The sequence below is a fragment of the uncultured Tateyamaria sp. genome (genome assembly GCF_947503415.1).
Classification (GTDB): Bacteria; Pseudomonadota; Alphaproteobacteria; order Rhodobacterales; family Rhodobacteraceae; genus Tateyamaria.
This window is the reverse complement of record NZ_CANNDS010000002.1, coordinates 894,483-950,754: the sequence shown is the minus strand read 5'-3', so window position 1 is coordinate 950,754 and position 56,272 is coordinate 894,483. Positions and strand designations below refer to the sequence as shown.

Below are 56,272 nucleotides of genomic sequence, written 5' to 3'. Positions count from 1 at the left end.
AAACGCACGTAATATCGCCTTCTGGGTTGTTTTGTTTCTGCTGATCCTCGCGCTGTTCAACCTGTTTGGTGGGTCGGGCAACACGCTGCAAAGCCGCGAGATCACATATTCCGAGTTTGTGGACGCTGTCGAAGACGGCTCTGTCGCGCAGGTGACGCTCGACGGGGAGCAGGTGCGCTTCCGTAGGGGCACGGATGAGTTTGTAACCATCAAGCCCGAGGATGCGTCAGTCACCGATCTGCTGATTGCCAATGATGTGCCCTTGCAGGTCGAGCCCCAGCAACAGTCGGGGTTCCAGACCTTTATCCTGTCGCTTCTGCCCTTCCTGCTGCTGATCGGTGTGTGGATCTATTTCATGAACCGCATGCAGGGTGGCGGCAAAGGCGGCGCGATGGGCTTTGGCAAATCCAAGGCCAAGATGCTGACCGAAAAGCAAGGTCGCGTGACCTTTGACGATGTCGCCGGCATTGACGAGGCCAAAGACGAGCTGGACGAGATCGTCGAGTTCCTGCGAAACCCGCAGAAATTTTCGCGTCTGGGCGGCAAGATCCCCAAGGGTGCGTTGCTTGTGGGCCCTCCGGGCACCGGTAAAACGCTTTTGGCCCGCGCCGTGGCTGGTGAGGCGGGTGTGCCGTTCTTCACCATCTCCGGCTCTGACTTTGTTGAGATGTTTGTGGGTGTGGGTGCGTCCCGTGTCCGTGACATGTTCGAACAGGCCAAGAAGAACGCGCCTTGCATCGTCTTTATTGACGAGATCGACGCCGTGGGTCGCCATCGTGGTGCCGGCTATGGCGGCGGCAATGACGAGCGCGAACAGACCCTCAACCAGTTGCTGGTCGAGATGGACGGCTTTGAAGCCAACGAAGGTGTGATCATCATCGCGGCCACCAACCGCAAGGACGTGCTGGACCCTGCGCTGCTGCGTCCGGGCCGCTTTGACCGTCAGGTTACGGTCGGCAATCCCGACATCAAAGGCCGCGAAAAGATTTTGGGCGTGCACGCCCGCAAGACACCGCTGGGTCCTGACGTTGATCTGCGCATCATCGCGCGGGGCACGCCGGGTTTCTCGGGTGCGGACCTTGCCAACCTCGTGAACGAGGCGGCACTGATGGCGGCCCGTGTGGGACGTCGGTTTGTGACCATGATCGATTTCGAATCTGCCAAGGACAAGGTCATGATGGGGCCGGAACGCCGCAGCATGGTCATGACACCTGAACAGAAGGAAATGACCGCCTATCACGAAGCTGGTCACGCGTTGGTTGGCCACCTGCTGCCCAAATGCGATCCCGTCTACAAGGCGACGATCATTCCGCGCGGTGGAGCGCTTGGTATGGTCATGAGCCTGCCCGAGATGGACCGCCTGAACATGTTCAAGGATGAATGCCACCAACGTTTGGCCATGACCATGGCGGGCAAGGCGGCTGAAATTCACAAATATGGTGCGGATTCGGTGTCGAATGGTCCGGCTGGGGATATCCAGCAAGCCTCGGCCCTGGCGCGTGCCATGGTTCTGCAATGGGGCATGTCGGACAAGGTCGGAAACATCGACTATTCCGAAGCGGCTCAAGGCTATCAGGGCAACACGGCGGGTTTCTCCGTCTCGGCCAACACCAAGGAATTGGTTGAACAGGAAGTTCAGAAGTTCATTCAGGATGGGTACGACTGGGCGGCCAAGATCATTGGCGAGAACGAAGAAAAGTTCGAACGTCTGGCGCAAGGGCTGCTTGAATACGAAACCCTGACCGGCGAAGAGATTGAACGCGTGATGAACGGCGATCCACCCCACGCGCCTGATGATGATGAAGGTGGCTCTGCCGTTGAGGACAAGAAGCCCAGCCTGACCGCCATTCCAAAGGCCAAGAAGAAGTCTGGCCCGTCTGGCGATGGCGGTATGGAGCCGGAACCGACCTGATATTCCGGTTGCTGAAACCCACGTCACAAAAAGTCATTGGCCCCGCCGCGTGCGGGGCCTTTTAGTGCGCGGTGCACGAATCTGAATAGGTTGCTGATTATGCCCGCTTTGAAACCCACGTCCTTCACCGCCACGATCACATGGTTGGGCCATGTGCCAAGCCGGGAGCTGAGCTTGCGGTCCGTACCTGCGAAATCGGTCGACGTGACGCTGGACGGGTTGCCCGGTGAGGATCACGGCGGGCCGACACGGCCATCCTGTGTGCGGGTGCGGACGCAGTACAAGGAGGGCACGGTGATCCGGAATACGCGCCAGCTGTCCATCGTGAGTGCCGAGGAATTGGCCGCCACGGCCGAGGCCATGGGGTTGGAGCGCATTGATCCGGCTTGGGTCGGGGCGTCTTTGGTGATCGAGGGTATTCCCGACTTCACCCATGTGCCCCCGTCGTCGCGCCTGATGTCTTCAAGCGGTGTTGGGATTGCCATCGACATGGAAAACCGCCCCTGTGTTCTCCCGGGGCGGGAGATCGAGGCAGAGGCGGAGGGCTTTGGTGCGCGGTACAAGCCAGCGGCCAAGGGGCGGCGTGGTGTGACGGCGTGGATTGAATATGGCGGGCGTCTAGCGCTTGGTGATGTGTTGACCTTGCACGTGCCGGATCAACCTGCGTGGTCGCATCTGGAGGCTGCGCGCGCGGGTTGAGCGGAGTGTAAGGCGGATCGTGATCCGCCATGGCAAAACGTTTCGCACATTTGCCCGCCGTTTCCGAAATGAAACCCCCGTATGCAATTGGGCCGCTGCAACGTCCCAAAATGTCGGAATCGCACGCATGACCCCTAGGCATGCGGCTGTATGCAGGCCACGACAGACGTACCCATTAGGACTGCGGGGAGCATCATGGCCTATAAATCCGACATCGAAATTGCGCGCGAGGCGCAGAAGAAGCCGATCCAGGAGATCGGGGCCAAGCTGGGCATCGCCAGAGATGATCTGCTGCCCTATGGCCACGACAAGGCGAAGGTCAGCCAGTCCTTCATCAACTCGGTGCAGGACCGCGACAACGGCAAGCTGATCCTTGTGACCGCCATCAACCCGACCCCCGCGGGCGAGGGCAAGACCACAACAACCGTGGGTCTGGGCGACGGTCTGAACCATATCGGCAAGAACGCCTGCGTGTGTATCCGCGAAGCGTCTTTGGGTCCAAACTTTGGCATGAAGGGCGGCGCTGCGGGTGGTGGTTACGCTCAGGTCGTGCCGATGGAAGAGATGAACCTGCATTTCACGGGTGACTTCCACGCCATTACGTCCGCCCACTCGCTGCTGTCGGCGATGATCGACAACCACATCTACTGGGGCAACGAGTTGGAGATCGACACCCGCCGTGTCGTGTGGCGGCGTGTGGTCGATATGAACGACCGCGCCCTGCGCCAGATCACAGCCAGCTTGGGCGGTGTGGCCAACGGCTTCCCGCGTGAGGCGGGCTTTGACATCACCGTGGCGTCCGAGGTTATGGCGATCCTTTGCCTCGCCAAGGATCTCAAGGACCTGCAAAAGCGTCTGGGCGACATGATCGTGGCGTACCGCCGGGATCGCTCGCCTGTCTTTGCGCGCGACATCAAGGCCGATGGGGCCATGACCGTGCTGCTCAAGGATGCGATGCAGCCCAACATTGTGCAGACGCTGGAAAACAACCCGGCCTTTGTGCATGGCGGTCCATTTGCGAACATCGCGCATGGCTGTAACTCCGTCATTGCGACCACCACGGCGCTGAAACTGGCGGACTACGTTGTAACCGAGGCGGGTTTTGGCGCGGACCTAGGTGCCGAGAAGTTCATGAACATCAAGTGCCGCAAGGCAGGTCTTGCGCCGTCCGTTGTGGTCTGTGTGGCGACCGTGCGTGCGATGAAGATGAACGGTGGCGTGGCCAAGGCGGACCTTGGGGCCGAGAATGTGGATGCGGTCAAGAAGGGGTGCCCGAACCTTGGCCGTCACATCGAGAACCTGAAGAGCTTTGGCGTGCCGGTTGTCGTTGCCATCAACCACTTTGTCACGGACACCGATGCCGAAGTGCAGGCGATCAAGGATTACGTGGCTGAGCATGGGGCCGAGGCCATCCTGTCGCGCCATTGGGAGCTGGGGTCAGAAGGGTCGGCAGACCTTGCCACGAAAGTGGCGGAGCTGGCCGATGCGGATACGGCCAACTTCTCGCCCATCTATCCCGACGAGATGCCCTTGGCCGAGAAAATCCAGACCATCGCCAAGCGCATCTACCGCGCGGACGAGGCGTTGATGGATCAGAAGATCCGCGATCAGCTGAAGCTGTGGGAAGAGCAGGGTTATGGCCATTTGCCGGTCTGCATGGCGAAGACGCAGTACAGCTTCTCGACCGATCCGAACCTGCGCGGTGCGCCCACGGGCCATTCGGTTCCGGTGCGCGAAGTGCGTCTGTCAGCAGGTGCCGGGTTCATCGTGGCGGTCTGCGGAGAGATCATGACCATGCCCGGTCTGCCGCGTGTGCCGTCGGCCGAAAACATCATGCTGAATGATGAAGGACAGATCGAAGGGCTGTTCTGACCACAAATACTGACATCAGCCCCGTCACAAATAGATGACGGGGCTGAAATCCCATTGACCCCGGGCCGCGTCGGCGGTCAGCGTGCACTCCATCACTTGGAGGACTATTCATGACCAGATTGCTTGCCCTGATTTTCGCCTTTGCCTTTGCTGCTGTGACCGCCAGCGCCCAAGAGCGTTATGAGGGCTACTATTATCCGGACGTCACCTCGACCGAGGACTTCACGCGTGTGATCCGAGAAGCGCCAGATTCCAGCAAAGGCGTGCGGGTTGAGTTTGTCACAAACCTGACCGTCGCCCAACTGGCCGCGCCCGAAAGCCCGCGTTTCGTGTTCTTTGCAAAAGGGTCAGATGCCAAGCATCTGTCGGTCATCGCGCTGGACGATGACGTATTCTCGACCCTGTTCCGCGCCCGCGCCGTACTGGCGCAAATGACATCCAACATGCGCAACAACGATTTCTTCCGTGCGCAAGAGCTGCAATTCGTAGCGACCTTCTTTGATCTGTTGCAACTGATGGAATTCGACACGCTGGTGATCAGCGATGGCGAAAGCTGGGCGCATCAGGTGAATTTCGTCCGATAATCCAAGGAGAGCCCGACGGCATGACCGCAACAGTAATTGATGGCAAGGCCTTTGCGGCCAAGGTACGGGGCCAGGTGGCCGACCATGTGGCGCGACTGAAAGAGGCGCATAGGATCACTCCCGGTCTTGCGGTTGTGCTGGTGGGCGAAGACCCGGCGAGCCAGGTCTATGTCCGCTCGAAAGGCAAGATGACGGTCGAAGTGGGCATGAAGAGTGTCGAGCATCGTCTGGATGCTGACACCTCCGAAGCTGATCTACTGGCCGTGGTGAAGGCGCTAAACGAGGATCCGGAGATTCACGGTATTCTCGTGCAGCTGCCCTTGCCCGGACATCTGAATGAGGATCTGGTGATCAACTCCATTGATCCGGCCAAGGATGTGGACGGCTTCCATATCTCGAACGTGGGTTTGTTGGGGACCGGGCAGAAGTCCATGGTGCCCTGCACGCCCTTGGGGTGTCTGATGATGCTGCGGGATCATCATGGATCGCTGTCGGGGCTGAACGCTGTTGTCATTGGCCGATCGAACATTGTGGGCAAGCCGATGGCGCAGTTGTTGCTGGGTGACAGTTGCACCGTCACCATTGCACATTCGCGGACCAAGGATATCGAGGCCAAGGTGCGTGAAGCGGATGTGGTCGTGGCCGCTGTTGGTCGGCCAGAGATGGTGACGGGCGACTGGATCAAGCCCGGTGCGACCGTGATCGATGTCGGCATCAACCGGATCGATGCGCCCGAGAAGGGCGAGGGCAAGACGCGCCTTGTGGGCGATTGCGACTATGACAGTTGCGCCGCCGTGGCCGGTGCCATCACGCCCGTGCCGGGTGGTGTGGGGCCGATGACCATTGCGTGTTTGCTGGCGAACACCGTGACGGCGTGCTGCCGGGCGAATGGCTTGGCGGAGCCCGAGGGCCTGACGGCTTGAGGGGCGGTGGCGGAGGACACCTCCGCCTTACGAGCGCACCGGGACCATGGTGCCTTGCATAACCGCGACAAGTGTTTCGGTGCTGTTTTGCAACGCATACACATCCGCTGCGACGACAATCAGGCGACGGCCGGGTTTGATGACCCGGCCTTTTGCGATCAGGCGATCCCCGATTGCGGGGGCCGTCAGATTGATCTTGATCTCTGCCGTAACAACTTCGGTGTCGTCCGGCATTGAAGTGAGCGCGGCGTAACCTGCCGCCGTGTCGCCAAGCCCAAAGGTGAGTGCGGCATGCGCGAGGCCCTGTTGCTGGCGACTGCCGGGAAGGATCGGGGCGGAGATCGTCACGTGCCCTGCCGCAACATCGTCGAGCGTGGCGCCGAATGTTTCCATCATGGTGTGACGGTCAAAGCTGGTCTGAATTTTGTTTTTCATGCGGCCCCTCGTGGCATAGGCACTTGTACTGGTTTGGGCCCGGTCAGGATGGCGCTGGCATCCGGGCGCATGAGTTTGGTCAGCGTATGGTCGTGGCTGCGCAGCCCGCCCGTGTAGGTGCCGTAGGCGGGCAGGATCAGTTTATCCTTGTCGAGCAGGAATGCGGGGCGCGAGATGGCGCGGGCGCGTGTGTGCAGCGTGGCTTTGGGGTGGTAGTGGCCGGAGATTTCCCCGGTGGCACCGGCTTGGGCGATATGGCGGAAGGTGAGGGGGCCGATGGGGAGGTCGGCCAGGTGCGTGCCGCCAAATTCGATTGGGCCGGGATCGTGATTGCCTTCGATCCAGACCCAGCGGCGCCCTGCTTGCAGACGGGTGATCCAGAGCCGTTCGTCTTCGGGCAGGCTGCGCGCGGCCGCAAGGTCGTCGAAGCTGTCGCCGAGGCAGATGACGGTGCGCGCCTCTGTGCTGTCGAGGTCGGCGGCGAGGCGGGTGAGTGTGTCGCGCGTCTCGTAGGGGGGGAGTTGCATGCCGCTGCGCCGGGCGATGCGTTCGGCCTTGCCCAGGTGCAAGTCGGAGACGCACAGGAGGCTCTGGTCTGGCCAGTAGAGCGCGCCGGAGCCGAGGGCATGGAGCCGGGTTCCGGCAAGGGAAAGGTCGCACGTGTTCATATTTTGTTCATAGCGGCGAGGGCGGGGCGCATCAAGATGCGCCTTACGGGTTGGGGCTCTGCCCCAAACCCCGGAGTTTATCTGGCAAGATGAAGAGGATCAGAATGGAACGCGCCATTCTTTCTTCTTCGGTTCGGGCGATCGCCCCGCGGTGCTCATCAGGCGCTCGGCTTCTTCCGCCAGCAGTTGTTCTTCGGCGAGGCCCTTGATGGGCACGCGGCCCACTTCGAGCATCAGCGGGGCAGCGAGCGGTGTGACGCGGCTGTGTTCGATCAGGTCGATGCGATTGCCGATGCGGGCGCACATTTCCTCGATCCTTCCAAAGTCGACGAGGCCGCGCATGGCTTCCTCTCGGGTGATTTGGAGCATCAGGTGGTCGGGGTCGTATTTGGCGAGCGTGTCGTAGAGGATGTCAGAGCTGAAGGTGGCTTGGCGTCCGGTTTTTCGGTTTGAGGGCAGGTTGCGTTCGATGAGGCCCGCGATGGTGGCGGAGGCGCGGAAGGTGCGTTTCATGACCGCGTTGCCTGCGAGCCAGCGGTCGAGGCCGTCGCGGAGGGCTTCAATCTCGAAGAGGGGGGCCGGGTCGGTGATTTTGTTGAGGCCCCAGATCAGGGTGGCATAATCGGTCGCGAGGAAGCCGAGGGGGTTGAGGCCCGTTTCCTCCATCCGTTTGGTGAGCAGCAGTCCCAGCGTTTGCATGGCGTTACGGCCTGCAAAGCCGTAGACGGCGGTGTGGATGCGGTTGTCGTGCGGGAAGCTTTCGATCAGCAGGCGGCCCGGTTCGGGCAGGCGGCTGACGTCGCGTTGCAGGGTGAGCCATTCGGAGGTGTGTGGGGGGAGGGCAGGCCATGTCGGCTGTTGAAACATCTCGATGATGCGGTGACTGAGCTGCGTGGAGGTGGCGAATTTCGTGCCGAGGAAGGTGGCGATCTTGGGCTTTTTGGCGGCGTCGCGGGTCACTTGCACGGTCATTTCGCGCAAGGAGTCATAGCGCACGATCTGGCCGCCGATCAGGAACGTGTCGCCTTGGGTGAGGGAGGCGGCGAAACCTTCCTCGATCTCTCCCAATGGTTTGCCGCCGCGGCCCTTGAAGCGCACCTTGAGTGTGTCGGTGTCCTGAATGGTCCCGATGTTCATGCGGATGCGTTGCGCGCTGCGCGGGTCGCGCAATTGCCATTGGCCGTCAGGGCGCTGTTGCAGGCGTTTCCATTGGTCGTAGGCGCGCAGGGCGTAGCCGCCGGTGGCGCAAAAATCGAGGCACGCGTCAAATTCGGCGCGTGACAAAGACGTATACGCGCCCGTGGTTGATATTTCGTTAAAGAGGGCGGTCGCATCAAACGGACCGGCGCAAGCAACAATCAGGATGTGTTGGCAGAGTACGTCGCGGGGGCCGGGGCCGCGCGGGTCGCCATCAAGTGCGCCTTCTTTCACCGCATCAAGGGCGGCCACGCACTCGACCACTTCGAAGCGGTTGGCGGGGACCAGAAGCGCCTTGGACGGAGCGTTGTAGCGGTGGTTGGCCCGACCGATGCGTTGCACGAGGCGTTTGACGTTCTTGGGCGCACCCACCTGAATGATCAGGTCCACGTCACCCCAGTCGATACCAAGATCGAGCGTGCCGGTGCAGACGATGGCCTTGAGCTGGCCGTCGACCATGGCCTGTTCGACCTTTTCCCGCTGCTGCCGGTCGAGCGACCCGTGGTGGATGCCGATGGGCAACTGGTCTTCGTTGGCGAGCCAGATGTTGTGGAAATAAAGCTCGGCCTGCGCGCGCGTATTGTGGAAGATGAGCGTGGTCTTGTGTTTCTTGACCTCTTCCAGAACCGCCGGAATGGCGTATTTGCCGCCCGAGCCGGACCATGGCGGGTCCTCGTTCGTGACGAGCATCTTGATGTCCGGGGGCGGGCCGGGGTCCGCGTGGAGGATGTCGCAGGGGTCGGGGTGCTTGGCGAGCAGATGGGCAATGGCGGCGGGGTCTTCGACCGTGGCTGACAGGCCGACGCGTTTGAGGTCGGGACGCAGCGCTTGCAGGCGCGACAGAGCGAGGAACATCTGGTCGCCGCGTTTGCTTTCGGCCAGTGCGTGGATTTCATCGACGATCACACGTTTTAGTCCTGCAAACATACGCGGGGCGTCCTCGTATGACGTGAGCAATGCGAGGCTTTCCGGTGTGGTCAGCAGGATGTGTGGTGGGTCAGCGCGCTGGCGTTTTTTCTGGGTTTGGGACGTGTCCCCAGTGCGGTCCTCGATGCGGATGTCGAGGCCCATCTCTTCGACCGGCGTGCGGAGATTGCGTTTGATATCAGCGGCCAAGGCCTTGAGCGGGGAGATGTAAAGGGTGTGCATACCCTCGTGATCGTTTTCGGCCAGATCGGCGAGCGTGGGCAGGAACCCGGCCAGTGTCTTGCCGCCGCCTGTGGGGGCGATGAGCAGGAGGGCGGAGTCGTTGGCGCGGTCCAGCATCTGTTGCTGGTGAGGGTGGATGGACCATCCCTTGGAGGCGAACCAAGTGGTGAAGATTTGGGGCAGGGAGGTCATGGGTCGCAATGTAGCGGGTGTTGCGCTGGTGGGAAGTGCGGGAGCCTCCGGCGGCGGTTTATTTGGCGAAATGAAGATGTGGGGGATTCGAGGTGTGATTTACCCAATGTTCATTGAGCTTAAGGCCGTATGGCAGGGTGTCACCCCGCGTGCACCCTGCGTACACCCCCTGTGCACCCCCAACGCGCGCCCGAGCAGGGGTTAACGCAACGTGCGTTGCGTGGCGTGTGGTGGGCGGAGTGTCAGCTGCGGGCCTTGAGCGCGCGGATTGTGGCCTGCACCTGTTTCGGCAGGGCCGTGTCTGCGCCGTCGGGGGCGGCGTCGAGTGCTGCGGCCACATCCTTGACCAGGATGCCGATGGAATTGTCGGGCGCGTAGCCGTGTTTGGCGAACTCGATGCTTTCGTACCCGGAGGCGAGCCAGTTCTGGCCCGAGGAGGTTTCGATCAGGTTCAGCAGGGCCGTGGTTTCAAGCCCGGCCTCATCCGCCCAGTCAAGCACCAGCCGCGTCATGGCCGTATGGGAGGCGGCGAGCAGGTTGTTGAGCACCTTGCCCTGCATGCCCGACCCGAAGCCGCCCATGTGGTGGAAGTGCTGGCCCATGAGCGACAGGAGCGGGGTGGCGTCGGCAATGTCGTCGGCCGTGCCGCCCAGCATGAAGCTGAGCGTGCGGTTCTCGGCGGCCACCACGGCGCCGGACATGGGCGCGTCGATCAGGGTGATGTGGTCCGGCACCCGCTCGCTGAGACCACGGACATAGCGGGGTGACAGGGTAGAGCAGATGAAGATGCGTTGCAGGTTGGGTGCGGTGCCCATCAGATTCTGGGTGTCAAAGAGCAGCGCGTTCGTCTCATCCTCGTCCCGGACCACGCATAACAGCGTTTCGAGCTGCGGGGCGAAGGCCATGATGTTGGTGGTGATGTGATCGGTGCCCTTGTCGACAATATCGAAGCCGATGGCACGGGTGCCGCCATCGCGCAGGGCGGCCAGCATTGGCGCGCCCATGCGTCCGCATCCGGCCAGCCCGATCATTTGACGATATGTTCGTCCTTGACGAACATGTTGGCCCATGCGCGGTCGATCAGGTCGGGGCGCATTTGCAGGGGGATGCCTTCGAAGTTGCAGATGGCGACCATCTGGTCCACGAGGAAGTTTGGTTGATAATTGGCATAGATGTTGTCGATGGTCGGGTATTTGACCTTGAGAAGATGCACGAGGGCTTCCTCGTTCAGGGCCATCCCCTTTTTCTTGGCAACCATGGCGAAGATTTTCAGGAAGTTGGCCTGATCGGGGCCGTCAATCTTGATCTTGAAGAAGATCCGGCGCAGGGCCGCTTGGTCGAAGATTTCGTTCGGGTGAAAGTTGGTCGAAAAGACCACGAGGGTGTCGAATGGCACCTCGAATTTTTCGCCCGATTGCAGAGCGAGGATGTCCTTGGATTCCTCGAGCGGAACGATCCAGCGGTTGACCAGCGCCTGAGGCGGTTCGGCCTGACGGCCAAGGTCGTCCACGATGAAAATGCCGCCGGTGGACTTGAGCTGTAGCGGTGCTTGGTACGTTCGCGCCGTCGGGTTGTAGACGAGGTCCAGCATGTCGAGGCTGAGTTCACCACCGGTGATCACCGTGGGCCGTTCGCATTTTACATAGCGCTTGTCATAGGGCGTGACCCGGCGCAGCGCCGTGGGGTCCTGGGCCGCTTCCGTGGCGATGATGTGCACGATGGGGTCATAGACCGTGATGACCTGACCCGCATATTCGATGGCACGGGGCACGTAGACATTGTCGCCAAGTGCGTCACGGATGCCGTTCGAGATGGACGATTTACCGTTGCCGGGGGGGCCGTACATCAGGATGGAGCGGCCAGCCGAGACGGCAGGGCCAAGTTGGTCAAGCAAGTCTTCGGGCAGGACCAGATGGCCCATGGCGCCCACGAGTTGCTGGCGTGTGACCATGATGTTGCGGATGGACTGGCGTTTGACCTGTTCGCGGTACACTTCCAACGGCACAGGCATGGCACCGAAATATTCGGATTGCGACAGGGCGTCGAGCGCGCGAGCCTTGCCGCCGTCGGTCAGTTGGTAACCCATCTCGTTGCCATTGTTGGCGTTGAGTGTGCCCGTCGCCTCCATCAGCCGCTGGTCGCGGCACATGTCGATGAGTTCCTGCACGACCGGAAGGGGCAGGCACATCGCCTCGGACAGGTCAGAGGCCATGTCGAGGTTCTTGCGGAACATGGTTTTCAACAGGATGTCCCGCATCATCACCACGGGCAGCTTCATGTCCTGAATCCGCTTGGGCGCGGGGGGCGCGATCACGTCCGAAACTTGCATATTCATGATGCGGGGCCTGTATTTTGCTGCATTTCTTTGAGGCCTTGTACCGCAGCTATTCGACCAAAATGTGGCCCAAAGGGGTCAAGAGCCGTACAGCGCGGCGAGGCCCAGATAGATCGCAAGGGTGGGGCCAAGTGCAAAACCCATCGGAAATCTGCGGCCAGGTTGGTTCCAGCTTGTCCAGTTGGGTGCCAGCTTGTGAAGTGACGTGCGTTTGGCAACGGTGTGGACGGCATAGGCGGCCAGCAACACGACGGCAAACAACGCCATGAGCAGACGGATGTCACCCAAGGCCACATAAGGGGCCGCAGCTGCAAGAAATTTTGCGTCACCGGCCCCCATGGCACCGGCCGCGTTCAGGATGATGCCAGCGACCAGCACAATGCCCAGATAGGCAAGCTGCCAAAGGTACACGTCCAGCGGATAGAGGAAGAACCCGATGATCGCAAAGATCACCGCCATGGCGGTGACCGTTGGATTGGTGATCTTCATCCGCGCCAGATCGGTGTAGGCGACATAGAGACAAAGTGGCACCAGAAACGGAAGGAACCACAAGGCCACATTGGCCGGAAGCGCCAGCATGACCTAGCCGTTCGAGGTGTTGTTTTCGAGGGCGCGGAGCGAGCGTACAGCCGCCTCGAAATGCTGCGGGTGGGTGTCGATGGCGTCGCGCAACAATCCTTTGCCCGTTTGCACATCGCCTTTTTTGACGGCGGCCAAACCCAAAGTATGAAGCAGTTGCGCGCGTTCGGTTTGATCCATGGGGATAACAGGTAGGGCGTAGTTACCCTGGGCGCCACGGGCGAGGATCAGGTTGTTCTTGGCAGTAAACAGGCTTGGATCCTGGCGGATCGCGTCGGTAAAGAGGCGTTCAGCGTCATTGAAATCGCCGCGCGTCAGCTTGGAATAGCCCCAATTGTTTAGCACGCCCGACGGGCGCGTCGTCAGTCCCACTGCGGTTTCGTAAAAGCTGTCGGCCTTGTTCCATTCCTCATTGCTGTCTGCGATCAGCGCTTCGAGACGGTAGCGTTTGAAGGTCTCGAATGTGGGCGGGACGCGGTCCAGCTCTTCTTCGGCGCGGGCCCAGTCGCCAGCGCGCAACAGGGCGTCGGCGTAGTCCACACGGTCATCGCTGGTGACGCCGTCAAACTTGACCAGGGTGGCGTAGGCTGCGGTCGCCTCGGTGTAGCGTTTGGCGCGCACGAGGCTGGTGGCCAAGCCGCGTTGGGCATCAATCCGGTCCGGGTTGTCCTTTGCCGTGCGGCGGAAATAGGTGACCGCTTCGTTCGGGTCTGCCACAGTCAGCATCACATCGCTCAGGTCGTTTTCGTCAACAACATTCACGTCCTGGAAGGCCCGTTCGACGGTTTCCTCGGCGTTTTTCTGTTCACAGGCGGCCAAAGCCATCGCGCCTGCCAGAGAGACGGCCAAAATCACGGAGTGGCGCATGTTTGCGTCCTTTTTCCTGCTCGTTCGCGCCGTGCTTGTCGTGCCCGGTCGCATCTTTTTTGCGCCCCGAAAAGCGCAGCCTCAGACCCACCCCGAGGGGCGGAAAATCAAGATGCAGTGCGAATTAGAAAATCACTGCTGCCTCTGCGGACCAGTTTATATTGGCTCTCATTGGGTTCCACGCTAACAGAATTTTCAGATTTTGCGAGTGCCAAGCGCAAATTATCCCGGATGAGTGTGCTTTCTCCGTCATCGAGGGCGAAAGCCTTGCGGAAAACCTGTACTGCTTCGGCGGTCTGCCCCCGCTCCATCAACACGACGCCCAGATTGTTGAGGTCGGATGGTTCCGGATCGTATTCAGTTGTGGCGCGGCGCAGCAGCTTTTCAGCTTGGTTCAACCGGCCAAGGCCAAGATTGGCGGTGCCGAGGCCTGACAGGATTTCGGCATCGAGCCCGCCACGGTCCAATGCGGCCCGGTTGAACGACTTGATCGCCAATTCAAATTCGCCCGCGGCAATCAGGCGGTGGGCCACTTCGACCCCGTCGACCCCTTCTGCCCGCAGATCGATACCCGGCGCAAACGGCCCCGTCTGCGACGCATCAATGCCGGGTTGCCCACAGGCGGTCAGCCCAAATGCAAGGAACAGGGCCAAAAGCCCGCGGATGCCTGTTTTCATATCGGTCTTTGCGACGCCGTTTATAAAAGTGCACCGCGCACCCGAATGGGCCCGCGGTGCATGTCTCTTAGCACGAGTTGTCGCGCCGGCCTAGTTGCCCAGCGTGTTCATGTTGCCAAGCTGCGTGATCCCGTGTGCCGAGGGTCCGATCAGGATGATCAGAAGCGGCGGCACAGTCAGCATCATGGTCGCCAGCGTCATCTTGGTTGGCAGTTTGTTGGCGGCCTCTTCCGCCCGCATGACGCGCTTGTCGCGCATTTCGCCAGCATAGACCCGTAGCGCTTCGGCGATCGAGGTACCGAAGCTGGCCGATTGCACCAACACGGTCACGAAGCTGGCTACATCCATCACGCCACACCGTTCGGCCATATCGTTCAGAACAGTGATCTTGTCCTTACCGGCCTTCATCTCAAGGCTGACAATCATGAATTCATCGGCCAGCGCGGGGTAGGAGGCGCGCAGTTCTGCGGCCACGCGGTTGATCGCCTGATCCAGCGACTGACCGGCTTCTACACAGACCAGAAGCATGTCGAGCGCATCAGGGAAGCCTTGGGTGATTTCCTCTTGCCGCTTGGCGACGCGTTTGGACACCCAGTATTGCGGCAGGTAGTAACCGGCGCCACCCGGACCAATGGTAAACATGATGATCTTTTGCGTCGTCATGTTGTCGGTGCCGACGATGAAGTTGGTATAGACCACGCCAAGCGCAAGTCCCAGAACACCAAGGATAAACTGTGCCGCATGGAACATGCGCACCGCATCACGCGACTGATAGCCCGCCTGGCGGAGGGTCAACTGCCTTTTGGAAAGTTCGGCCACATCCTCCGGTTCGAGGAACTTCGAAAACCGTTCCAGCTGTTCGTTGCGCGCACCCTGACGCAGCCGTTCCTTTTGCGGACCGGATGTCGTTACGGGCTGGTTGGATTTCTTGAGCTTGTTCAGCGGATCCTCGGGTTGGCGCAGCATCATGATGATGACGATCACCACCATCATAAGGCCAAGCACACCGGCGAGTACGATCGGGCCAAGCGGCCCAAGGATATCCGTTATGGGTTGCAGCAGGGCTTCCATTTTGGGCTCCTTACACTTTGATATTGGTCAGGACGCGCATCACCATAAGGTTGACGGCCAGAAAGATACCCACGGCAAAGCACGCAGGAATGAAGTAGGGGTGATCGCGCACTTCGTCGTAGTAATGCGGGTCGCCCACGTTGATCACGATCAGCGCGACGATGGGGAAGGCTGACAGGAACTTACCCGACCACTTGGCCTCGGCCGTGATCGCCTTGACCCGGCGGAACAGGCGGAAGCGGGCGCGGATCACCTTGGCCAGACCGGCGAGGATCTCCGCGAGGTTACCACCCGATTGCTGCTGGATGGTCACGGCAACAGCCAAGAACCGTAAATCCTGCATGTCGAGCCGTTCGGCCATGTCCTTGAGGCTTTCGCCCACTTCGCGACCAAAGGCGGCTTCGTCCGCGATAAGTCCGAATTCCGAAGCCAGGGGGTCCTTGACCTCTTTCGCTACGATCTGGATAGCGGAACTGAAGGGGTGACCCACGCGAAGCGAGCGCACCATGAGTTCGACCGCATCGGGTAATTGTTCCTCGATCATGCCCAGCCGTTTACCAGCCTTGGACGAGACCCAGAAATACACCGCGCCGATGCCGATGCCCACGGACAGCAGAATGCGCACAGGCGTATCTGTGGCCGTACCGACGCTCAGACCGATGAAGGCCACAACGGACAAGCCGGCCATGATCATCATGAGTTGTTGCGGGGTGAAGGCGATGGCCGCCTTTTGTGCCTTGTCCGCCAAGAGCGAATAGAGCGGGATGGACCGCGCGCCCATGTGCTGCTGCATTTCCTTGCGGAGTTGTTCGAGCACCTCTTCGCGGCGACCACCTGCCTTGTTCAGCATCTCGAGACGGCGGTTCACGCGGCTGTTGAGGCTGATGGATTTGCCAAAGGCCACAAGGTACAAACCTTCGACCAGGACCAGGACACCGATAAAAATCAGCCCGTAAATAATTGGTTCTGCACTCATTATCCCTGCTCCTTATTGGGCGGCAACGGGTTCGTAGATGGATGCGGGCAAGTCGTACCCCCACATGCGGAAGCGTTCGGAATAGTGTGAACGCACGCCGGTGGCGGTGAAGTGTCCGATAATCTTGTTGTCTGGCGTCAGCCCCACGCGCTGGAAGCGAAAGACTTCCTGCATTGAGATCACGTCGCCCTCCATGCCGGTGATTTCGGTGATGGAGGTCATGCGGCGCGAACCATCCTGCAGACGCGAGGCCTGCACGATCAGGTTCACAGCAGAAGAGATTTGCGAACGCACCGCCTTGAGCGGCATTTCGATCCCGGCCATCGCGATCATGTTTTCCAGACGGCTCACACCATCGCGGGCGGAGTTGGCGTGGATTGTCGTCATGGATCCGTCGTGGCCAGTGTTCATGGCCTGCAACATGTCGATGACTTCCTCGCCACGCGTCTCACCCACGATGATACGGTCAGGGCGCATACGCAGGGCGTTTTTCAGACAGTCGCGGGGCGATACCTCGCCCTTGCCCTCGACATTGGGCGGACGGCTTTCCATCCGGCCCACATGGGTCTGTTGCAACTGAAGTTCGGCGGTGTCTTCGATGGTCAGGATGCGTTCGGCGTTGTCAATGAATGACGACAGCGCGTTCAGCGTGGTCGTTTTGCCCGAACCCGTACCTCCAGACACGATCACATTCAGCCGTGTCGCGACCGCCGCTTGCAAATATGCAGCCATTTCCTCGGTGAAAGCGCCGAAATTGACCAGATCGTCAATGCCCAGCTTGTCTTTTTTGAACTTACGAATGGAAACGAGGCTGCCATCCACCGCGATCGGGGGCACCATCGCGTTGAACCGCGAACCATCTTGCAAACGGGCGTCAACGTAGGGGTTTGATTCATCGACGCGACGACCCACGGCGCTCACAATCTTGTCGATAATGCGCAGCAGGTGGCGTTCGTCCTTGAACGTGACGTCTGTCAGTTCCAGCTTGCCCGACCGTTCCACAAAGATCTGTTGCGGGCCGTTCACCAGAATATCGTTGACGGTTTCGTCTTTCAGAAGGGTCTCGAGAGGACCCAGCCCAGTGACCTCATCGAACAGTTCCTGGTTGAGGGTCTGGCGATCCTCGCGGTTCAGGATGATGTTCTTTTCGGTCAGCACTTCGGAAGAGATCGAGCTGATTTCCTGCCGCAGATCGGATTCGCTGGCGTGCTCAAGAGCGGCGAGGTTCAGGTTGTCCAGCAGCGCGCGGTGCAGCTCGAGCTTGATCTCACCCATACGCTCCTTGCGCTTACGCTCTTTGTCCATCGGTGTGACGGACGCTGGCTGGGTCGACGGGTTGGCTTTGCGTGCGATTTTCTTGGGCGCATCCGGCTGGGGCAGCTCCGTGACCTTTTCTTCAACCGGTTCAGCGGCCTTTGGGGGGGCTTTTTTGTACTTGGAAAACATCGAGAGACCTCAGGGGGTATCGGATCACGCGGCTTTGGCGTGGTCCACGTTGAGTTCATGAATGGATGCGGCGAGTTTTGCGATCTCGCGGCGCAAAGGGTTTTTGGCCGCGGACGTTGCCAGGGGCAAACCATGATCGGCGCCTTGCGCGATGGGCTTGCCACCGTCGGGCAATTGCACTTCCACGGCGATATCAAGGCTTTCGGACAATCGCTTGACCCGTGCCTTGCCCCCCAGATCGGTGAATTTCGGCGCGCGGTTCAGCACGTAGCGCAGCTTTTCAACGGGCAACTCTTCGGATTGCAGGGCACGTTTGAAGCGCAGCGTGTTCTGAGCCGACCGCATATCCATTTCGAGCGTCGTGAAATAAAGGTGCGCCGTGTTCAAAACAGTCTCTGTCCACTGCACCAGGGTCGACGGCATGTCGACCACGACATAGTCAAAGTGCGCACGCGCCATTTCGACAACGCGATTGATGTCTTCGGGAGTGATGAGATCCAGCGGGATCATATCTGCGGGCGCGGTGAGCACCTGCAACTTGTCCTCGAATGTCAAAAGCGATTGGCCAAAGATTTCGTCGTCCATGCCTTCAGTGTCCGACAGCATTTCAAAGACCGCCTCGCGTCGGGGCAGGTCAAGGTAGGTCGATGCAGAGCCGAACTGCAGATCAAAGTCCAACAGGCAAACCGAGGGGGTTTCGCTGCCGCACAACAGGGCAAGTTCCCAAGCGAGGTTCACGGCAAGCGTTGTCGAACCAGTGCCACCTGCCACACCGTGACAGACAAATACGGCACCCTGCTTGTCCACGCCGGACTTCAGGTTTGCTGTTTTGCCAGTCTCAGCCGGTTGCGGTTGATCGGATGTGTTCAGGCGTTCGATGGCCTGCTGCAATTCACCTTCGGGCAGGGGATAGGGGACAAATTCGTCCGCCCCTTGCCGCAGAAGTTGGTGTAGCGCGGCGGGTGTCACGTCTTCGGCAATCAGGATAACCTTGATGCCGTGCCCCTTGGCTTGGGTGATAATCTCACCCAGTAGAACCAGATTGTCCTCATCCTCGTCATCAAGGGCGAGGGCCACGAACTCCATGGCCTCTGCTTCGGGTTGATTGAAGAAGGCCAGCGCTTCGGCAAAGCCGAGGTCACCCCAGGCTTCTCCCAATGCTTGCTCCATATCCTCGATCAGGAGGTCGAAGTTCTGCACATCGCGGCTGATCGTACAGGCCGTGATTGGTGCCGTTTCCGGTTGCGGCATTACGCTGCTCATTGCCCACTCGTCCTTTGTTCAAAGAGTCTTGCATCGGCGCTGATGAATTAGCGGTTAATGCTTTGACCCTCGCCCGGCTCTTTTCGCCGGACATACGTGTCCTCAGGGGGAGTTGTCGCAGCGAATTCAGGCGAGATTTGGGCCAAAAAACTCCAATTGTTGGGTATTCCAGAACGATAAAGGGCCCGGAGACATGATTGTCTGCGGGCCCTCGGGAAATATCGGGGGGTGGTTACTGGTCTGTTTGGAACTCAGAACCGCTGGTTCCGGACAATCCGCTGGTCGCCTCAGCAGACTCTACATAGTCGCGATAGACGATCTGAGCGTACTTGCCGTCCAGGACCGAAGGATGCGACTTCACGAACCCGCTGACCTCGGTCACGGTGCGGCGGTTGCGACGTTCGCGCCCTTGCGTCACGATCAGCGGCTGTGTTTCACCGAACGACGCCACTGCCTCCAGCCGTGAGCGGCTGATGCCTTGGGTCGTCAGGTAGTGAACGACCGCGTTGGCGCGGGCGAGGCCCAGACGTTTGTTGTAGCCTGCCGATCCAACTGCATCCGTATGCCCGTAAACACGAAACCGGATTTCAGGGAACTGGCGGATCCATGCGGCCTGTTCGCGCAGCACATCACGTGCGCCGGCATCCAGTTGCGAGGAATTGAATGCAAAGTTCACAGTCGTTCCCACTTCGGAGGCGAAGCGGTTGGCCAGATCAAAGGTGTATTGACGTTCGCCTGTCAGGATCAGGGTGTTGTTGGCTGTTGCGTTGCCGAATTGGCCTGTGTCCACCAGTGCGCCAGCTTCGCGATAAAACTGGGTATAGACCGGATCATTGGATGCGCCGCAGGCGCCGAGGGCGAGGGTTCCCGCCAATGCAACGGAGATGATCGGTTTCATGACCCTGTCCTTAGTCCAACACGTAGCCATATGAGCCGGAGAAGTCCTGTTTGGCAACCTCGCCCGCTGCGCCCTGTTTTGGGGTGCGCGTGCCAGCGGCAGTACGGCCAAAGAGGAACAAATCCCGTTCACTCGGCGGTTTGATACGGTCCGTGGGAAGTGCAAGCACCTCGCCGCGGACGGGGGAAACAAGGTGTGCGGTGATGATGATCACCAGCTCGGATTGTTCACGTTGGTACGACGCTGACCGGAAGAGGGCGCCCAACACGGGGACGTCACCAAGCCATGGCAGCTGATTGTTGCTGTCGATGAAGTTGTCCTGCAGCAGGCCTGCGATAGCAAAGCTTTCGCCGTCGCGCAGTTCAACCGTGCTGGACGTTTCGCGGCGGCTGAACGCATCGATGGTGAAGCCATCTGCCGTGATGCCGTTTGTCGGGTCGATGTCCGAAACGGAGGCTTCAAGCTCGAGATTGATCAGATCTTCGTCCACTACGCGGGGAATGAAGTTCAGCTGAATACCGAATGGTTTGAATTCGACGGTGATCACACCGTCTTCTTGCGCGATTGGCACAGGATATTCGCCACCTGCGAGGAAACGCGCCTCTTGCCCGGACAGGGCGACAAGGTTTGGTTCTGCGAGCGTGCGCACAACGCCTTTGCTTTCAAGGGCTTCCAGCAACAATCCCACTTGGGTGTTGCCCGCGTTGAAACCAAACAGGATCGCGCCGGTGTTGGTGTTGCTTGCTGGCAGGGAGCCGGAGAGCGCGCCTGCGACGCCGCCTGCGGACACAGTCGTTCCGGTGCCGCCACTGAGGCCGACATCACCCGAAAGGATGGTGCCGCCCAGAGACAAAGAAGAGCTGAGTGACTTTGATACGCTGCGGTTCATCTCGGCAAAGCGCACCTTGAGCATCACTTGCTGGATGCCGCCGACGCTCATCAGGTTGCTGACGCGCCCTTCTGCGTACCGTTCGGCCAGGTCCAAGGCGCGCTGAAGGCGTGCGGATGATGAAACGATCCCCGACAGGACGATGCCGTCGTTTGCGGTACGCACTTCGATCTTCTCTCCGGGGAGGATCTGGCGCAGCCGCTCCTTGAACTCGGAGATGTCGGCCGAGACACGCACATTCACATTGGTGATGAGCCGTCCGTTTGCGTCCAGAAGAGTCAGTGTCGTCAAACCCGGGGACTTGCCGAGCACGTAGATGGTGCGATCACTGAGCGATGAGATATCTGCAATCGCCGGGTTCGCGATGCTGAGTTCCGCAAAGGGCGTGTCACTTTCAACAACAACGGCGCGGTTCATTGGAACAGCGAGTGTCGATTCCGTGGCTTTCCGCACGACCCTGAGGTTCTCTGCCGAAGCAGTTTCCGCAATTGGTCCTGCAGCAAAACACAGCCCGAGAAGGGCCGCTTTGAAAATTCCGTCAATGTTCATGTGACCTGCCTTTTTGATCACGCCTCAATGTCGGGTCTTTTTGCCCGCGATTTCATGCACCATGAGCCAGTTTCAATTTTTTTGCAAGAATCAACGGGTTCAAGCGTTTCTTTTATGTGGATAACTGGCAACAGCACACATAACGCAACCGGCGCCACCAAGGGTGACGCCGGAGGTAAGTGCTTGAAATGGGGGCAATCAGTTCGTGCAGGGGATCGGTATTTGAACAACCTCTGCGCCGCGACGGGTGCGGATGGAACAGGTCTTTTCCTCTTCAACTTCGACCTTCACCTCTTTGGCTTCGATGCCGAGGAGGGCGCGTTGGTCCACTTCAATGGACCCCGCAACGGTGTCGTCTTCGGCGCCGACAAGCGACAGTGACAGGCGGCCCGTTGATTGTGCTTGGGCCAGTTTGGCGACCTGTGCCGGGGCCACAGCCACCGTAACTGTTTGCGCGATGATCGCACCATCAAGGTCACCGGCGGCATTCTGGTCGATGGCGATCAACTGGATTGCGGGTTGGATCAACTTGGTCACTTCACCACGGGTGGCGCCAAGGGCTTTATCCACACGACCTGTCCAATATACGTCGACGCGATCACCAGGGCGAAGAAAGCCGGACACGCCAGAGGCGACGTCCACACGGATCGCAAACGCCCGCATCCCACGTTGAAGCCGCGAGGTCAGGCCCGCTTCTTCGCCCGGTTCGGTCACTTTGACGGCCAGGATCGGTTCATTCTTTTCCATGGTGCGCAAAACAACGCGCCGCTCGCTCACGCCTTCGGGGAAAATCGGATTGTCAGCAGTGAATACACCCTCGGGAAGAGCATTTTCCGGCCAGTCGACCGCCCGGACATCCGCTTCTGCCAGCGTCTCACCGTATTTCAACGGACGTTCAGCCACAAAAACAGGCACGGTCGGGACAATCTTTTCGCGTTGGGCACGCTCAGCTGCCAAAGCCGTCTGATATTGCCCGATGTAATTCTTGGCCATGTACACTGCGCCGCCCGCCAAGGCGATCCCAGCCAGCAAGACCAAACCAAATACCATTCGCATTTCAGTACCTCATTGCTTGGGCTCCTGCACCAGAACGGACGGAACCTCTTGCGAGTTACCTGCCAGCCGAATGTGGCGATTTCTGGGAAGGGGTAGGGAACGTCCAAGGCATCTGAAGAGGGCACCCCGAAACATTGCAAAGACCCGGCGCGCGGTAAGCGGCCGGGTCTTTTGTGCCTCGCAAGAGCGGTTACTTACTCGCCCTGGAAGAAGTTGGTCTCGAAGAACGTTCCGACATTGCCGGTCATGGTCAGTGCGCCGGTTTGAATTCCGGTGATGATCGCGATGGCAAGACCGACAATCGCCGCGCAAAGAACAACCCAATCTACGGTAACCGCGCCATCATCACTGCCATAAAAAACTTTAAGGAAACGGATCATGTCGGGCCTCTGTACAACAACTGAAATGGACTGCTTTCAAAAAAGGGGCCGCGTCCAGTTGCGGTCACGGCCCCGATATTCAGACGGTTAGGTCAGAATATTATTCGCCGGCAGGCTCGCCGATCGAACCAACAGTCTGCTGACCCAGGAAGGTGTCAGTTGCGTCTGTCAGGCCGGTGGCACCGGATTCGATCGAGCTGTAAGCAGCAATCGCCAGGCCAACCACGGCAGCGGTCAGAACAACCCAGTCAACTGTTACGGCGCCGTCTTCGTCGTTACGGAAGTTTTTGATGAACTTGATCATGATAGTGTCCCTCCAAAGGATCAGTAGATTTTTACGTTTAACCTTGTCGTCCTTGGTGGGCCGCTCTCTCTCATTGGCCCGTGTCCGACTTGGTATGCCGCTATATAGTCGGGGGATTGGGGCACGAATTTGGCGGCATATTGAGGATTTCGCGTCTGCGTCCCTTTATTTCGCGAAAATCGACTAAGCCTTTGGTTTTTAATGAAAAGTTATTTAGGCCGATTTTCAATTCGTGTAATTTTCGTTAATCGGAGTGGCAAATGTGGCAGCTTTGCCATCTTTTGTGCCTTCATACTGGCCTGAAACGCCTATTTTTGCGATAAATCAGGAAAGCCCGGCACAGAACGGGCGTCAAAGTGAGAGCAGTTTCATGGTTCGATTGTCCGTTGGCATATTCATGGCGCTTGCGCTGGTGGCTGGGGATGTGGCCGCCGACGATCCACCACCGTTCAAGGATTTCTCTGCCAAACGTGTGTCGCCACCCAAGGCCGGCGCCAAGCGTCTGATTACGGTTCAGATCGATCCAGATGCGCCCGCAAGCTCTGATCCCGCCCCACAGGAGACGGCAGAGACTGCAAGCGCGGTGCCGCGCACGGCCCGGTTCGACTGGTTCTGGCAGGATGTGTCGCCTGAATTGGAAGAAGCTGGACCTGGCCGTCTGGATCAAGCGCTGCGCGCTTTGGCGCGGGCTGAGCAACCGGTGCCTGTCCCTCGGCTGCAGCAGATGCAGACACTTGCGCAAACCCAAGGCATCGAAATCCTGAAAGCCACGATTGGCACCGACGTGTCACCGGCTTTGGTCTTGGCGGTGATGATGGTTGAATCGGCTGGGCGTGCTGACGCGGAAAGCGGCGCCGGGGCACAAGGTCTCATGCAGTTGATGCCTGACACCGCGGCCCGCTTTGGAGTGCAAGACAGCTTTGCCCCCGATCAGAACATTGCAGGGGGCGTAAAGTATCTGGATTGGCTCATGGACCGATTCGAGCGTGATCCGGTGCTTGTTCTGGCTGGATATAACGCGGGCGAGGGTGCGGTTAAATCACATCAGGGCGTGCCCCCCTTTGCCGAAACGCGCGACTACGTGCCCAAGGTTCTGGCGACGTTTCAGGTGGCTCAGGGGTTGTGCGTGACGCCACCACAGCTGGTCAGCGATGGGTGTGTGTTCGCGGCGTTGAAGTGAAGGCCACGTTGTTTCGACGGATCCCGCCGCGCGATCCAAAGCTGGATATGCGGCAGCCTAGACGTTGAAGGCGTCCGCCCACTCAGGGTGCATGGCGCGCTGTGCGTTTACAAAAGGACAAAGCGGCACGATTTTCCACCCTTCGGCCCGGGCGTCCTCGACCAGTCGTTTGACCAGTGCCTGTCCGGCCCCTGTGCCCCGCATGGCATCGGGCACGCCCGTGTGATCGGCAATGCGTGTCTGCGGAGACAGAATGGAATAGGTCAACTCGGCCTCGGCACCGTCATGGATCAGAACGTACCGGCCTTTTGTCTCGCCATCTTCTCGCGTGATCTCGAATTCAGACAAGTGTAGCCTGCGTTGCAGCGCGCAGCTCGTCTTCTGTCACGCCGTCGGCCACTTCGACAATCTTCAGGCCGCCATCGACGACATCCAGCACGCCAAGGTTCGTAATAATGCGGTCCACCACGCCCTTGCCAGTCAGGGGCAGGGTGCATTCGGTAAGAACCTTGCTGTCGCCGTGTTTGTTCGTGTGGTCCATGACCACGACCACGCGGCCAACCCCTGCGACCAGATCCATGGCGCCGCCCATGCCTTTTACCAGCTTGCCCGGGATCATCCAGTTGGCGAGGTCGCCGTTTTCGGCCACTTCCATGGCCCCAAGGATGGCCATCGCAATCTTGCCGCCGCGGATCATTCCAAAACTTTGCGCACTGTCGAAATAGGCGGTCTGGGGCAGCTCGGTGATGGTTTGCTTGCCCGCGTTGATCAGGTCCGCATCTTCGGTACCTTCAACAGGAAAGGGGCCCATGCCCAGCATGCCGTTTTCGGATTGCAACGTCACTTCTATCCCGTCGGGGATATAGTTGGACACCAGCGTCGGGATGCCAATCCCAAGGTTCACATACCAGCCGTCTTCAAGTTCCTGTGCGGCGCGCGCCGCCATTTGGTTGCGATCCCAGGGCATCGATTGTCCTTATTCGTCGGTGAGTGCCGCGCCCGCAGGCACGTCGATGGTGATGAAACTGCCAGCCGCGCCGCGGCCGAGATTAAGCGTGCCCTCAAGGCCTTCGATCAAGCCGCACACGATTCGCCCGCCCACAGTCTTGCTGTTGGGCCATTCCATGTCATGTGGAACACCGACGCCGTCATCGGCCACGATCAGACGGAGCCCTCCGGCGCTCAATTGGCTCATTCGCACCTCAACCAGACCCATGTCGATCCGGTCGAAGGCATGCTGAAACGCGTTTGTCAGCAGCTCGGATAGCACCAGACCAACCCGCGTGGCTGTCTCAATCGGCACTTCGAGAGGTTCGATCTGTAGTGAAAGACGAATGCCCGACCGCCCTTCGATATGGGCGATGGCCGCAGCCAAACGAGACAGATAGCTGCCCATCTGGATACTGTCACGGTTCGATTGCTGATCGCTCAGCTTCATCTCTTCGTACAGCAATTGGAGAGTTTCAATGCGACGGCTGAGGGCCGCGAAGTCTTCGGGCACCGAGGTTGAGCCCGATTGCTGGCGGATCATGCCGATGATCATTGACAGGTCCGACGCAACACGGTTCTGAATTTCGATCAGTTGCGCGTTGATCTCTTCCGCGCTTGTTGACTGTTCGCCTTGGCGCAGTTCCTTTTGGATGCCCACAAAGTACTGGATGCGTTCGGCCTGATCGTAGACGGGCGCAACGATCAAGCGGTTCATGAACGGCTCGCCGTTGGCGCGGTAGTTCAGAATGTCGACGGTCGCACCGTCTTCGGATTCGATACCAGCGCGCAGCTTGTCGACATCGGCCTTCCGGGTGCCTTCGCCCTGCAAAAAGCGGCAGTTCCGGCCGATCGACGCGGATCGGCCGTAGCCCGTGCTGCGCGTGAAGGCCTGGTTCACATAGACGATTGGATTGTCTTCGAGGTGCGGGTTGGTCACCACCATAGAGATCTGGGCCCGCGAGAACCCGTCGAAGGATTTATCGTCGTTCAGTAGTTGTTCGATGGTGTCAGGCATGGCCTGGCTCCTTACGCAGCGCGCGTTGTCCGTTGTTCGATGCGCTTTTCATGTTCACCCTGTATCAACCGGTGGACGTAGATGCCGGGCAAGTGAATGGCGTCGGGGTCAAGACTGCCGGTTGGGACAATCTCTTCTACCTCAGCGATGCATACCTTGCCACACATTGCGGCTGGCGGGTTGAAATTGCGCGCAGTCTTGCGAAAGACCAGGTTGCCCGTCTCGTCGGCTTTCCAGGCTTTGACGATGGACAGATCGGCAAATATGCCTTCCTCCATGATGTACGTCTCGCCATTGAAGTCCTTGTGTTCCTTGCCGTCTGCGATGACCGTTCCCACGCCGGTTTTCGTATAGAACCCGGGGATACCACAGCCGCCCGCACGCATGCGTTCTGCCAACGTGCCTTGCGGGTTGAACTCAAGCTCAAGCTCGCCGGACAGGTACTGACGCATGAACTCGGCATTTTCGCCCACGTAGGACGAAATCATCTTCTTGACCTGGCGTGTCTGCAGCAGGATGCCAATGCCGAAGTCATCGACCCCTGCGTTGTTCGACGCAAAGGTCAAATCCTTGGTGCCCGCATCCTTGATCGCGTCCAGCAAAAGTTCGGGGATACCGCACAGACCAAAACCGCCCGCAGCGATGAACATGCCATCAAACAAAAGCCCATCCAAAGCGTCGGAAGCTGAGCCGTAAATCTTCTTCATGTTGTTCCCCAAGTGGCCCTGCCGGAGGGCGTTCACGTTGCCTTAAACTATGTGAATGTATGCACCTTCAAAGTCAACGAAGAGGGCTGAACGGGCGCTATAGTACACTATCTCCGCTTATGATCGGTCTTGGGTGCGAGATATTTCACAAAATGGCGGCGAGGATCATTTTGCATATATCCTCGGCCGCCGTCGGCGTTTACGCGCCGAGTGTGCGTATTTTTTGATCAACGCTGTGCGTACGCGTTCACCGTCCCGGTCATGCCTGCTTTCATGAACGGCGCGAAATCCTCTTCGAGGAAGGTGTTGATCGCGGGCCGCGCAAAAAACGCACGTGGCTTGATGTTGTAATCCCAGGTGATTTTGACCGCGTCGCCTTGCTGGTCGAAATTAAACTCCCCCTTGATGTGGTCGATGGCGCGTCCGCCCGGGGCAGTGATGTTCCAGATCTGATAGACGAATTGCGCTTCGGTGTTGGCGATCACTTGCTCGTGCACGCTGTATCCGTTTGCAAGGTCAACACGCCGCAACGCGCCAGGCTCCGGCCAATCGCCGGCGAGGTATATAATGTCTTCGATCGCAGGGATCGCTTCTGTGGGAACAGTGAAATCGGTGACCGGATTGTTGTCGAAATGCGCGCGGACTTCGGCGACGGTCCCGCTCAACGTCGTCGTAACGGTGTTGGTGAGATAACTTCCGTCGGCTGCCAGTTGAGGCGGAAGCGGGATTTCCGGGTTGTTGGCAATGAAGGTTTGTGTCGGCGTAGTCTCGGGCTGGCTGGCCAACGCAGGTGTCAAGATCATCGAAAGCGAGGCGATGGCGAGGATAGAGCGTAAGGGCATGGGAAACTCCATTGATGCGATACACGTACTAAAAGATACGAATGCCGTACTAATTGGGGTATATGCTTGCAGGTTCAAGAGTATTTGACGACAAAACACCTATGACCAAAGACTGCAGACTGCTTGAATACGTCCGAACACTGATGCGGGTAATGCTAGTGAGCGAGCGAACGGGCCCGGAACACCAACATGTGGTTCGGTTCAACGCGTTGGACTTTCACACGCTCGGCATGCTGCGCGAACATGAACCCCAGCGGGCATCCGACATCGCAGATGCGCTTGGTATCGTGCCGACGACTGTCAGCAGTGTCGTGTCGCGGCTGGTGAAGCGCGGCCTGATTGCCCGCACGCAAAGCAAAGAAGACCGGCGCGCTTTTGAGCTGTACCTGACCGACGAGGGGCGCAAGATCGCCGAAGCGATCCATTCCCAGGATTTGCGCAACATGAACCTGTTCTTGTCAGCGCTGAACGGCGATGATCAGGATGCACTTCTCGATCTGCTGGGGCAGGTTGTCGGTCGCGTCGAGGCGTTGGAAACGCAGTCAGGCTGACTTCTTTTTCGCCGCCGCTTTTTTAGGTGCAGCCTTTTTCCGCGTCGCCTTCTTCTTGGCAGGCGCTTTTTCGGCGATCAGCTGAACGGCCATGTCCATGGTCACGTTTTCCGGCTCGGTGCCCTTGGGTATGGTCGCATTGACCTTGCCCCATTTGACGTAGGGGCCGTATTTGCCCTTCATCACGTTGACCGGGCCACCCTCATCTGGATGCTCACCCAACTCATGCAATGGCTTTGCCGCAACACCACGTCCACCACGGCTCGCGACTTTTTCGGCCAGCAGTTGCACGGCACGGTTCATGCCGACGGTCCAAACCTCATCAATGCCCTCAAGATTCGCATTGGTGCCGCCGCGATCAGACGTGGTCTCGGCATGCTTCAGATAAGGTCCATAGCGTCCGATATTGGCCCAAACCATGATCCCATCTTCGGGATGCGGGCCAATCTCTCGGGGCAGGGACAGCAGCATCACGGCGCGGTCCAGTTCCAACTCTTCCGGCGCCCAATCCTTGGGAATGGATTGGCGCGGTGGCTTCTTGTTTTCTTCGGTAACGGCGCCGCGCTGGACGTAAGGACCAAAACGCCCCTTGAACACCCGGATCTCGTCGCCGTGGTCCTCGCCCAGCAGCTTGCCATCAGGTGGGATGGCACTTGCTTCGGCTTCGGGATCTGGCGGCCCGAACGGGCGTGTGTAGCGGCATTCGGGGTAGTTCGAGCATCCAATGAATGCACCGCCGGACCGGGCAGTCCGCATGGACAGGCGGCCAACGCCGCAATTCGGACACAGGCGGGGATCGCCGCCATCCTCAAGCGGTGGGAAAAGATGCGGTTCCAGCACCTCGTTGATCTTTTCCAGCACTTCTGTGATGCGCAACTCGGATGTTTCGGCGATGGCAGCGCTGAAATCCTGCCAGAAGCGTCCTAGAACGTCTTTATAATTGCGGTCGCCGGCACTGACGTCGTCCAGCTCTTCTTCGAGCCCGGCCGTGAAATTGTAACCGACATACTTGCGGAAGTAGTTTTCCAGAAAGGCAATGACCAAGCGGCCTTTGTCTTCGGGGATCAGGCGGTTGCGGTCCTTGCGAACGTATTCGCGGTCCTGAATCGTTGTGACAATGCTGGCGTAGGTTGACGGGCGGCCAATGCCCAATTCTTCCATGCGTTTGACCAGCGTCGCCTCGGTGTAGCGAGGCGGGGGCTGGGTAAAGTGCTGTTCCGGCGTGACCGACCGTTTGTCGGCCTTTTCGCCTTCACTCAACTGGGGCAGGCGCTTGTCGTCGTCATCCACGACATCATCATCGCGCCCCTCTTCGTAGACGCGCAGGAAGCCATCGAACAGCACAACCTGACCCGTGGACCGCAGGACAACCTGACCGTCGTCACTGCCAATCTCGACCGTCGTACGTTCCAGTCGCGCACCTTCCATCTGACAGGCGAGGGTCCGTTTCCAGATCAGATCATAAAGCTTGCGCTGATCATCATCGGTGATCTTCAGGCTGGCCGCATCGCGGGCCATGTCGGTCGGGCGAATACACTCGTGCGCTTCTTGCGCGTTCTTGGCCTTGTTTTTGTACATGCGCGGGCTTGAAGGCACGTATTCCGCACCATAGCGATCCTTGATCGCGTCGCGGGCATTCTGCACAGCCTCTGGCGCCATATCGATGCCATCTGTCCGCATATAAGTAATGTAGCCCGCTTCGTAGAGACGTTGGGCGGATGACATGCACTGACGCGCGCCCATGCCAAACTTGCGGCTGGCCTCCTGCTGCAACGTGGACGTCATGAACGGGGCAGAGGGGTTACGGGAGGCGGGTTTCGCCTCAACCGATTGAACTTTCAGATCACGGCTGGTGATGGCCTGTTCGGCCATTTCCGCCTGCGTCTGGTTTTCCAGATCGTATTTTTCCAGCTTCTTGCCAGCGAGGCTGACAAGGCGCGCCTCGTATTCCTGTCCCCGCGGGGACGCGAGGATCGCTTTTACGGACCAGTACTCACGGGCGCGGAAGGCCTCGATCTCCATCTCGCGTTCGGTGATCAGACGCAGGCAGACCGATTGAACGCGGCCCGCGGACTTCGCGCCCGGCAATTTGCGCCACAGCACGGGGGACAGGTTGAAGCCAACCAGATAGTCCAGCGCGCGGCGGGCCAGATATGCTTCGACCAGCGGCATATCGACCTGGCGGGCGTTTTGCATTGCCTCGTCAACGGCGGATTTGGTAATCGCGTTGAAAGTGACGCGCTTGACGTCCGTGTCTTTCTTGATCGACTTGCGTTTTGTGAGAGCCTCTTGCAGGTGCCAGCTGATCGCTTCGCCTTCGCGGTCGGGGTCAGTGGCAAGGATCAGCGCGTTGTCGTCTTTCAACGCATCCGCGATCGCCTTCATGTGCTTTTTGCTGTCCGAGGCGATCTCCCACAGCATCTCAAAATCGTTTTCTGGGTCGACCGATCCGTCCTTCGGGGGCAGGTCACGGACGTGGCCGTAACTGGCAAGAACGGTGTAATCGTCCCCAAGATACTTGTTGATCGTCTTGGCTTTGGCGGGGGATTCGACAACGACGACAGGCATGTAAGGGGACAACCTCGAACGGGAAAACTTGCTGCTCTATGGCGGCGCAACATGTGGGGTGCAAGGCCCGAATGTCAACAGAGGGAGGCGGGGTGCGGTCAACTGGCGCGGGTGAGGAGGCCCCCGGGTGCGCGGTCGATGCTGCCATCCAGCTCCAGCTCAACCAATACCGGGGAGACATCAGAAGACGGTGCCCCAAGGTCGCGAATAAGCTGATCCTCAGCGAGCGGTGAGGGGCCGAGGCGCGACAGGATCTTTTGATGCAACGCCGCGGTTTCCTGCAGGTTGCGGCGATCCTTGGGCACCTCTGCGGGAGCTTCGAGTGGCAGCTCAGGCGCGGATCGTGGCGCAATGGGCGCGAGCGCTTCGATCACATCGCTTGCGTCACGTACCAAAGTCGCGCCATCGCGGATCAGCATGTTGCAGCCTGAGGCCCGCGCGTCCATCGGATGCCCCGGCACGGCGAGCACATCGCGCCCCAGATCAAGGGCGTCGCGTGCGGTGATCAGGCTGCCCGATTTGGCCGCTGCCTCAACAACGATGGTCGCCTGAGCAAGGCCGGAGATGATGCGATTGCGAGCCGGAAAATGCCGGGCCATGGGTTGCAAGCCGATCGGTTGTTCGCTCAACCGTGCGCCCTTTGCCGCGATATCTACGGCGAGCTTCGTGTTTTCGGCGGGGTAGATCGTATCGACCCCTCCGGCCTGTACAGCAATTGTGCCTTTATCGAGTGCTGCAAGATGGGCGGCGGCGTCCACACCGCGCGCAAGTCCTGAAACCACAACGTAGCCCTGTGCCCCAAGATCGCGGGCCAGCGACCGGGCCATGCGAGTGCCAAGCGACGATGCATTTCGTGCGCCAACAAGCGCAATCATCGGTTTGTGCAAAAACGTGGGATCGCCAAGCATCCACAGGAAGGGCGGAGCATCGGGCAGATCGTTCAGTGGCTCAGGATAGTGTGCGCTGCCCTGCGGCACGAGACGAGCGCCAAGAGCGCGCCCTGCCTTCAGTTCGGCCTGCACCACGCCTTCTGGACAAATCTGGTATTTTTCAACGCCGGCGGCGCGCGCTACCTCTGGTAGCGCGGCCAGCGCGTTTTGCGCAGTGCCGTGTTCAATCAGCAGTCGTTTATACGTTGAAATGCCGACCCGGCGTGAGCGCAACAGACGGAGACGGAAGAACTGTTCATCTTCCGAGGTGGGTGGGAGTGGGGGGTGAGTGGAAGAAGGATTGGTATCCTTTTCAGTCATCCGTGGCTCCGTCCGTTGCTGATAATGTTTTAGATTTGATAAGGTTAACAACGCATGAACGCGGACGAGCGGTTCTGTCTTTACTCTCCTAACGGTTGATTTGCTTGGAGAAATTTATCGCGTTTTATTGGCCGTGGAACAGAGAGTGAACGAAAAGCGCCGCCAAACCTCCCCCAAAATAGCGAGGGCTGGCTAAGTCATTGTGCTGTATGGCCGAAACGGAATCGTTGGCGACTCAGGTTGCAGAGCCGCCAACCGTCAATCCACCGATCATCAACGTGGGTTGTCCGACACCCACGGGCACCCATTGGCCCGCTTTGCCGCAATTCCCCATTCCGGGATCAAGCGCCATATCGTTGCCGATCCCGCGGATCTGTTTGAGCGCAGTCGCTCCGTCCCCGATCAGCGTCGCCCCTTTGACCGGTGCGCCGACCTTTCCGTTCTCGACCCTGTACGCCTCGGTACAGGAAAACACGAACTTGCCATTGGTGATGTCGACCTGCCCGCCGCCAAACCCCACGGCATAGATGCCGTCCTTGAGATCGGCCACGATGTCCGCAGGTGCCACGTCACCACCCAACATGTAGGTGTTTGTCATGCGCGGCATAGGCGCATGGGCATAGCTTTGGCGTCGCCCGTTGCCGGTCGCTTGAACACCCATAAGTCGGGCATTCTGGCGGTCCTGCATGTATCCGACAAGAATGCCGTCTTCGATCAATGTGTTTTTGCCGGAGGGAGTACCTTCATCATCAACGGTGATCGACCCACGCCGGTCGGGGATGGTGCCGTCATCCAGAACGGTCACACCGGGCGACGCAATCCGTTCGCCCATCAGACCAGCAAAGGCAGAGCTGCCCTTGCGGTTGAAATCGCCTTCCAGCCCGTGGCCGATGGCTTCGTGCAGCAGGATACCGGGCCATCCGGGGCCGAGCACCACATCCATGACGCCCGCAGGGGCCGGGACGGCATCAAGGTTCACAACTGCCACGCGCAGCGCCTCACGCGCCTTGGCTTGCCAGTCGTCGCGATCAATCAGCCCGTCCAACCCGACGCGCCCGCCACCACCGGCGCTGCCGCTTTCCCGTCTGCCTCCTTGTTCCACAATCACCGAGATATTCAGCCGGGTCATAGGGCGGATGTCGCGGACAGAATGGCCTTCGGGGCGAAGTATTTCGACATCCTGGATCGATGCGGCGAGGGATGCAGACACCTGAACGACCCGCGAATCGAGATCACGCACGAAGGCGTCGATGTCCTTCAACGTGTCCAGCTTGACGGGAAAGCTGGCCCCGGCAATCGGATCGTCGGATGTATAAAGGTGTTTGTTTGTCGGCTGGGGCGCGTCCGCCATTGTGCCGCCGCCGTCACCGACGGCCAGCCGTGCAGTCTCCGCCGCACGGCGCAGTGCAGATTCGGAAATTTCGGTCGAGTGTGCGTAGCCTGCCACTTCGCCCTTGACGGCGCGGAGGCCAAAGCCCTGTGCGGCATCATAGCTGGCTGTTTTCAAGCGCCCGTCATCATAAACCAACGCTTCGGACCGGCGCCGTTCAAGAAACAACTCCCCATCATCCGCCCCTGCGGTCGCATCGCGCAGCACCTTCAAGGCCACCCCGCGATCAATGTCGTGATCCAATGGGGCAAAGGGGGCGTCGGTCATCTGGAATACTCCGGTATGCTGTGGGGCGTTTCGCCACGGCAAGCGTCCGTTTGACGCGCCCCTTATCTCTTTATCTCGCAGCCAAGATATGATTGTAAGTCGCGACAATACAACGGGAGGCGAAAGCGGTGCGCGCGAAGGCCTTTCTCCGAACAGACAATTGATCCTCAAGATCAGGACGACCAGATGAAAAAGCTTTTCTCGATTTCGGGTGTGCTGAGCGCCCTAGCTGCAGCCCCAGCCTGGGCCCAGGACGGGCTTGAGGTGATTGGACGCCCCGTGGACGGCGCCATGGGTTTCCAACCCGCCGCCACGGAGATTGCCAGACGCCTGCAGTGGCTGGATGGCATGATCCTTGTGATCATCACAATCATCACGTTGTTCGTGACGGGTCTGATGGCTTGGGTGATCGTGCGCTACAACCGCAAGCGCAACCCAGAGCCTGCCAGCTTCACGCACAACACACCGGTCGAGATCGCATGGACGGTCATTCCGATTGTCATTCTGGTGTTTATCGGGGCGTTCTCGCTGCCGACATTGTTCCACCAACAAGAGATCCCCGAAGCCGACGTGACCATCAAAGCCACAGGGTATCAGTGGTTCTGGGGTTACGAATATGTCGACGAAGGGTTCGGCTACGACAGCTACATGATCGGCGCACCGGCGACGGGCGGGGACAACACCCTGTCGCCCGAAACGGAGCAAGCGCTGGTTGACGCGGGCTACAGCCGTGAGGATTTCCTGCTGGCCACCGACAACGCGGTTGTTGTGCCCGTCGGTAAGACTATCGTGGTGCAAGTGACCGGCGCGGACGTGATCCACGCATGGACCATTCCAGCCTTTGGCGTGAAGCAAGATGCGGTTCCGGGTCGTCTGGCAGAGTTGTGGTTCACGGCCGAGAAGGAAGGCATCTATTTTGGCCAGTGCTCCGAACTGTGCGGCATTGCGCACGCGTACATGCCCATCACCGTCAAGGTTGTAAGCGAAGAGGCTTACGCCGAATGGCTGGCCGGTGCCAAAGCCGAATTTGCGGGTACTCCGCAGGCCTTTCAGGTCGCATCCAAATAACAGGGCCAGGCGGAGGACACCTCCGCCTTACCTCGTTTTTATGCAGGGACGCACATGACAGACGCCAGTTATCAGCCGCAGACCTTTGAGGCCGAGGCCAGCCTTGGTGATTACTTCGCCCTGCTGAAGCCGCGTGTGATGTCGCTTGTCGTGTTCACTGCGCTTGTCGGCTTGCTCGCGGCACCAATCAGCGTGCATCCGGTCATCGCATTTGCATCGATCCTGTTCGTCGCCATCGGGGCAGGGGCCTCGGGCGCTTTGAACATGTGGTGGGATGCGGACATCGACGCCGTGATGAAGCGGACGGCGAAACGGCCCATCCCGGCGGGCAAAGTCACACCTGATGAGGCCAAGGTGCTGGGCGTCGCCCTGTCCGGCATGTCGGTGATGATGCTCGCCCTCAGCGCCAATTTGCTCGCTGCGGGCCTGCTGGCCTTCACCATCTTCTTTTACGCGGTCGTCTATTCAATGTGGTTGAAACGCTCGACCCCGCAGAACATCGTTATCGGTGGTGCGGCCGGTGCGTTCCCGCCCGTGATCGGCTGGGTGATCGCAACAGGCTCCATGTCCATCGAGGCGTGGCTGATGTTTGCCCTGATCTTCATGTGGACACCGCCGCACTTCTGGGCGCTGGCCCTGTTCATGAAGTCGGACTACGATGATGCCGGTGTGCCCATGCTGACGGTCACACACGGACGCAAGTCCACGCGCGTGCACATCTTGGCATATACCGTCCTGCTGTTTGCGCTGGCGGTAGGTACAGCGTTCACTTCGATCGGTGGGCCTGTGTATCTGACCGTTGCAGTCGTGCTGAACCTGCTGTTTCTCAAAGGCGCGTTCGACATCTGGCGCCGGAACGAGGTGCAAGCTGAGGCGGATGGCTACGCTGTCGAAAAGTCATTCTTCAAGCTGTCGCTGCTCTATCTCTTCCTGCACTTCGGCGCGATCTTGGTTGAGGCCATGCTGCCCGCGGCGTGGGGTATCTGGGCATGAGCATCAAGGCCGAACATGAGATCCACCAACGCCGTAAGGGTCGCAATGTCGGCGTGGGCCTGATGCTGGCCGCGTTCGTCGTGTTGGTTCTGGCCCTGACATTCGTGAAAATCACAGGCGGCGCGTTCGAGCTGCCCCGGATCGAGGAGACACAATGATGCGTCTTGAAGGTCCCACAAAAACTGTTGCCCAAACCGTTGGGCTTGTCGTGTTCATGGGCGGGCTCGCCTGGGCGTCTGTCCCGTTTTACGACTGGTTCTGCCGCGTGACCGGGTTTGGTGGCACCACGGGCGTGAGTGAAGTCGCATCTGACGACATTCTGGATCAAACCATCAAAGTCCGGTTCGATGCGTCTTTGGAACGCTCCATGCCTTGGCAGTTCACGCCGGAAGTGCGCGAGATGGAATTGCGGATCGGTGAAACCGGCCTTGCGTTCTACGAAGCCTACAACCCGACCGACAAACCTGTCGCCGGATCGGCCAGCTACAACGTGGCCCCATACGAGGCCGGTGGGTTCTTCTCCAAGATCGACTGCTTCTGCTTTGAAGAGCAGGTGTTGCAGCCAGGCGAACGCGTGATGATGCCGGTGACTTTCTACGTTGACCCGGAGATCGTCACGGATCGCGACGCAAAATACGTGCATACGATCACGCTGAGCTATACATTTTACCAAATCGACCTGCCCGAAGGCTATGCTTCGCTAGAGCAGGCGGACGACAATAACCTGAACTGAGGGACGGACCATGGCCCACGCAAAAAATCACGACTACCACATTCTTGCGCCATCGACCTGGCCCCTGTTGGGCGCGCTGGCGGGCTTTATCATGCTCTTTGGCGCTGTCTGCTGGATGTCCGGCGGCATGACCATCTTTTTCAAGTCGATCGAACTGAGCGGCCCATGGCTGTTTTTGATCGGCTTTGTCGCGGTCCTTTACACCATGTTCGGCTGGTGGACTGACGTGGTGGCCGAAAGCCGGATTGGTGATCACACACCTGTCGTCCGCATCGGCCTGCGCTATGGTTTCATCCTGTTCATCATGTCCGAAGTGATGTTCTTTGCCGCGTGGTTCTGGTCGTTCTTCAAACATGCCATGTACCCGATGAGCGAATATGTCGGCACAGAGTATATCCAGCCCGAGATTTACCATGTGGACGCGTTCCACCTGCCGCTGATCAACACGTTGATCCTGCTGCTGTCGGGCTGCGCCGTGACATGGGCCCACCACGCGCTGGTGCATGGCGGCGCGCGCAAGGACGTGATCAACGGTCTGGCCATCTCGGTTGTGCTGGGTGTCGCGTTCACGGCGCTGCAAGCCTACGAATACTCCTACCTGCTGTATCAAGGTTGGGAATTTGGCGGCGACAAGTTCTTCTCGAACTTCTTCATGGCAACGGGCTTCCATGGCGCGCACGTGATCATCGGCACCATCTTCCTTTTCGTGTGCCTGCTGCGCGCGATGAAGGGGCACTTCTCGGCTGAAAAGCACATCGGGTTCGAAGCGGCCGCGTGGTACTGGCACTTCGTTGACGTGGTGTGGCTGTTCCTCTTCCTGGCTGTTTACATCTGGGGTGTTGGCCTGATGCCGGGCGAAGCACACTAAACCGCGGCAAAGCGAAACTCTGACAAAGCGCGCGGTTTCCGCGCGCTTTTCACTTTCAGACAGGACAATCGGGCGTATGGGCCGTCTTCTCTTTCTGATGACATTTGGTCTGATCGGGGCCGCGATCCTGATTGGTCTTGGTGTCTGGCAGGTGCAGCGCCTCGGTTGGAAACAAGAGCTGCTGGCCCGGATCGAGACGCAGATCAGCGGCCCGCCACTGACTGTGGTCGAGGCAACAGAACCGACATTCCAGCGCTATGCCCCGGTCGCAGTGACGGGCAGTTTTGGCGACGGCCATATTCGCATGTTGGCCTCTCGCAGAACAACCGGGGCTGTGCATCGCATCATCCGCCCCTTCGAGGTCGAAGACTTCGGCCCCATTCTGATCGACACCGGCTGGCTGCCCAATTCGGCTGAGGTGCGGGGCGCACCAGAGGTGCGCCTTACGGTTGTCGGCAATCTCGACAACCCGAATGAAGCAGACAATTTCACGCCGGCCCCGGACCTTGACGCAAACCTGTGGTTTGCCCGCGACGTGCCCGCCATGGCCGAAGTGCTGGGCACGCGACCCATCATGGTGGTCCTGCGCGATGCGCCGGAAACCGACCTTGGCGTGACGCCCTGGCCGGTAGACACCGCTGGCATTCCGAACGATCACCTGCAATACGCAATCACCTGGTTTTCGCTGGCGGCGATCTGGGTGCTGATGACTGCCTATTTCGTGCTGCGCACCAACCGCAGCCCGCGCTGAGAAAGACGAGACCATGCGCTATATCTCGACCCGTGGCCAAGCCCCCGCGCTGACCTTCGAAGATACGATGCTGACCGGGCTGGCCCGTGATGGGGGTCTCTATGTGCCAGAGACGATCCCGACGCTGGACGCAGCAACGATTGCCGACATGGAAGGGCATCCCTACGAAGAGATTGCCTATACCGTCATGCGCCCGTTTGTGGGGGACACGTTCACCGATGACGAGTTCCGCGCCTGTATCGACCGGGCCTATGCCGGGTTCGGTCACGCGGCGCGTGCGCCGATGGTGCAACTGGACCAGGGGCATTTTCTGCTTGAGCTGTTCCATGGGCCAACACTGGCCTTCAAGGATTTCGCGATGCAGCTGATCGGCCAGCTGTTTCAGGCGGCCCTCAAGCGCTCGGGCAAACGTGTGACTATTGTGGGTGCGACAAGTGGGGACACCGGGTCTGCGGCCATCGAAGCATTTCGTGGTCTGGACAACGTGGACGTCTTCGTCCTGTACCCGCATGGCCGCGTCAGCGAAGTGCAGCGCCGTCAAATGACCACGCCGACCGAAAGCAATGTGCATGCGCTGGCGCTCGAGGGGGATTTCGACGACTGCCAGGCCCGGCTCAAGGACATGTTCAACGACTTTGAGTTCCGCGATGGCGTGGGCCTTGCCGGTGTGAACTCGATCAACTGGGCGCGGGTGCTGGCGCAGGTTGTCTACTACTTCTCGTCCGCCGTGGCGCTTGGCGCACCACAGCGCAAGGTCAGCTTCACCGTGCCCACGGGCAATTTCGGGGATATCTTTGCAGGCTACATCGCCAAGCGTATGGGGCTGCCCATCGACAAGCTGGTGGTTGCGACCAACCAGAACGACATTCTGCATCGCTGCCTGAACGGGCAGGGATATCACAAGGGCGAGACGATCCCGTCGATCAGCCCGTCCATGGATATTCAGGTCAGCTCGAACTTTGAACGCGCGCTGTTCGACGCCTACGACCGGGACGGCTCTGCTGTGGCGCAACTGATGGACGAACTCAAAGCCGGAGGGTTCGACGTCAGCCAAGGCGCGATGCAGGTCCTGCAGGACACCTACGCGTCGGGCCGCGTGTCCGAAGAGGAAACCAGCGCACAGATCACCACGTCGCTCAAAGCAAGCGGTGAGCTTTTGTGCCCGCACAGCGCGGTGGGTGTCCACGTGGCTGATATCGAACGCCAAACAGGCACACCCATGATCACACTTGCCACCGCGCACCCCGCCAAATTCCCGGCGGCGGTCGAGGCGGCGACGGGCATCACGCCCCCCCTTCCACCCCGGATGGCAGACCTGTATGAACGCTCGGAACGACTGACCCGCGTGCCCAACGATCTTGAGGCCCTGAAGGCCCATATCATTGAGCATCGCGCGCAGTAGCCAAAACCACAGTGAGACCGAATTGACCACGCAGACCCATCGACTGAGCAACGGCTTTCGCATCGTGACCGAACACATGCCGGGGCTGGCTTCTGCCTCCATCGGTATTTGGGTGAGCGCAGGTGCACGACACGAAGCACCGGAACAGAACGGCATCGCTCACTTCCTTGAGCATATGGCCTTCAAGGGAACGGACCGGCGCAGCGCATTGCAGATCGCCGAAGCGATCGAGGATGTGGGCGGCTATATCAACGCGTACACCAGCCGCGAGGTTACGGCCTATTACGCGCGTGTTCTGGAAAACGATGTGCCGCTGGCGATGGACGTGCTGTCAGACATTTTGCTGAACCCGGTCTTTGATGGCGGCGAGATTGAGGTTGAACGGGGCGTGATCCTGCAAGAGATCGGCCAGGCCCTTGATACACCGGACGACGTGATCTTTGACTGGTTGCAGGAACAGGCTTACCCGGAACAGCCCCTCGGGCGTACCATCCTTGGTCCATCCGAACGCGTGTCGTCCTTCGGGCGCACGGATCTGTCGCGCTTTGTCGACGAACACTACGGTCCGGAACAGATGATTCTGTCGGCTGCGGGTGCAGTGGATCACGATGCGATTGTGAGGCTGGCCGAGGACCTGTTCGGCCATCTCAAGCCACGCCCAAACCGCGTGCCGGACCTCGCCACGTTCGCAGGTGGCGAAGACCGGCGCAGCAAGACGCTGGAGCAGGCCCATTTCGCAATGGCCTTTGAGTCGCCGGGGTACCGCGACGACGCGATCTATACCGCCCAGATCTATGCAAGTGCACTGGGTGGCGGGATGTCGAGCCGCCTTTTCCAGGAAGTCCGCGAAACCCGCGGCCTGTGTTACACGATCTTTGCCCAGGCCGGTGCCTATGCTGACACGGGCATGACCACGGTCTATGCGGGCACGTCCGCCGAACAGGTCGCAGATCTGGCCACCATCACCGTGGACGAGATCAAGCGCGCCGCAGATGACATGAGCGTGGCCGAAGTGGAACGGGCCCGCGCCCAGATGAAAGCCGGGTTGCTCATGGGGCTGGAAAGCCCGTCGAACCGGGCGGAACGATTGGCGCGACTGGTTCAGATTTGGGACCGCGTGCCGGCGCTGACAGAAACGGTTGCCTTGATCGACAACGTCACCGTGGAAGACGTCCGTGCGTTTGCGGAGCACATGGCGACGCAGGCCCCGATGGCACTGGCGCTGTACGGCCCGATTGATGCCGCCCCCACGCTTGCCGCATTGCAGGAGCAGCGCGCCGCCTGATGCTTCTGAACAAGCGGAAACTGCGGATCGAGACGGAGCGTATGACGCTGCGCCCGCCCACGCATTCCGACTTTCGTGATTGGGCAGGCTTGCGTGCCAACAGCAAAGAGCACCTGACCCCGTGGGAGCCAAGCTGGGCCGGGGATCACCTCACACGCAAGGCATTTACCAATCGGGTTTATTGGGCGCAGCGATCCGTCGCCAGCGGGACAGCGATGCCCTTGTTCCTGTTCCGACGCTCGGATGACGCTTTGCTTGGGGCAATCACGCTGGACAACATCCGACGCGGCCCGGCGCAGGCAGGAACGCTTGGGTATTGGACGGGGGCGACACACGCGCGGCAGGGCTTTATGCGCGAAGCAATCCTCGCCGTTGTGCACCATGCGTTCACCCGCCTCGACCTCAGCCGGATTGAAGCCGCGTGCCTCCCGGAAAATGTGGCGTCCCGCGGTTTGTTGGAAACCTGTGGCTTCAAATATGAAGGCGTTGCTCAAAGCTATCTTCAGATCGACGGACGTTGGCGGACCCATGTGCTTTATGCTGCGCTGCGCATGGACCGACGCGGTCGGACGGATGCAGGGTAAACGTCTGACGAAGATTTTTACCAAGAAGTTTTGGAAAAATCCGGTCGCGCGCTAACCTCATCTGCATGCGCTTTTCTGTCTTTCTCCTCGCTTTGTTGTGGGCACCGCTGATCGTGGATGCCCAAGAGACCCGCACCCCAAGCCACTGCATCGCATTGGCGGACAACATTGACGGTGCCACCTTCGTTCACAAAGCCAGCTACGACGTTCAGGTCGCGCCGGAAACGGTGCGTATTCACTACATTGCGCATGCGTCGTTCCTGATCCGGACGACGGGGGGGCTGAACATGGTCACGGACTTCACCGGATTTGTGGGTAACGTTCCGATGATCCCCGACGTTGTCACCATGAACCATGCGCATGAGACCCATTGGACGGCCTTCCCCGACCCAGCCATCCCCAATGTCCTGCCCGGATGGGGCGAGTTTGGTGAAGGGATCAGCCATCGGCTTGATCTGGGCGAGGTGCTGGTGCGCAACGTGTCTACCGACATCCGTTCGCAATGGTCGGGTGTCGAGGAGGACGGCAACTCGGTCTTCGTGTTCGAAGTGGCGGGGCTGTGCATCGGCCATCTTGGCCACCTGCATCACGAACCCAACGCCGAACAATATGCGGCCATCGGGCGACTGGATGTCGTCATGGCTGCCGTGGATGGGGGGATGACCGTTGATTTGCCAACCATGATGCGCATCGTTTCGCGGCTGAAATCCTCCATCGTGATCCCGATGCATTGGTTTGGAGAGTACACACTTGATGCCTTTCTGACCGGAATGCGCGAGGAATTTCAGGTGGTTGAGGTGGGTGGTCCGTCGCTTGACGTCTCGCTTGACCGGTTGCCCGCGCGGCCCACGATCATGGTCTTGCGCCCCGAGTGGTTGCGCGAGGAGACGGAATAGAGCCGTTGTTCCCGAACGGCGTTTCTGGCACCAAGCAGCGTGAAGGCTGAGAGGGCTATCATGCTGAATTCGTTGACCGCAGACAGGGAAGAAGCAATCCGGATCACGCTGCCCGCCGATCGGTTTGCCGAGGCAGACGCCGCGCATCTTCACGAACCGCGCGGGCGGTACAGCGGGCAAGCCGGTTTGCTGGCGCGGCCCCGAAGCACGGAGGAGGTGGCGGCGCTGGTGCGGGCCGCATCTGACATGCGCGTGCCGATCATTCCCTATGGCGGTGGCACCGGGCTGGTGGGTGGGCAGGTGGCCGAAGATGGGCCTGTCCCGCTGATCCTGTCGCTTGAGAAAATGTCAGGCATCAGAGGAGTTTACCCGGAAGAGAATGTGTTGATTGCCGACGCCGGGGTGATCCTTGCGGATGTGCAGGCCGCGGCGGAGCAGATGGACCGGTTGTTTCCGTTGTCCCTTGCGGCTGAAGGGTCGGCGCGCATCGGTGGCAACCTGAGTACGAATGCCGGTGGCTCCGGTGTGCTGCGCTATGGCAACGCGCGGGACCTGTGTCTGGGTGTAGAGGCGGTGCTGCCGAATGGCGAGGTTTATCATGGGCTGAGCCGCTTGCGAAAAGACAACACCGGGTACGATCTGCGCCACCTTTTGATCGGGGCGGAGGGGACATTGGGCATCATCACGGCGGCGTCGCTGAAACTGTATTCGCGACCTGGTGCCATGGGCACGGCGTTGATGCAGGTTGGATCACCGGCAGCGGCGTTGTCCTTGCTGGCGCTGGCGCGAGATCACGTGGGAGATGTGGTGTCAGCTTTCGAGTTGATGCACCGGCAAGGGTTCGATTTTCTATCGGAAACCGTGCCGAATGTGCGCAACCCGTGGGGCGCGACGCCGGAGTGGTGTGTGCTGATCGAGATGGGGGTCTCGGGCGGGCAGGACCCGTCGGATTTGCTTGAGGCGCTGTTTGTCGCGGCCTCAGAAGCCGGACTTGTGCAGGACGGGATGATTGCGCAAAACGCGCAGCAGGCGGCCGATTTCTGGGCGATACGGGAGAGCATTCCAGAGGCCAACAGACGCATTGGTTCGGTGAGTTCGCATGATATCTCGGTCCCGCTTGGAGCCCTTGCAGACTTCATTGCCGAAGCCGGTCAACGTATTGCAAAGGTTGGTGAGTTTCGCATCAATTGCTTTGGGCATGTGGGCGACGGGAACCTGCACTACAACGTTTTTCCGATGCGCGGTAAGGCCCGGGCGGATCACGAAAACCAGCGTGATGAAATCAAGCGTGTCGTGCATGATCTGGTGCATGAATTGGACGGATCGGTGAGTGCGGAACATGGGGTCGGGCGGCTCAAGGTCGATGATCTGGAACGCTATGGCGATCCGGCAAAGCTGGCAGCGATGCGGGCGATCAAGTCGGCTCTTGATCCGCATGGCATCATGAATCCGGGTGCGGTGTTGCGTGCCGGGCCTGCGGTGTCTTGACCATGCGGCGCGATATTGGGTCGCCCGGTGGCTCTGTTTCCCGGGCTTTGCCCGTGAAAGTCGCCCACCCGCCGATCCTTTGGTTCGCTCTGTGACCGGGCCGCGCGCCTTGGCGCTTTTGCCGGTACTGCTGCCGCAAGCCATCTGGGTCGCGGCGCGCGCCATGCGTCTGCCTGAGGCGGATGGTCCGCGCGAAGGACAGGTCGGGGTGGGGCCGCCGCTGCGGCTATTGATTGTGGGGGACAGTTCAGCCGCTGGCGTGGGCGTTGCGCATCAGGATGGCGCCTTGGCCGGGCGGCTGGTGTCACATCTGCAGACGGGTTTTTCTGTGCGGTGGAGGTTGTTGGCGCAGTCTGGCCTGACGACATCGGGCATGTTGCGGATGCTGAGCGCGCAACCGGCCCGAGACTTTGACGTGGCCGTCGTGGCGCTAGGGGTGAATGATGCCAAGAACGGGATGCATCATAGCCGCTGGCAGGCCAATTACACGAGACTGATGGGGCGGTTGCAGGATCGGTTCGGCGTGTCGCGCATCTATGCGTCGGGCGTGCCGCCGCTGGGGGACTTTCCATTGCTGCCGCGTCCCCTGCGCGACGTATTGGGCGCGCGCGCTGTCCGATTTGATGCGATGTTGGCCAACCTGTGCGCGGATACGGACGGGGCGGTTCATATGCCCTTTGATCTGCCGATGGACCCGACGATGATGGCGGCGGACGGGTTTCACCCCGGCGCGCCCGTCTATGACATTTGGGCGCGGCGCATTGCGGATGCGCTGCGGGCTGATCCGCCGTTGTGAGGTGTCAGTCGCCGTCGAAGGCGCAGAGCGCATGAACGTCCATACCCATCGCTTCGAGCCGTTTGCGACCACCCAGATCGGGCAGGTCGATGACAAAGGCGCAGGAGATGATTTCGCCCCCCAAGCGCTCAACCAGCTTGATCCCTGCCTCTGCCGTGCCGCCGGTGGCCAGAAGGTCATCGACCAGCAGGATCTTTTCGCCCGCCTTGATTGCGTCGTCATGCACTTCGACAATCGCCTCACCATATTCGAGGGTGTAGGCTTGGCTGATCGTGGCACCGGGCAGTTTGCCCTTTTTCCGGATCGGCACGAAGCCGACAGACAACTGGTGCGCAATGGCCCCGCCAAGGATGAATCCACGTGCTTCCAGCCCCACGACCTTGTCGATTTCCAGCCCGGCATAGGGGTGCAGCATCTGGTCTACCGCAATGCGAAACCCGCGCGGGTCGGCAAAGAGGGTGGTCACGTCGCGGAACATGATCCCTTCGTGCGGGAAGTCGACGATGGTGCGGATGTAATCCTGAACGGTCTTCATGTGGCTCTCCGGAGTGATGCTGTCAGCAGGCCCATGCCCACAAGTGTGGCGCCGCCTGCGCGGGTCAACCACATCTGGACGGTGGGCCGCGTGATGCGGCTGCGCATGGCGTTGGCGGCCAGCGCAAAGATCAGTGCGTTGATGCCTGCAATGATCACGAAGGTGGCGATGAGGATTGCGGCTTGTGGGGCAAAGGCGGCGTTTGCATCGATGAATTGCGGCACGAAGGCCACGAAGAACGTGTTCGATTTGGGGTTGAGCGCCGTGACCGTGGTGAGGTCGCGGAACACCTTGCCCGCGCGCTGCCCGTCGGGCTTGTCCATGAGTGTGGTCTGGGCTGGCGTACGTGCGCTGAGCAGCATCTTGATGCCCAGATAAACGAGGTATGCCGCGCCCACCCATTTGAGGATCGTGAAGGCAAGGGCCGAGGTGAGGAAGAGTGCGCCCAGCCCGATGACCGAGAGCGTCATGGCGACAAGATCACCGGTGGCAACACCAAGCGCCGAGGCAACGGCCACACGCCGCCCTTGGGTCATGGCGTAGCTGAGCACCATCATCAGCGTGGGGCCGGGGATGACCAGCAGGGCGGTTGAGGCAACCACGAAGGTCAGCCAGAGATCGAGGGGCATGGTGTCTCCTTAGCTCTGATAGTGTCGCCGCACGGCCATCGCGTCCTGACCTTGCAGGCGCGTGATCGCGTTGCTGTCCTGCGAGAAGATCGAGCTGTTGGCGTAGGTCGGGTTCCGGATGTCCGTCATCAACCCGAGGCTTTGGGTCATCTCTTCGAGCACCATCGAACGGATGTCGCTGGGGCGGATGTGCGGGGTGATCACGATGACCCCGCGCGTGATGTGTCTGTCGCCGTTCCACCAGATCTGGAAGCGGGCGGCTTCGATGAAGTTGCCGTCAAGCCCGGGTATGCCTGTGCCGCGCAGCCGGGTGTTTTGTGGATGGTCCATCAGCAGCACGCGAATGTCGGGGCGGGTGTTGGTTGTCGTGAAGGCCACGCCTGCGTTCAGTGCCGCAATCTCTTGCCCGGCTGTGGTCAGTGCGGTCTGGATCAGGCGGGCATTGCGTCTTGGAAAGCTGTCGTCGATCCGGGTGATACCGATGGTGATGTTACGCGCCGCGCGCGGCGACCAGCGCACAATCGCGTCCCGGCAGCGTTGGCCCGGAGGGGCGGCACAGGCCACAAGGCGGTAGAAGTCGTCATCCGACAACGGGCCGTTGGTCTCGATGTAATCCTGTGCCCCGGCGGCGCTGGCGCAGATCACCCATGTAACCAGTGTCAGCCAGATCTTGGTCACAGCATCCGGCCCGCAACGGCATCCAGCTTGGCCATGAGGGCCGGGTCGCGGTTGTCTGGTTTTGTGAGGATGGCGTATTCCAGTGCGCGGTCGCATCCATGGGGGCAGGGCGCGCGGTCCGCGCCCAGCAAGGCGGGCAAGCGGCGGACGAGGTCGCGGCCCTTGTCGGCGTTGCCCATAAGTGTCTGGATGATTTGGGTGACGTCCACCTCGCCATGGTCGGGGTGCCAGCTGTCATAGTCGGTGATCATGGCGACGGAGGCGTAGCACAGCTCGGCCTCGCGGGCGAGTTTGGCTTCGGGCATGTTGGTCATGCCGATCACGTCCGCGCCCCAGCTGTCCCGGTACATTTTCGACTCGGCCAGTGTCGAGAATTGCGGGCCTTCCATCGCAAGGTAGGTGCCCCCCTTGTGGACGGTGATCCCGGCGTCTTTCGCAGCCGTGTGACAGGCGTCACCGAGGCGCGGGCAGGTGGGATGCGCCACGGACACGTGGGCAACACAGCCCGTGCCGAAGAAGGACTTTTCGCGCGCAATTGTCCGGTCAATGAACTGATCTACAACGACAAAATCACCCGGCGCCATCTCTTCCCGGAACGATCCGCAGGCCGAGACAGAGATCACATCCGTCACGCCCAAACGCTTCAGCGCATCAATGTTGGCGCGGTAGGGAACGGTGGTTGGGGAATGCACGTGCCCACGGCCGTGCCGGGGCAGGAAGGCCATGGCGACCCCGCCCAAAGTGCCCGTCAAAATCTGATCCGACGGCGTGCCCCAAGGCGTTTGCACAGACGTCCATTCCGCCCCTTCCAGCCCGTCGATGTCGTAAATGCCGGAGCCGCCGATCACGGCGATTTTGGTCTGGGTCATGGTGTCTCTCGTGCCGGGACAGAAGAAAAATTGTGCGCCAAAACAGGCCAGCACCACCCGTACACCAGCCGTACACCACCCGTACACCCCCCATGCACCCCCAACGCGCGGTGAGGTGCGGTGGGCCGCAACGGTGAGACAGGTCGCGCGCGCATTTCATCGTGCCGATCATGCGCGTGAAACGTGAACGCCGCGCCGTGACACGGAGTGCGATCTACGGATGCAGAACCTTTCAGACCAACCGCAATACGCACAAATCGGACCGCACAGGTGGCTTGCCTTTGCGACGCGAACTGAGGGCCGGCACGCCTTCTCGCAGCTGCGACACCGGTTTGTGCATGCCGCGCGACACGGGCGTGATCGAAGATCGGGAGGGATGCGGCTGAGGTTCAACTTCGCCGAAGGGGCAGTCAGCGCGCATAACCGCGCTGAGCACTTGTCATATCAGGGATCGGCTTCAGCCCGGATCAGCCGAAGGACTTCCGAATTGCAGCCTTCACCGAGTTTGCGCTTTGTTTCTTCTTGCTCGAATTCGCAATCAGAGTGATCGGTTTCAGAGCCGATTTGGGTTCATATTCCAAAGCAGCCGCGGCTTCTGCGATGATCTCGAAGTTATCGGCGGTCAATTCCATATCGAGGATCTTCGCGACCTTTTTGGTTTCCTTCCTCAACTTGTATTTGTTGATCAGGTTGGCCTTGTTCTTCCACTTCCGAGAATTGTGGTAGGCCCTGAACGCCTTGTTCTTCACGAGAGTACTCGGGAAGATGTTCGTGGCTATCAATTTGTTCACCTCGCGGTACACGGGCTTGAGGCTTTTGACCCAGATCGGGGACGAAAAGTCGCCAATTTCTGCGGCACGGATCATCGGCTCGCGCATGGTGTGCGAAATATTGACCGCCTCTGCCGACGAGGTGTCGATGAACCTGTCGTAGATTGTCTTTGTCTTCATGTTCGCGCCCATCGCGTCGATGAACATGTAATTCTCGGCCATCAGTTGCGCTTTCATGTGCGCGCGCAGGATCGGCCCCAGCTTTTTGTGTTTCAGCATTTCCGCCCCGACATCAGGATATGTCAGCCCATCATATTTCCACATCTTTAGCTCCTTTCAGGTTGCGACTTGAGCAGATGCAGCCCTGCTGTTTTCGATGACTGCAACTATCGGGAAGTAAGTGCCGCGCAGGCCGGGCATGGTTCATGCCGCGCTTCGGTTTTGTGAACGCAGCACTGTGGCGGGGCAGGGATCAGGGCCGTGGTGTCTGCATACCCAAAAATACCGTGCCATTCCTGCGTAACCTGCTATGTGCTGCGCACATAACAGCCCCGCGCCCGGTGCATTGGCCTTTGACCGTTACATGGTTTACCTGCCACCGATCGCGACTCCACGAGCAGACGGATACTTCATGGCCTTTCTCGACAACCTCAATGCCAAGACCCGCTTTGGCGATTTTTCGGTCGCACCGGGCGACACCAAACTGACGCCGGGCCAGATCAAGACCGATCTTCTGTCGGGTCTGACCGTGGCGCTGGCGCTGGTGCCCGAGGCGGTGGCCTTTGCCTTTGTTGCCGGGGTGCATCCGCTGGTGGGGCTCTATGCAGCGTTCATGGTCGGGCTGATCACCGCCGTGTTCGGTGGGCGTCCGGGTATGATTTCGGGCGCGACCGGCGCGTTGGCCGTGGTGATGGTGGCCCTCGTGGCGCAGCACGGGGTTGAGTACCTTTTTGCCACCGTGGTGCTGATGGGGCTGTTGCAGATTTTTGCGGGTGTCATGCAGTGGGGCAAGTTCATCCGCCTTGTGCCGCATCCGGTGATGCTGGGCTTTGTGAACGGCCTTGCCATCGTTATTTTCCTGGCCCAGTTGACGCAGTTCAAGGTGCCCGGCAGCGCCGAGGCGTCGGGCCATGGCATGGCGGGCGGCGAATGGCTGACTGGCCTGCCGCTTTATCTGATGCTGGGCCTTGTGGCTTTGACCATGGCCATTATCTGGCTGGCACCACGTGTGACGCGGGCCATTCCGGCACCGCTTGCGGGCATCGGGATCGTGGCGGCCATCGTGATCTTCTTTGGCCTCGACGTGCCCCGCGTGGGCGATCTGGCCAGCATCCAAGGTGGCTTGCCACCGTTCCATATTCCGGCTGTGCCGCTGACATGGGAGACGGTGCAGATCATCCTGCCCTATGCGGTGATCCTTGCCGCCATCGGCCTGATCGAAAGCCTGCTGACCCTGAACCTTGTTGGTGACCTGACAAATCAACGCGGCGGCGCATCACAGGAGTGTATTGCCCAAGGTGTCGCCAACACGGCCACCGGTTTCTTTGGCGGCATGGGTGGCTGTGCGATGATCGGCCAGTCGATGATCAACGTGAAGTCCGGTGGGCGCACACGGATTGCCGGTGTCGCGGCGGCCCTGTTCCTGCTGGCCTTCATCCTTGTGGGCTCAAGCGTGATCGAGCTGATCCCGCTGGCCGCTTTGGTCGGCGTGATGTTCATGGTCGTGATCGGGACATTCGCGTGGAACAGCCTCAAGATCCTGCGCAAGGTGCCCCTGACGGATGCCTTTGTCATCGTGCTGGTGACTGTCGTGACAGTGATGGAAGACCTTGCGGTCGCCGTTGTTGTCGGTGTGATCGTGTCGGCGCTGGCCTATGCGTGGAACAACGCGCGCCGCATCCATGCCAAGACCTACGAAACCCCCGAAGGCGCGCGCGTCTATCAGGTGCAGGGGCCTTTGTTCTTTGGATCGGCCACCGGTTTCATCGAGATGTTCAAGGTCGAGACGGACCCGCGTGAGGTCATCATCGACTTTGCCGACAGCCGTGTGGTCGACCAGTCTGCGTTGCAGGCGATCGAAGCTGTGGCGTTGAAATATGAGGATGAGGGCAAGCGCGTGCAATTGCGCCACCTGACCCATGATTGTCACAAGCTGCTGACAAAAGCGGGCCACCTGATCGTCGACAGCGATGACGACCCCGATTACGAGATTGCCACCGATTACGGTGTCCGGACGGGTATTTTGGGCGGGCACTGAGCCCGCCCGGTCCGCGTCCGATCAGTTGGTCAGGACGCCAACGCCACCGCCGACAACCGCCCCTTCGACGCAGCGGCCATCCGCCAGCACTTCACCGGCGGCGCAGCCGATCAGTGCGCCCGCCGCACCGCGTTCCAGCGTGCTGCCGCCACAGGCCGCAAGCCCCGTGATTGAAACCACTGCCGTGATGGTCAAAATTCTGCGCATAGGTCACTCTCCTGTACCATTGTTCCAAACGCACGTTAGCACAGGCATTTGCGCTGCCACCAGAATTCGGATCGTTTCGAAAAATGCGCGTCAAATTGCCGATGCGCCGTCCAAAGGTTTTTCCTGTTGACCGGCAAGCCGCCCGGTTTGCCGTCGTGACAGATGCGATCTGTGATGCGGACGCCACTGGCGTGCACAGTCGTCAAGCGCGGCGCAAAGGCAAATGGACCCGCTCCGCAACTCACGCTAGAGATCGCAGTGTCGTAGCGTAAGGTCGGAGGGTATGTCATGGCGACTGAGGCAGGTGGGGGGCATATGTCCCCATCATGGTTTGTGGCACCGGGCGAAGGCGACTCACTGGCCTGGATATCGCTTATTTTCATCGGTCTCGCGCTTTACGGTCTCGTGTCGCTCTATGCCGCCTTTGACCGCTGGGCCGAACATCAGTCCAAGGGCACGCCGCTGGCCAAGACCATTCCGACGATGCTGACCATCGCGCTGCTCTACGAGATTTTCCCGCTGGGCCATTTCAACATCCTTCTGCCGCTGAGTGCGATCCTGATTGCCTTGATGGCGGACTGGTCCCGGTTCCATCTGCGCGGGCAGGATACGCCCGTGGCAGAGGACACGCCGGACACGGACACAGCCAAGGCCGACACACCGGAGGCGACCCATGTTTGAGCTGCTTCTGACCTCGTTTCCCGTAGTCATCCGGTACTTCCAACTGCGCCGCCGGGGCGAGGCGATCTCGGTCTGGAACATGCGCACGGCCGTGTTCATGTGGGCCGCCATGGCCTTTGCCCTGTTCCTGACGATCTTCTATTTCCACCCCAAATCCTATTCCGGTCTGCTGCCCTTCCGCACCGTGTCCGTGGTGGCCCAGACCAATGGCCCCGTCACAGAGGTGCCCATCCTGAACGGCCAGCGCGTGGCGAAAGGCGACCTGCTGTTCCGTATCGAAAACAGCACCCAGACCGCAGCGCTCAATCAGGCCAAGGCCGAGTTCGACCGCATTGCCGCCGTCGAGGTCAAGGCGCAGGACGCGCTGCTGGTTGCGCAATCCAGCGTGACAGAGGCAACCGCATCGCTGGACAAGCTGCGCGTGGACCTCGAGAACGCGCAAACCCTGTTTGAGCGCAATGTCGGCACGGAGAATGCAGTACGGGAACTGGATGCGGCTGTTGCTGTGGCAGAGGCTGAACTGGCTGCCGCCCAAGCGCAGGTGGATCTGGCACAGACGGATATCTCCCAAGCCATCCCCGCTGAACGTCGCGCGGCCGAAGCTGCGGTGGAACGGGCGCAGGTCGCATTGGACCAAACGGCCGTCCATGCCTTTTCCGATGGTGTCGTGACCCAGCTTGCCATGAGTGTCGGCAGCCCGGCCTCGCAACTGATCCTGAGCCCTGCGATGGTCATCATCCCCGACCGGCCCGAAGGCGTGCCCCTGCGCATCACCGCCGGATTTTCGCAAGTGGCGCGCGCAACCCTTTATGAAGGGATGCCAGCGGAGATTGCCTGCGACAGCAACATCGCCATGTCATTCCGCAATTCCGTCCTGCCTGCCCGTGTCGCGTCGATCCAGCCTGCCATCGCGGCAGGGCAGATTGTGCCCGGCGGGCGCTTGCTGGAAGCAGAGAACGGGCTGCGGCGCGGGTCAATGCTGGTCTATTTCGAACTGGAGCATCCAGAGCACGAGGCGATCATGATCGATGGCTCGGGCTGTATTGTGCAGACCTATACCAGCAATCTGAGTGGTGCCGCCGGGCATGTCATTGCGGCCACCGGCGTAGTCAAGGCGGTTGGCCTGCGGCTGAAGGTGTGGGGCGCGTTGATCTCGGGCGTTGGTCTGGCCGGGGGGGCGGCGCATTAGCGCTTCAGCACGACGACAGCGCGTTCACGTCGCCTGACATCAGGGCAGGCACCGCTGCGGCCACGCGCTGGGCGGACCAGTCCCACCATGCAAGCGCATTGAGCGTGGCGATTTCGTCGTCCGAAAACCGCTGTTTTACGACCTGCGCAGGGTTGCCCGTGACGATGGCGTAATCGGGTATGGTCCCGCGCACCACCGCGCCGGCCCCGATCATCACGCCGTTGCCGACCCGCGCGCCCGGACAGATGATCGCGCCATAGCCGATCCAGACATCATGCCCGATCACCGTGTCGCGGCTGTCGGGTTGGTAGCTGCCGATCTGTTCCGGATCGAAGACGGGGAAGGGGAATGTACTGATCCCATCGGTGGCGTGGTTGGCCCCCGAGGTCAGGAACCGCACCCCGTGTGCTATCTGGCAAAACCGTCCGATCCGCAGCTTTTCCGGCCCGTAGCCAAACAGGTAGGGCGCCAAGTGCGCCGCCCAATCCGTCACCGCATCAAAGCTGGAGGCATAGCTGTAATCCCCGACCTCCCATCCCGGATGGTCGATGACCTTGTTCAGGAACACGGTGCCGGGGTGCTCGGACCCGTCCGGCAAGGTGATGGGATAGGCGCGGGAGGCGTCGGGAAATGTCATTCGCCCGGGCGCTTGAGGCTGAATTTCTCGCGCACAACGGAATAGTCGCGGTAGCCCAGACGTGTCAGCGGGTTGTATTGCAGCACGTCAAAGATGCCGTCGACGATGCAATCGTCGCGCAGGTGCACGCCGACCACTTCACCGAAGACGGCAAAGTTTGCCTCGCCTTCAAGCTTGACGATCTGCGTCATGCGGCATTCCAGCGATGCAGGCGTGTTGGCAACACGGGCGCAATTGATCTCTCCGCACTCGGCCTTGTCGATGCTGGCAAGGGCAAACTCGTCCGTGTCGGCTGTCCACTCGCCCGAGGTCTGGTTCATCGCATCCTTCATCGCGTATTCCACCACGTTCACGCAGAAGACGCCGGTGTCGCGGATGTTGGCGACACTGTCCTTGGTGCCGTCGCGGTCGGGCTTGGTGCTGGTCGATGCAAACATGACCTGCGGCGGCACGTAGGCCACGCCATTGAAGAAGGAATAGGGGGCAAGGTTGTCCGATCCGTCACTGCCTCGGGTCGAGATCCAGCCGATCGGGCGCGGGGTGACGATGGCGTTGAAGGGATTGTGGGGCAGGCCGTGGCCATCGGCGGGGCGGTAGAACATGCAGGGCTCCGGGGTCTGGGGTGTTTGCGCAAGGGATAGCCGCATGCTAGGGCGGGGGCCAGCCCTGACGACCCCGGACCTGCCGCACCGCCCATGTACCATCTGCGCACAGAGATGCCCGAGGATCGTTGGGAGGTCGAAGCCCTTTATGATCTGTGTTTTGCCCCGGGCCGCGAGGCGCTGTCCTCCTACCGTTTGCGGGACGATGTGCCCCCGGTGGCGGCACTCAGCCATGTGGCCCGCGATGTAGATGGCGTTTTGGCAGGCGCGATCCGCTATTGGCCTGTGCGTGTTGGCGGTCTCCCTGCATTGCTTTTGGGTCCCGTGGCCGTGCACCCGACCCGGCAGGGCGAAGGGCTGGGGGGCGAGTTGATCGAGACATCGCTGGAACAGGCCGTAGGCTCCGGTTGGGACCGGGTGATGCTGGTGGGCGATGCGCCGTATTACAGCCGCTTTGGGTTTGCGAAACTGACGGGCGTCATCATGCCGCCACCGACCAACCCGGACCGTGTTCTGGGCCGTGACCTGACGGCAGGCGCATGGGATGGGGTGCGTGGCGATGTCACGCGCTTTGGTTGATAAACGCCGCTCGCTTGCCCATCTTGGACCCATGAACGAGATTATTCCGGTTTCCGACCCGCTGGACACCGAGGCTGAACTTGAGCGGTTGGCCCGCCGCTACAAGGCCGCCGGTGGCTTTGGGATCCAATTGTTGAACACGCTTGGCACGGGCGCCGATGGGTTGCTGAGCCGTCTGCCCAAGCCCGTGCGTGACCAGTTGAACGACGCAAGCCGCGTCGCCCTGACCCAGGCGCTGGGTGCGGCCAGCAAGTCGCGCGGCGTTGTCCCCGATCAGGCCGAGTGGCTGAACGTCACCGTGAGTGCCGCCATGGGCGCGGCAGGCGGCTTTGGCGGGTTGCCCACGGCGCTGGCAGAATTGCCCGTGACCACAACGCTTTTGCTGCGTGTGATCGAGGGTGTGGCGGTCGAGCACGGCTTTGACCCGACCACGGACTCGGTCCGGTTCGATTGTGTGCAGGTCTTTGCCGCCGCCGGACCGCTGGAGCATGATGACGGGTCCGACATCGCCTTTCTGACCACGCGGTTGGCCATGTCCGGCGGCGCGATGCAGAAGCTGATAGCCGCCGTGGCCCCGCGCCTGGCCGTGGTTTTGGGCCAGAAGATGGCGGCCCAGACGGTGCCCGTGCTCGGTGCCGCTGCGGGGGCTGCGATCAACTTCAGCTACACCAAATACTACACCGACATGGCCCATGTGCACTTCGGCGTCCGCCGTCTTGCGGTCGAGGCCGACCAGACGCACGACGCCATGGTGGACCGCCTGCGCTCTCAGGTGCTGGCCCTCAAATAGCGGCACCCGAGATGGCGGATTGGGCCACGGACGTGGCCTTGATCACGGCAAACAGGCTTTGGCCCTCTTCCAGCCCCATCGACTGCACCGCCCGGCCCGTCACACGGGCCAGCAGCGCATCACCCCCCGCATCCAGTGCAATCGCCGCACCGGGTCCGTCACCCGCACGAATGGCGGTGATCGTGACAGGCAGGATGTTCTGCGCACTCAGGCCCTGCGGTCTGCTCAGTGACAGCAGCACGTCCTGCGCCAGCACGCGCAGCCGCACGTCGGACCCCACGGCAGCCTGCACGCCAAGCAACTGGATGGGACCGGCGGCCAACTGCAATGTGCTCAACCCGTCGTCACCATGGGCCATGACACGGCCACGCAACACGGCACCCGCCTCTCGCACACCCAAAAGCGGCACGACTGCGGGGTCGGCCATGACATCAAACAAGGGCCCCGCACGGGCAACGCGACCGTCCGCCAGCAGCACCATGTGATCGGCCAGCCGTGCAACCTCATCCACCGCATGACTGACATAGAGAATCGGCACGCCGGTCTCGGCCTTGAGCCGATCCAGATAGGGTAGTATTTCGGCCTTTCGTGGCCCATCAAGGGCCGCAAGCGGTTCGTCCATTAGCAGCAGGCGCGGGTTCGACAGCAGCGCGCGGCCCAGAGCGACGCGTTGTTTCTCGCCCCCCGACAGGGTCGCAGGCTGGCGGTCCAAAAGCGCGCCGATCCCCAACATATCGATGATGCGCGGCCGGTCAGAGGCGCGGGCACCATAGCGGCTGGCATAGTCCAGATTGTCCGCCACAGTCATATGCGGGAACAGCCGCGCGTCCTGAAACACATAGCCAATGCGGCGCTTGTGGACGGGCTGCGTGTCGAAGCGGTCCCCGTCGAGGGTGATCTCTGCATGGTCGGGACGCAGCAGTCCCGCAACCGCGTTCACGATGGTCGTCTTGCCCGCGCCAGAACGACCGAACAGGGCGGTGACACCGGGCCCCGCCTCAAACGCGACATCCAGCGCAAAGCCGCCAAAGCGGTGGCGGAGGGACACAGACAGCGTCATGCGCCTGCAATCCGGCGCGCCACGCGGCGGGCCAGCCATTCGGACAGGGCGACAGCGCCCAAGGCCAATACGCAGGCCCAGAACACAAGGCGGATGGCCGCATCTTCGCCCCCCGGCACTTGCAGCAGCGCGTAGATGGCGGAGGGCAGGGTCTGTGTTTCACCGGGGATGTTGGCGACGAAGGTGATGGTGGCGCCGAACTCACCAATGGCCTTGGCAAAGCCCATGACCGCCCCCGCCAGCA

At 60.3% G+C, this 56,272-nt stretch carries 59 protein-coding genes (2 of these 59 only partly in view); 24 read left to right on the top strand and 35 right to left on the bottom strand.

Features of this window, described 5'->3' with window-relative positions; translation table 11 throughout:
- The 5 genes from ftsH to folD form a co-directional block, all read left to right on the top strand.
- A protein-coding gene (gene ftsH / locus Q1A32_RS15840) for an ATP-dependent zinc metalloprotease FtsH (RefSeq protein ID WP_299655171.1) crosses the window boundary here: on the top strand, positions 1–1,912 show its 3' portion. It extends 5 nt beyond the left edge of the window; only the last 1,912 of its 1,917 coding nucleotides appear in the window; the start codon falls outside the window, past its left edge; its stop codon occupies positions 1,910–1,912.
- A 99-nt stretch (positions 1,913–2,011) separates the two neighbouring features.
- Positions 2,012–2,611, top strand: a complete 600-nt coding sequence (locus Q1A32_RS15835) for a sulfurase (protein ID WP_299655168.1) — start codon at positions 2,012–2,014, stop codon at positions 2,609–2,611.
- Positions 2,612–2,806: 195 nt separating this feature from the next.
- Positions 2,807–4,483, top strand: a complete 1,677-nt coding sequence (locus Q1A32_RS15830; RefSeq protein WP_299655166.1) for a formate--tetrahydrofolate ligase — start codon at positions 2,807–2,809, stop codon at positions 4,481–4,483.
- Between the two features lie 110 nt (positions 4,484–4,593).
- Positions 4,594–5,067: a hypothetical protein gene (locus Q1A32_RS15825; RefSeq protein WP_299655163.1), complete on the top strand. Its 474-nt coding sequence runs from the start codon at positions 4,594–4,596 to the stop codon at positions 5,065–5,067.
- 20 nt (positions 5,068–5,087) lie between these two features.
- On the top strand, positions 5,088–5,990 hold the full coding sequence (folD, locus tag Q1A32_RS15820) for a bifunctional methylenetetrahydrofolate dehydrogenase/methenyltetrahydrofolate cyclohydrolase FolD (protein ID WP_299655160.1): 903 nt from the start codon (positions 5,088–5,090) through the stop codon (positions 5,988–5,990).
- Positions 5,991–6,017: 27 nt separating this feature from the next.
- On the opposite strand, the gene Q1A32_RS15815 is transcribed toward folD, so the two are convergent.
- The 17 genes from Q1A32_RS15815 to Q1A32_RS15735 form a co-directional block, all read right to left on the bottom strand.
- Positions 6,018–6,425, bottom strand: a complete 408-nt coding sequence (locus Q1A32_RS15815; protein WP_299655157.1) for a PaaI family thioesterase — start codon at positions 6,423–6,425, stop codon at positions 6,018–6,020.
- Positions 6,422–7,093: a ligase-associated DNA damage response endonuclease PdeM gene (gene pdeM, locus Q1A32_RS15810; protein WP_299655155.1), complete on the bottom strand. Its 672-nt coding sequence runs from the start codon at positions 7,091–7,093 to the stop codon at positions 6,422–6,424. Before pdeM ends, Q1A32_RS15815 begins: the two co-directional genes overlap by 4 nt.
- Positions 7,094–7,192: 99 nt before the next feature.
- Entirely contained in the window at positions 7,193–9,631 is a 2,439-nt protein-coding gene (locus Q1A32_RS15805; RefSeq protein ID WP_299655154.1) for a ligase-associated DNA damage response DEXH box helicase, read from the bottom strand.
- 242 nt (positions 9,632–9,873) lie between these two features.
- The gene (locus tag Q1A32_RS15800; protein WP_299655152.1) at positions 9,874–10,662 is read right to left on the bottom strand and encodes an NAD(P)-dependent oxidoreductase; all 789 of its coding nucleotides are present in this window, start codon (positions 10,660–10,662) and stop codon (positions 9,874–9,876) included.
- On the bottom strand, positions 10,659–11,966 hold the full coding sequence (locus Q1A32_RS15795) for an ATPase (RefSeq protein WP_299611414.1): 1,308 nt from the start codon (positions 11,964–11,966) through the stop codon (positions 10,659–10,661). Before Q1A32_RS15795 ends, Q1A32_RS15800 begins: the two co-directional genes overlap by 4 nt.
- 78 nt (positions 11,967–12,044) lie before the next feature.
- Entirely contained in the window at positions 12,045–12,545 is a 501-nt protein-coding gene (locus Q1A32_RS15790) for a prepilin peptidase (protein ID WP_299611415.1), read from the bottom strand.
- A 3-nt stretch (positions 12,546–12,548) separates the two neighbouring features.
- On the bottom strand, positions 12,549–13,412 hold the full coding sequence (locus Q1A32_RS15785; protein ID WP_299655149.1) for a lipopolysaccharide assembly protein LapB: 864 nt from the start codon (positions 13,410–13,412) through the stop codon (positions 12,549–12,551).
- A 107-nt stretch (positions 13,413–13,519) separates the two neighbouring features.
- A complete protein-coding gene (locus tag Q1A32_RS15780; protein ID WP_299655146.1) occupies positions 13,520–14,089 on the bottom strand; it encodes a tetratricopeptide repeat protein in 570 nt (189 codons plus the stop codon).
- 90 nt (positions 14,090–14,179) lie between these two features.
- Positions 14,180–15,160 (bottom strand): type II secretion system F family protein, encoded by a 981-nt coding sequence (locus tag Q1A32_RS15775; RefSeq protein ID WP_299611424.1) that lies wholly within the window; start codon positions 15,158–15,160, stop codon positions 14,180–14,182.
- A gap of 10 nt (positions 15,161–15,170) precedes the next feature.
- Positions 15,171–16,136, bottom strand: a complete 966-nt coding sequence (locus Q1A32_RS15770; RefSeq protein ID WP_299611426.1) for a type II secretion system F family protein — start codon at positions 16,134–16,136, stop codon at positions 15,171–15,173.
- A gap of 12 nt (positions 16,137–16,148) precedes the next feature.
- Positions 16,149–17,582 carry a CpaF family protein gene (locus Q1A32_RS15765; RefSeq protein ID WP_299611428.1) on the bottom strand — a complete coding sequence of 478 codons (1,434 nt, stop codon included), beginning with the start codon at positions 17,580–17,582 and terminating at the stop codon, positions 16,149–16,151.
- 24 nt (positions 17,583–17,606) lie between these two features.
- On the bottom strand, positions 17,607–18,845 hold the full coding sequence (locus Q1A32_RS15760) for an AAA family ATPase (protein ID WP_299611431.1): 1,239 nt from the start codon (positions 18,843–18,845) through the stop codon (positions 17,607–17,609).
- Positions 18,846–19,077: 232 nt separating this feature from the next.
- The gene (locus Q1A32_RS15755) at positions 19,078–19,743 is read right to left on the bottom strand and encodes an OmpA family protein (protein ID WP_299655143.1); all 666 of its coding nucleotides are present in this window, start codon (positions 19,741–19,743) and stop codon (positions 19,078–19,080) included.
- A gap of 10 nt (positions 19,744–19,753) precedes the next feature.
- On the bottom strand, positions 19,754–21,181 hold the full coding sequence (locus Q1A32_RS15750) for a type II and III secretion system protein family protein (protein WP_299655140.1): 1,428 nt from the start codon (positions 21,179–21,181) through the stop codon (positions 19,754–19,756).
- 198 nt (positions 21,182–21,379) lie between these two features.
- Positions 21,380–22,237, bottom strand: a complete 858-nt coding sequence (gene cpaB, locus Q1A32_RS15745; RefSeq protein ID WP_299611438.1) for a Flp pilus assembly protein CpaB — start codon at positions 22,235–22,237, stop codon at positions 21,380–21,382.
- Between the two features lie 194 nt (positions 22,238–22,431).
- A complete protein-coding gene (locus Q1A32_RS15740; protein WP_299655137.1) occupies positions 22,432–22,617 on the bottom strand; it encodes a hypothetical protein in 186 nt (61 codons plus the stop codon).
- A gap of 100 nt (positions 22,618–22,717) precedes the next feature.
- Entirely contained in the window at positions 22,718–22,921 is a 204-nt protein-coding gene (locus tag Q1A32_RS15735) for a Flp family type IVb pilin (protein ID WP_299611442.1), read from the bottom strand.
- 370 nt (positions 22,922–23,291) lie between these two features.
- Here Q1A32_RS15735 and Q1A32_RS15730 point away from each other — a divergent pair, with 370 nt between their 5' ends.
- Positions 23,292–24,101, top strand: coding sequence for a lytic transglycosylase domain-containing protein (locus Q1A32_RS15730; protein WP_299655134.1), 810 nt, complete (start codon positions 23,292–23,294; stop codon positions 24,099–24,101).
- A gap of 57 nt (positions 24,102–24,158) precedes the next feature.
- Here the strand turns inward: Q1A32_RS15730 and Q1A32_RS15725 are convergent, their stop codons facing one another.
- From Q1A32_RS15725 to Q1A32_RS15705, 5 genes are all read right to left on the bottom strand, one after another.
- Positions 24,159–24,449, bottom strand: coding sequence for a GNAT family N-acetyltransferase (locus tag Q1A32_RS15725; RefSeq protein WP_299655131.1), 291 nt, complete (start codon positions 24,447–24,449; stop codon positions 24,159–24,161).
- Positions 24,442–25,068: a 3-oxoacid CoA-transferase subunit B gene (locus Q1A32_RS15720; RefSeq protein ID WP_299611450.1), complete on the bottom strand. Its 627-nt coding sequence runs from the start codon at positions 25,066–25,068 to the stop codon at positions 24,442–24,444. The genes Q1A32_RS15725 and Q1A32_RS15720 overlap by 8 nt, the downstream gene beginning before the upstream one ends.
- 9 nt (positions 25,069–25,077) lie before the next feature.
- Positions 25,078–26,106, bottom strand: a complete 1,029-nt coding sequence (locus tag Q1A32_RS15715) for a PAS domain-containing protein (protein ID WP_299655128.1) — start codon at positions 26,104–26,106, stop codon at positions 25,078–25,080.
- A gap of 11 nt (positions 26,107–26,117) precedes the next feature.
- On the bottom strand, positions 26,118–26,813 hold the full coding sequence (locus tag Q1A32_RS15710; protein ID WP_299611454.1) for a CoA transferase subunit A: 696 nt from the start codon (positions 26,811–26,813) through the stop codon (positions 26,118–26,120).
- A gap of 227 nt (positions 26,814–27,040) precedes the next feature.
- Positions 27,041–27,598: a hypothetical protein gene (locus Q1A32_RS15705; protein ID WP_299655125.1), complete on the bottom strand. Its 558-nt coding sequence runs from the start codon at positions 27,596–27,598 to the stop codon at positions 27,041–27,043.
- A 215-nt stretch (positions 27,599–27,813) separates the two neighbouring features.
- Here Q1A32_RS15705 and Q1A32_RS15700 point away from each other — a divergent pair, with 215 nt between their 5' ends.
- Complete coding sequence (locus tag Q1A32_RS15700) at positions 27,814–28,206, top strand: MarR family transcriptional regulator (RefSeq protein WP_299655122.1); 393 nt, start codon at positions 27,814–27,816, stop codon at positions 28,204–28,206.
- Here the strand turns inward: Q1A32_RS15700 and topA are convergent.
- The 3 genes from topA to tldD all read right to left on the bottom strand — a co-directional run bounded on the left by topA (position 28,198) and on the right by tldD (position 33,681).
- On the bottom strand, positions 28,198–30,774 hold the full coding sequence (gene topA / locus Q1A32_RS15695) for a type I DNA topoisomerase (protein ID WP_299655119.1): 2,577 nt from the start codon (positions 30,772–30,774) through the stop codon (positions 28,198–28,200). The genes Q1A32_RS15700 and topA overlap by 9 nt on opposite strands.
- Positions 30,775–30,872: 98 nt before the next feature.
- On the bottom strand, positions 30,873–32,024 hold the full coding sequence (gene dprA / locus Q1A32_RS15690) for a DNA-processing protein DprA (protein ID WP_299655116.1): 1,152 nt from the start codon (positions 32,022–32,024) through the stop codon (positions 30,873–30,875).
- A 235-nt stretch (positions 32,025–32,259) separates the two neighbouring features.
- Positions 32,260–33,681 carry a metalloprotease TldD gene (gene tldD / locus Q1A32_RS15685; protein WP_299655112.1) on the bottom strand — a complete coding sequence of 474 codons (1,422 nt, stop codon included), beginning with the start codon at positions 33,679–33,681 and terminating at the stop codon, positions 32,260–32,262.
- A gap of 186 nt (positions 33,682–33,867) precedes the next feature.
- Between tldD and coxB the strand changes: the two genes are divergently transcribed.
- The 12 genes from coxB to Q1A32_RS15625 all read left to right on the top strand — a co-directional run bounded on the left by coxB (position 33,868) and on the right by Q1A32_RS15625 (position 44,545).
- The gene (gene coxB, locus Q1A32_RS15680; RefSeq protein WP_299611471.1) at positions 33,868–34,749 is read left to right on the top strand and encodes a cytochrome c oxidase subunit II; all 882 of its coding nucleotides are present in this window, start codon (positions 33,868–33,870) and stop codon (positions 34,747–34,749) included.
- A 54-nt stretch (positions 34,750–34,803) separates the two neighbouring features.
- A complete protein-coding gene (gene cyoE, locus Q1A32_RS15675; protein WP_299655109.1) occupies positions 34,804–35,742 on the top strand; it encodes a heme o synthase in 939 nt (312 codons plus the stop codon).
- On the top strand, positions 35,739–35,900 hold the full coding sequence (locus Q1A32_RS15670; RefSeq protein WP_299209015.1) for a cytochrome C oxidase assembly protein: 162 nt from the start codon (positions 35,739–35,741) through the stop codon (positions 35,898–35,900). Before cyoE ends, Q1A32_RS15670 begins: the two co-directional genes overlap by 4 nt.
- The gene (locus Q1A32_RS15665; RefSeq protein WP_299612913.1) at positions 35,900–36,475 is read left to right on the top strand and encodes a cytochrome c oxidase assembly protein; all 576 of its coding nucleotides are present in this window, start codon (positions 35,900–35,902) and stop codon (positions 36,473–36,475) included. The genes Q1A32_RS15670 and Q1A32_RS15665 overlap by 1 nt, the downstream gene beginning before the upstream one ends.
- 10 nt (positions 36,476–36,485) lie before the next feature.
- Positions 36,486–37,343, top strand: coding sequence for a cytochrome c oxidase subunit 3 (locus Q1A32_RS15660; protein WP_299611477.1), 858 nt, complete (start codon positions 36,486–36,488; stop codon positions 37,341–37,343).
- Between the two features lie 76 nt (positions 37,344–37,419).
- Positions 37,420–38,094: an SURF1 family protein gene (locus Q1A32_RS15655; RefSeq protein WP_299655106.1), complete on the top strand. Its 675-nt coding sequence runs from the start codon at positions 37,420–37,422 to the stop codon at positions 38,092–38,094.
- A 13-nt stretch (positions 38,095–38,107) separates the two neighbouring features.
- Positions 38,108–39,496, top strand: coding sequence for a threonine synthase (gene thrC / locus Q1A32_RS15650; RefSeq protein ID WP_299655104.1), 1,389 nt, complete (start codon positions 38,108–38,110; stop codon positions 39,494–39,496).
- Positions 39,497–39,518: 22 nt separating this feature from the next.
- Positions 39,519–40,781, top strand: coding sequence for a pitrilysin family protein (locus Q1A32_RS15645; RefSeq protein ID WP_299655101.1), 1,263 nt, complete (start codon positions 39,519–39,521; stop codon positions 40,779–40,781).
- On the top strand, positions 40,781–41,365 hold the full coding sequence (locus Q1A32_RS15640) for a GNAT family N-acetyltransferase (protein WP_299611487.1): 585 nt from the start codon (positions 40,781–40,783) through the stop codon (positions 41,363–41,365). Before Q1A32_RS15645 ends, Q1A32_RS15640 begins: the two co-directional genes overlap by 1 nt.
- 65 nt (positions 41,366–41,430) lie before the next feature.
- Positions 41,431–42,261 carry an MBL fold metallo-hydrolase gene (locus Q1A32_RS15635; RefSeq protein WP_299655098.1) on the top strand — a complete coding sequence of 277 codons (831 nt, stop codon included), beginning with the start codon at positions 41,431–41,433 and terminating at the stop codon, positions 42,259–42,261.
- A 60-nt stretch (positions 42,262–42,321) separates the two neighbouring features.
- Positions 42,322–43,749: an FAD-binding oxidoreductase gene (locus tag Q1A32_RS15630; protein ID WP_299655095.1), complete on the top strand. Its 1,428-nt coding sequence runs from the start codon at positions 42,322–42,324 to the stop codon at positions 43,747–43,749.
- A gap of 91 nt (positions 43,750–43,840) precedes the next feature.
- Complete coding sequence (locus Q1A32_RS15625; RefSeq protein ID WP_299655092.1) at positions 43,841–44,545, top strand: SGNH/GDSL hydrolase family protein; 705 nt, start codon at positions 43,841–43,843, stop codon at positions 44,543–44,545.
- Between the two features lie 4 nt (positions 44,546–44,549).
- Here Q1A32_RS15625 and Q1A32_RS15620 read toward each other — a convergent pair whose 3' ends face one another.
- From Q1A32_RS15620 to Q1A32_RS15600, 5 genes are all read right to left on the bottom strand, one after another.
- Complete coding sequence (locus tag Q1A32_RS15620; RefSeq protein WP_299611494.1) at positions 44,550–45,080, bottom strand: adenine phosphoribosyltransferase; 531 nt, start codon at positions 45,078–45,080, stop codon at positions 44,550–44,552.
- A complete protein-coding gene (locus tag Q1A32_RS15615; protein WP_299655089.1) occupies positions 45,077–45,709 on the bottom strand; it encodes a LysE family translocator in 633 nt (210 codons plus the stop codon). Before Q1A32_RS15615 ends, Q1A32_RS15620 begins: the two co-directional genes overlap by 4 nt.
- 9 nt (positions 45,710–45,718) lie before the next feature.
- Entirely contained in the window at positions 45,719–46,387 is a 669-nt protein-coding gene (locus Q1A32_RS15610; protein WP_299655086.1) for a DUF2927 domain-containing protein, read from the bottom strand.
- Entirely contained in the window at positions 46,384–47,256 is an 873-nt protein-coding gene (locus Q1A32_RS15605) for an S-methyl-5'-thioadenosine phosphorylase (RefSeq protein WP_299655083.1), read from the bottom strand. Before Q1A32_RS15605 ends, Q1A32_RS15610 begins: the two co-directional genes overlap by 4 nt.
- Positions 47,257–47,723: 467 nt before the next feature.
- A complete protein-coding gene (locus tag Q1A32_RS15600; protein ID WP_299655080.1) occupies positions 47,724–48,350 on the bottom strand; it encodes a hypothetical protein in 627 nt (208 codons plus the stop codon).
- 307 nt (positions 48,351–48,657) lie between these two features.
- Here Q1A32_RS15600 and Q1A32_RS15595 point away from each other — a divergent pair, with 307 nt between their 5' ends.
- Complete coding sequence (locus Q1A32_RS15595) at positions 48,658–50,283, top strand: SulP family inorganic anion transporter (RefSeq protein ID WP_299611502.1); 1,626 nt, start codon at positions 48,658–48,660, stop codon at positions 50,281–50,283.
- A gap of 21 nt (positions 50,284–50,304) precedes the next feature.
- On the opposite strand, the gene Q1A32_RS15590 is transcribed toward Q1A32_RS15595, so the two are convergent.
- Entirely contained in the window at positions 50,305–50,490 is a 186-nt protein-coding gene (locus tag Q1A32_RS15590; protein ID WP_299611503.1) for a hypothetical protein, read from the bottom strand.
- 288 nt (positions 50,491–50,778) lie between these two features.
- Between Q1A32_RS15590 and Q1A32_RS15585 the strand changes: the two genes are divergently transcribed.
- Both Q1A32_RS15585 and Q1A32_RS15580 read left to right on the top strand, forming a co-directional pair.
- Positions 50,779–51,171, top strand: coding sequence for a hypothetical protein (locus Q1A32_RS15585; protein WP_299655077.1), 393 nt, complete (start codon positions 50,779–50,781; stop codon positions 51,169–51,171).
- On the top strand, positions 51,164–52,360 hold the full coding sequence (locus Q1A32_RS15580; protein WP_299655074.1) for an HlyD family secretion protein: 1,197 nt from the start codon (positions 51,164–51,166) through the stop codon (positions 52,358–52,360). Before Q1A32_RS15585 ends, Q1A32_RS15580 begins: the two co-directional genes overlap by 8 nt.
- Positions 52,361–52,364: 4 nt before the next feature.
- Here the strand turns inward: Q1A32_RS15580 and Q1A32_RS15575 are convergent, their stop codons facing one another.
- Positions 52,365–52,997: a CatB-related O-acetyltransferase gene (locus Q1A32_RS15575; RefSeq protein WP_299655070.1), complete on the bottom strand. Its 633-nt coding sequence runs from the start codon at positions 52,995–52,997 to the stop codon at positions 52,365–52,367.
- A complete protein-coding gene (locus Q1A32_RS15570; RefSeq protein WP_299611510.1) occupies positions 52,994–53,599 on the bottom strand; it encodes a flavin reductase family protein in 606 nt (201 codons plus the stop codon). Before Q1A32_RS15570 ends, Q1A32_RS15575 begins: the two co-directional genes overlap by 4 nt.
- A gap of 93 nt (positions 53,600–53,692) precedes the next feature.
- Between Q1A32_RS15570 and Q1A32_RS15565 the strand changes: the two genes are divergently transcribed.
- Positions 53,693–54,178: a GNAT family N-acetyltransferase gene (locus tag Q1A32_RS15565; protein WP_299655067.1), complete on the top strand. Its 486-nt coding sequence runs from the start codon at positions 53,693–53,695 to the stop codon at positions 54,176–54,178.
- 31 nt (positions 54,179–54,209) lie between these two features.
- On the top strand, positions 54,210–54,968 hold the full coding sequence (locus Q1A32_RS15560; protein ID WP_299611512.1) for an EcsC family protein: 759 nt from the start codon (positions 54,210–54,212) through the stop codon (positions 54,966–54,968).
- On the opposite strand, the gene modC is transcribed toward Q1A32_RS15560, so the two are convergent.
- Together modC and modB are read right to left on the bottom strand one after the other, a co-directional pair.
- Entirely contained in the window at positions 54,961–56,028 is a 1,068-nt protein-coding gene (modC, locus tag Q1A32_RS15555) for a molybdenum ABC transporter ATP-binding protein (protein WP_299655064.1), read from the bottom strand. The genes Q1A32_RS15560 and modC overlap by 8 nt on opposite strands.
- Positions 56,025–56,272 carry the final stretch of a molybdate ABC transporter permease subunit gene (gene modB / locus Q1A32_RS15550; protein ID WP_299655061.1) on the bottom strand. The gene runs 445 nt beyond the window's last position, so 248 of the gene's 693 nt are visible here — the last part of the coding sequence; the start codon falls outside the window, past its right edge; the stop codon is at positions 56,025–56,027. The genes modC and modB overlap by 4 nt, the downstream gene beginning before the upstream one ends.

Coding starts and splice junctions, on each gene's coding strand:
- Q1A32_RS15835 (WP_299655168.1), top strand. CDS start 2,012: ATGCCCGCTTTGAAACCCACGTCCTTCACCGCCACGATCACATGGTTG.
- Q1A32_RS15830 (WP_299655166.1), top strand. CDS start 2,807: ATGGCCTATAAATCCGACATCGAAATTGCGCGCGAGGCGCAGAAGAAG.
- Q1A32_RS15825 (WP_299655163.1), top strand. CDS start 4,594: ATGACCAGATTGCTTGCCCTGATTTTCGCCTTTGCCTTTGCTGCTGTG.
- folD (WP_299655160.1), top strand. CDS start 5,088: ATGACCGCAACAGTAATTGATGGCAAGGCCTTTGCGGCCAAGGTACGG.
- Q1A32_RS15815 (WP_299655157.1), bottom strand. CDS start 6,425: ATGAAAAACAAAATTCAGACCAGCTTTGACCGTCACACCATGATGGAA.
- pdeM (WP_299655155.1), bottom strand. CDS start 7,093: ATGAACACGTGCGACCTTTCCCTTGCCGGAACCCGGCTCCATGCCCTC.
- Q1A32_RS15805 (WP_299655154.1), bottom strand. CDS start 9,631: ATGACCTCCCTGCCCCAAATCTTCACCACTTGGTTCGCCTCCAAGGGA.
- Q1A32_RS15800 (WP_299655152.1), bottom strand. CDS start 10,662: ATGATCGGGCTGGCCGGATGCGGACGCATGGGCGCGCCAATGCTGGCC.
- Q1A32_RS15795 (WP_299611414.1), bottom strand. CDS start 11,966: ATGAATATGCAAGTTTCGGACGTGATCGCGCCCCCCGCGCCCAAGCGG.
- Q1A32_RS15790 (WP_299611415.1), bottom strand. CDS start 12,545: ATGCTGGCGCTTCCGGCCAATGTGGCCTTGTGGTTCCTTCCGTTTCTG.
- Q1A32_RS15785 (WP_299655149.1), bottom strand. CDS start 13,412: ATGCGCCACTCCGTGATTTTGGCCGTCTCTCTGGCAGGCGCGATGGCT.
- Q1A32_RS15780 (WP_299655146.1), bottom strand. CDS start 14,089: ATGAAAACAGGCATCCGCGGGCTTTTGGCCCTGTTCCTTGCATTTGGG.
- Q1A32_RS15775 (WP_299611424.1), bottom strand. CDS start 15,160: ATGGAAGCCCTGCTGCAACCCATAACGGATATCCTTGGGCCGCTTGGC.
- Q1A32_RS15770 (WP_299611426.1), bottom strand. CDS start 16,136: ATGAGTGCAGAACCAATTATTTACGGGCTGATTTTTATCGGTGTCCTG.
- Q1A32_RS15765 (WP_299611428.1), bottom strand. CDS start 17,582: ATGTTTTCCAAGTACAAAAAAGCCCCCCCAAAGGCCGCTGAACCGGTT.
- Q1A32_RS15760 (WP_299611431.1), bottom strand. CDS start 18,845: ATGAGCAGCGTAATGCCGCAACCGGAAACGGCACCAATCACGGCCTGT.
- Q1A32_RS15755 (WP_299655143.1), bottom strand. CDS start 19,743: ATGAAACCGATCATCTCCGTTGCATTGGCGGGAACCCTCGCCCTCGGC.
- Q1A32_RS15750 (WP_299655140.1), bottom strand. CDS start 21,181: ATGAACATTGACGGAATTTTCAAAGCGGCCCTTCTCGGGCTGTGTTTT.
- cpaB (WP_299611438.1), bottom strand. CDS start 22,237: ATGCGAATGGTATTTGGTTTGGTCTTGCTGGCTGGGATCGCCTTGGCG.
- Q1A32_RS15740 (WP_299655137.1), bottom strand. CDS start 22,617: ATGATCCGTTTCCTTAAAGTTTTTTATGGCAGTGATGATGGCGCGGTT.
- Q1A32_RS15735 (WP_299611442.1), bottom strand. CDS start 22,921: ATGATCAAGTTCATCAAAAACTTCCGTAACGACGAAGACGGCGCCGTA.
- Q1A32_RS15730 (WP_299655134.1), top strand. CDS start 23,292: ATGGTTCGATTGTCCGTTGGCATATTCATGGCGCTTGCGCTGGTGGCT.
- Q1A32_RS15720 (WP_299611450.1), bottom strand. CDS start 25,068: ATGCCCTGGGATCGCAACCAAATGGCGGCGCGCGCCGCACAGGAACTT.
- Q1A32_RS15715 (WP_299655128.1), bottom strand. CDS start 26,106: ATGCCTGACACCATCGAACAACTACTGAACGACGATAAATCCTTCGAC.
- Q1A32_RS15710 (WP_299611454.1), bottom strand. CDS start 26,813: ATGAAGAAGATTTACGGCTCAGCTTCCGACGCTTTGGATGGGCTTTTG.
- topA (WP_299655119.1), bottom strand. CDS start 30,774: ATGCCTGTCGTCGTTGTCGAATCCCCCGCCAAAGCCAAGACGATCAAC.
- dprA (WP_299655116.1), bottom strand. CDS start 32,024: ATGACTGAAAAGGATACCAATCCTTCTTCCACTCACCCCCCACTCCCA.
- tldD (WP_299655112.1), bottom strand. CDS start 33,681: ATGACCGACGCCCCCTTTGCCCCATTGGATCACGACATTGATCGCGGG.
- coxB (WP_299611471.1), top strand. CDS start 33,868: ATGAAAAAGCTTTTCTCGATTTCGGGTGTGCTGAGCGCCCTAGCTGCA.
- cyoE (WP_299655109.1), top strand. CDS start 34,804: ATGACAGACGCCAGTTATCAGCCGCAGACCTTTGAGGCCGAGGCCAGC.
- Q1A32_RS15670 (WP_299209015.1), top strand. CDS start 35,739: ATGAGCATCAAGGCCGAACATGAGATCCACCAACGCCGTAAGGGTCGC.
- Q1A32_RS15665 (WP_299612913.1), top strand. CDS start 35,900: ATGCGTCTTGAAGGTCCCACAAAAACTGTTGCCCAAACCGTTGGGCTT.
- Q1A32_RS15660 (WP_299611477.1), top strand. CDS start 36,486: ATGGCCCACGCAAAAAATCACGACTACCACATTCTTGCGCCATCGACC.
- Q1A32_RS15655 (WP_299655106.1), top strand. CDS start 37,420: ATGGGCCGTCTTCTCTTTCTGATGACATTTGGTCTGATCGGGGCCGCG.
- thrC (WP_299655104.1), top strand. CDS start 38,108: ATGCGCTATATCTCGACCCGTGGCCAAGCCCCCGCGCTGACCTTCGAA.
- Q1A32_RS15640 (WP_299611487.1), top strand. CDS start 40,781: ATGCTTCTGAACAAGCGGAAACTGCGGATCGAGACGGAGCGTATGACG.
- Q1A32_RS15635 (WP_299655098.1), top strand. CDS start 41,431: ATGCGCTTTTCTGTCTTTCTCCTCGCTTTGTTGTGGGCACCGCTGATC.
- Q1A32_RS15630 (WP_299655095.1), top strand. CDS start 42,322: ATGCTGAATTCGTTGACCGCAGACAGGGAAGAAGCAATCCGGATCACG.
- Q1A32_RS15620 (WP_299611494.1), bottom strand. CDS start 45,080: ATGAAGACCGTTCAGGATTACATCCGCACCATCGTCGACTTCCCGCAC.
- Q1A32_RS15615 (WP_299655089.1), bottom strand. CDS start 45,709: ATGCCCCTCGATCTCTGGCTGACCTTCGTGGTTGCCTCAACCGCCCTG.
- Q1A32_RS15605 (WP_299655083.1), bottom strand. CDS start 47,256: ATGACCCAGACCAAAATCGCCGTGATCGGCGGCTCCGGCATTTACGAC.
- Q1A32_RS15600 (WP_299655080.1), bottom strand. CDS start 48,350: ATGTGGAAATATGATGGGCTGACATATCCTGATGTCGGGGCGGAAATG.
- Q1A32_RS15595 (WP_299611502.1), top strand. CDS start 48,658: ATGGCCTTTCTCGACAACCTCAATGCCAAGACCCGCTTTGGCGATTTT.
- Q1A32_RS15590 (WP_299611503.1), bottom strand. CDS start 50,490: ATGCGCAGAATTTTGACCATCACGGCAGTGGTTTCAATCACGGGGCTT.
- Q1A32_RS15585 (WP_299655077.1), top strand. CDS start 50,779: ATGGCGACTGAGGCAGGTGGGGGGCATATGTCCCCATCATGGTTTGTG.
- Q1A32_RS15580 (WP_299655074.1), top strand. CDS start 51,164: ATGTTTGAGCTGCTTCTGACCTCGTTTCCCGTAGTCATCCGGTACTTC.
- Q1A32_RS15575 (WP_299655070.1), bottom strand. CDS start 52,997: ATGACATTTCCCGACGCCTCCCGCGCCTATCCCATCACCTTGCCGGAC.
- Q1A32_RS15570 (WP_299611510.1), bottom strand. CDS start 53,599: ATGTTCTACCGCCCCGCCGATGGCCACGGCCTGCCCCACAATCCCTTC.
- Q1A32_RS15565 (WP_299655067.1), top strand. CDS start 53,693: ATGTACCATCTGCGCACAGAGATGCCCGAGGATCGTTGGGAGGTCGAA.
- Q1A32_RS15560 (WP_299611512.1), top strand. CDS start 54,210: ATGAACGAGATTATTCCGGTTTCCGACCCGCTGGACACCGAGGCTGAA.
- modC (WP_299655064.1), bottom strand. CDS start 56,028: ATGACGCTGTCTGTGTCCCTCCGCCACCGCTTTGGCGGCTTTGCGCTG.